Source organism: Vibrio sp. D54, from assembly GCF_021728075.1.
Taxonomy (GTDB): domain Bacteria; phylum Pseudomonadota; class Gammaproteobacteria; order Enterobacterales; family Vibrionaceae; genus Vibrio; species Vibrio alginolyticus.
The window spans coordinates 1-57,671 of sequence record NZ_JAKKCS010000008.1 but is presented as its reverse complement, the minus strand read 5'-3'; the positions used below and the strand labels follow the sequence as shown (position 1 = coordinate 57,671).

48 protein-coding genes, 4 tRNA genes and 1 other RNA gene (1 of these 53 running past the window's edge) are annotated in these 57,671 nt (G+C 44.3%); 32 read left to right on the top strand and 21 right to left on the bottom strand.

The genetic code is table 11. The features are described from left to right. The 3 genes from L3V37_RS12520 to L3V37_RS12510 form a co-directional block, all read right to left on the bottom strand. Positions 1 to 1,103: the 5' portion of an anti-phage deoxyguanosine triphosphatase gene (locus tag L3V37_RS12520; protein WP_005384292.1), read on the bottom strand. It extends 220 nt beyond the left edge of the window; the window shows 1,103 of its 1,323 coding nt (coding positions 1-1,103); its start codon is at positions 1,101 to 1,103; the stop codon falls past the left edge of the window. Positions 1,104 to 1,118: 15 nt separating this feature from the next. After that, a complete protein-coding gene (yfbR, locus tag L3V37_RS12515) occupies positions 1,119 to 1,703 on the bottom strand; it encodes a 5'-deoxynucleotidase (protein WP_017634778.1) in 585 nt (194 codons plus the stop codon). Between the two features lie 90 nt (positions 1,704 to 1,793). Beyond that, positions 1,794 to 3,008, bottom strand: coding sequence for a pyridoxal phosphate-dependent aminotransferase (locus tag L3V37_RS12510; protein WP_005384283.1), 1,215 nt, complete (start codon positions 3,006 to 3,008; stop codon positions 1,794 to 1,796). Between the two features lie 217 nt (positions 3,009 to 3,225). Between L3V37_RS12510 and L3V37_RS12505 the strand changes: the two genes are divergently transcribed. The 7 genes from L3V37_RS12505 to L3V37_RS12475 all read left to right on the top strand — a co-directional run bounded on the left by L3V37_RS12505 (position 3,226) and on the right by L3V37_RS12475 (position 10,737). Then, entirely contained in the window at positions 3,226 to 4,533 is a 1,308-nt protein-coding gene (locus tag L3V37_RS12505; protein WP_237306423.1) for an isochorismate synthase MenF, read from the top strand. After that, on the top strand, positions 4,530 to 6,248 hold the full coding sequence (gene menD / locus L3V37_RS12500) for a 2-succinyl-5-enolpyruvyl-6-hydroxy-3-cyclohexene-1-carboxylic-acid synthase (protein ID WP_237306422.1): 1,719 nt from the start codon (positions 4,530 to 4,532) through the stop codon (positions 6,246 to 6,248). Before L3V37_RS12505 ends, menD begins: the two co-directional genes overlap by 4 nt. Further along, on the top strand, positions 6,235 to 7,062 hold the full coding sequence (gene menH, locus L3V37_RS12495) for a 2-succinyl-6-hydroxy-2,4-cyclohexadiene-1-carboxylate synthase (protein WP_237306421.1): 828 nt from the start codon (positions 6,235 to 6,237) through the stop codon (positions 7,060 to 7,062). Before menD ends, menH begins: the two co-directional genes overlap by 14 nt. Further along, a complete protein-coding gene (gene menB, locus L3V37_RS12490; protein ID WP_005382318.1) occupies positions 7,055 to 7,921 on the top strand; it encodes a 1,4-dihydroxy-2-naphthoyl-CoA synthase in 867 nt (288 codons plus the stop codon). The genes menH and menB overlap by 8 nt, the downstream gene beginning before the upstream one ends. A gap of 125 nt (positions 7,922 to 8,046) precedes the next feature. Beyond that, a complete protein-coding gene (gene menC, locus L3V37_RS12485; RefSeq protein ID WP_237306420.1) occupies positions 8,047 to 9,036 on the top strand; it encodes an o-succinylbenzoate synthase in 990 nt (329 codons plus the stop codon). Then, the gene (menE, locus tag L3V37_RS12480; RefSeq protein WP_237306419.1) at positions 9,021 to 10,448 is read left to right on the top strand and encodes an o-succinylbenzoate--CoA ligase; all 1,428 of its coding nucleotides are present in this window, start codon (positions 9,021 to 9,023) and stop codon (positions 10,446 to 10,448) included. The genes menC and menE overlap by 16 nt, the downstream gene beginning before the upstream one ends. 100 nt (positions 10,449 to 10,548) lie before the next feature. Then, on the top strand, positions 10,549 to 10,737 hold the full coding sequence (locus tag L3V37_RS12475; RefSeq protein WP_017634658.1) for a hypothetical protein: 189 nt from the start codon (positions 10,549 to 10,551) through the stop codon (positions 10,735 to 10,737). Here the strand turns inward: L3V37_RS12475 and L3V37_RS12470 are convergent. From L3V37_RS12470 to L3V37_RS12460, 3 genes are all read right to left on the bottom strand, one after another. Next, positions 10,734 to 11,663 carry a YeiH family protein gene (locus L3V37_RS12470; protein ID WP_237306417.1) on the bottom strand — a complete coding sequence of 310 codons (930 nt, stop codon included), beginning with the start codon at positions 11,661 to 11,663 and terminating at the stop codon, positions 10,734 to 10,736. The genes L3V37_RS12475 and L3V37_RS12470 overlap by 4 nt on opposite strands. Before the next feature lie 115 nt (positions 11,664 to 11,778). Continuing rightward, positions 11,779 to 13,653: an MFS transporter gene (locus L3V37_RS12465; protein WP_005384269.1), complete on the bottom strand. Its 1,875-nt coding sequence runs from the start codon at positions 13,651 to 13,653 to the stop codon at positions 11,779 to 11,781. A gap of 13 nt (positions 13,654 to 13,666) precedes the next feature. Beyond that, positions 13,667 to 14,257, bottom strand: a complete 591-nt coding sequence (locus tag L3V37_RS12460; RefSeq protein ID WP_005382308.1) for a TetR/AcrR family transcriptional regulator — start codon at positions 14,255 to 14,257, stop codon at positions 13,667 to 13,669. Positions 14,258 to 14,649: 392 nt separating this feature from the next. Here L3V37_RS12460 and L3V37_RS12455 point away from each other — a divergent pair, with 392 nt between their 5' ends. After that, positions 14,650 to 15,522: a Tim44 domain-containing protein gene (locus L3V37_RS12455; protein ID WP_005384268.1), complete on the top strand. Its 873-nt coding sequence runs from the start codon at positions 14,650 to 14,652 to the stop codon at positions 15,520 to 15,522. Between the two features lie 589 nt (positions 15,523 to 16,111). Here L3V37_RS12455 and L3V37_RS12450 read toward each other — a convergent pair. The 4 genes from L3V37_RS12450 to L3V37_RS12435 form a co-directional block, all read right to left on the bottom strand. Then, positions 16,112 to 16,196 (bottom strand) — tRNA-Tyr (locus tag L3V37_RS12450). Between the two features lie 84 nt (positions 16,197 to 16,280). Further along, a tRNA-Tyr gene (locus L3V37_RS12445) sits at positions 16,281 to 16,365 on the bottom strand. An 85-nt stretch (positions 16,366 to 16,450) separates the two neighbouring features. Continuing rightward, positions 16,451 to 16,535, bottom strand: a tRNA-Tyr gene (locus L3V37_RS12440). An 84-nt stretch (positions 16,536 to 16,619) separates the two neighbouring features. Then, positions 16,620 to 16,704 (bottom strand) — tRNA-Tyr (locus L3V37_RS12435). A 284-nt stretch (positions 16,705 to 16,988) separates the two neighbouring features. On the opposite strand from L3V37_RS12435, the gene L3V37_RS12430 reads away from it, so the two are divergent. The 3 genes from L3V37_RS12430 (at position 16,989) to L3V37_RS12420 (ending at position 21,615) form a co-directional block, all read left to right on the top strand. Continuing rightward, positions 16,989 to 18,083, top strand: coding sequence for an efflux RND transporter periplasmic adaptor subunit (locus tag L3V37_RS12430; RefSeq protein WP_237306415.1), 1,095 nt, complete (start codon positions 16,989 to 16,991; stop codon positions 18,081 to 18,083). Next, positions 18,083 to 21,196 carry a multidrug efflux RND transporter permease subunit VmeF gene (gene vmeF, locus L3V37_RS12425; protein WP_237306413.1) on the top strand — a complete coding sequence of 1,038 codons (3,114 nt, stop codon included), beginning with the start codon at positions 18,083 to 18,085 and terminating at the stop codon, positions 21,194 to 21,196. The genes L3V37_RS12430 and vmeF overlap by 1 nt, the downstream gene beginning before the upstream one ends. Positions 21,197 to 21,417: 221 nt before the next feature. After that, positions 21,418 to 21,615: a type II secretion system protein gene (locus L3V37_RS12420; RefSeq protein ID WP_031781369.1), complete on the top strand. Its 198-nt coding sequence runs from the start codon at positions 21,418 to 21,420 to the stop codon at positions 21,613 to 21,615. A 90-nt stretch (positions 21,616 to 21,705) separates the two neighbouring features. On the opposite strand, the gene L3V37_RS12415 is transcribed toward L3V37_RS12420, so the two are convergent. Next, entirely contained in the window at positions 21,706 to 22,281 is a 576-nt protein-coding gene (locus L3V37_RS12415; RefSeq protein WP_213966479.1) for a porin family protein, read from the bottom strand. Between the two features lie 214 nt (positions 22,282 to 22,495). Between L3V37_RS12415 and L3V37_RS12410 the strand changes: the two genes are divergently transcribed. Next, positions 22,496 to 22,813 (top strand): DUF1244 domain-containing protein, encoded by a 318-nt coding sequence (locus tag L3V37_RS12410; protein WP_005378586.1) that lies wholly within the window; start codon positions 22,496 to 22,498, stop codon positions 22,811 to 22,813. Between the two features lie 61 nt (positions 22,814 to 22,874). Here the strand turns inward: L3V37_RS12410 and L3V37_RS12405 are convergent, their stop codons facing one another. Then, positions 22,875 to 23,969, bottom strand: a complete 1,095-nt coding sequence (locus tag L3V37_RS12405; RefSeq protein WP_005389952.1) for a PLP-dependent cysteine synthase family protein — start codon at positions 23,967 to 23,969, stop codon at positions 22,875 to 22,877. Positions 23,970 to 24,107: 138 nt separating this feature from the next. On the opposite strand from L3V37_RS12405, the gene L3V37_RS12400 reads away from it, so the two are divergent. Further along, a complete protein-coding gene (locus L3V37_RS12400) occupies positions 24,108 to 24,572 on the top strand; it encodes an Lrp/AsnC family transcriptional regulator (RefSeq protein WP_267135812.1) in 465 nt (154 codons plus the stop codon). A gap of 456 nt (positions 24,573 to 25,028) precedes the next feature. Continuing rightward, entirely contained in the window at positions 25,029 to 28,070 is a 3,042-nt protein-coding gene (locus L3V37_RS12395; RefSeq protein WP_237306411.1) for a cadherin repeat domain-containing protein, read from the top strand. 68 nt (positions 28,071 to 28,138) lie between these two features. Here L3V37_RS12395 and tesB read toward each other — a convergent pair whose 3' ends face one another. After that, complete coding sequence (gene tesB, locus L3V37_RS12390) at positions 28,139 to 28,999, bottom strand: acyl-CoA thioesterase II (RefSeq protein ID WP_005378575.1); 861 nt, start codon at positions 28,997 to 28,999, stop codon at positions 28,139 to 28,141. 240 nt (positions 29,000 to 29,239) lie between these two features. Here tesB and L3V37_RS12385 point away from each other — a divergent pair, with 240 nt between their 5' ends. Further along, on the top strand, positions 29,240 to 29,674 hold the full coding sequence (locus tag L3V37_RS12385; protein WP_130546601.1) for a YbaY family lipoprotein: 435 nt from the start codon (positions 29,240 to 29,242) through the stop codon (positions 29,672 to 29,674). A gap of 30 nt (positions 29,675 to 29,704) precedes the next feature. Here L3V37_RS12385 and L3V37_RS12380 read toward each other — a convergent pair whose 3' ends face one another. Then, entirely contained in the window at positions 29,705 to 30,007 is a 303-nt protein-coding gene (locus L3V37_RS12380) for a DNA base-flipping protein (RefSeq protein ID WP_005378570.1), read from the bottom strand. A 257-nt stretch (positions 30,008 to 30,264) separates the two neighbouring features. Between L3V37_RS12380 and L3V37_RS12375 the strand changes: the two genes are divergently transcribed. From L3V37_RS12375 to udp, 7 genes are all read left to right on the top strand, one after another. Beyond that, on the top strand, positions 30,265 to 31,008 hold the full coding sequence (locus L3V37_RS12375) for a hypothetical protein (protein WP_005389942.1): 744 nt from the start codon (positions 30,265 to 30,267) through the stop codon (positions 31,006 to 31,008). Positions 31,009 to 31,160: 152 nt separating this feature from the next. Continuing rightward, positions 31,161 to 33,164 (top strand): GGDEF domain-containing protein, encoded by a 2,004-nt coding sequence (locus tag L3V37_RS12370; protein ID WP_237306410.1) that lies wholly within the window; start codon positions 31,161 to 31,163, stop codon positions 33,162 to 33,164. Positions 33,165 to 33,301: 137 nt separating this feature from the next. Beyond that, an RNA gene (gene ffs, locus L3V37_RS12365) (signal recognition particle sRNA small type) lies at positions 33,302 to 33,398 on the top strand. A gap of 212 nt (positions 33,399 to 33,610) precedes the next feature. Then, on the top strand, positions 33,611 to 34,345 hold the full coding sequence (locus L3V37_RS12360; RefSeq protein ID WP_237306409.1) for an RNA methyltransferase: 735 nt from the start codon (positions 33,611 to 33,613) through the stop codon (positions 34,343 to 34,345). A gap of 247 nt (positions 34,346 to 34,592) precedes the next feature. Continuing rightward, complete coding sequence (locus L3V37_RS12355; RefSeq protein WP_005378483.1) at positions 34,593 to 35,012, top strand: CBS domain-containing protein; 420 nt, start codon at positions 34,593 to 34,595, stop codon at positions 35,010 to 35,012. A 172-nt stretch (positions 35,013 to 35,184) separates the two neighbouring features. Beyond that, positions 35,185 to 37,491: a zinc/cadmium/mercury/lead-transporting ATPase gene (locus L3V37_RS12350; RefSeq protein ID WP_237306408.1), complete on the top strand. Its 2,307-nt coding sequence runs from the start codon at positions 35,185 to 35,187 to the stop codon at positions 37,489 to 37,491. A gap of 314 nt (positions 37,492 to 37,805) precedes the next feature. Further along, positions 37,806 to 38,564 carry a uridine phosphorylase gene (gene udp, locus L3V37_RS12345; RefSeq protein WP_017820007.1) on the top strand — a complete coding sequence of 253 codons (759 nt, stop codon included), beginning with the start codon at positions 37,806 to 37,808 and terminating at the stop codon, positions 38,562 to 38,564. Positions 38,565 to 38,721: 157 nt separating this feature from the next. Here udp and L3V37_RS12340 read toward each other — a convergent pair whose 3' ends face one another. Both L3V37_RS12340 and L3V37_RS12335 read right to left on the bottom strand, forming a co-directional pair. After that, the gene (locus L3V37_RS12340) at positions 38,722 to 39,882 is read right to left on the bottom strand and encodes a DUF1887 family protein (protein ID WP_005378476.1); all 1,161 of its coding nucleotides are present in this window, start codon (positions 39,880 to 39,882) and stop codon (positions 38,722 to 38,724) included. A 163-nt stretch (positions 39,883 to 40,045) separates the two neighbouring features. Then, complete coding sequence (locus L3V37_RS12335) at positions 40,046 to 42,037, bottom strand: methyl-accepting chemotaxis protein (protein ID WP_005378474.1); 1,992 nt, start codon at positions 42,035 to 42,037, stop codon at positions 40,046 to 40,048. Between the two features lie 269 nt (positions 42,038 to 42,306). On the opposite strand from L3V37_RS12335, the gene hinT reads away from it, so the two are divergent. The 7 genes from hinT (at position 42,307) to L3V37_RS12300 (ending at position 48,521) form a co-directional block, all read left to right on the top strand. Next, positions 42,307 to 42,657 carry a purine nucleoside phosphoramidase gene (hinT, locus tag L3V37_RS12330; protein ID WP_005378473.1) on the top strand — a complete coding sequence of 117 codons (351 nt, stop codon included), beginning with the start codon at positions 42,307 to 42,309 and terminating at the stop codon, positions 42,655 to 42,657. Between the two features lie 69 nt (positions 42,658 to 42,726). Then, positions 42,727 to 44,124, top strand: a complete 1,398-nt coding sequence (locus tag L3V37_RS12325; protein ID WP_005378471.1) for a COG3014 family protein — start codon at positions 42,727 to 42,729, stop codon at positions 44,122 to 44,124. After that, positions 44,124 to 44,516: a YcfL family protein gene (locus tag L3V37_RS12320; protein ID WP_005378469.1), complete on the top strand. Its 393-nt coding sequence runs from the start codon at positions 44,124 to 44,126 to the stop codon at positions 44,514 to 44,516. Before L3V37_RS12325 ends, L3V37_RS12320 begins: the two co-directional genes overlap by 1 nt. 67 nt (positions 44,517 to 44,583) lie before the next feature. After that, positions 44,584 to 45,174: a penicillin-binding protein activator LpoB gene (gene lpoB, locus L3V37_RS12315; protein WP_005378467.1), complete on the top strand. Its 591-nt coding sequence runs from the start codon at positions 44,584 to 44,586 to the stop codon at positions 45,172 to 45,174. 24 nt (positions 45,175 to 45,198) lie between these two features. After that, on the top strand, positions 45,199 to 46,080 hold the full coding sequence (gene thiK, locus L3V37_RS12310; protein WP_017820011.1) for a thiamine kinase: 882 nt from the start codon (positions 45,199 to 45,201) through the stop codon (positions 46,078 to 46,080). 75 nt (positions 46,081 to 46,155) lie between these two features. Continuing rightward, a complete protein-coding gene (gene ycfP / locus L3V37_RS12305) occupies positions 46,156 to 46,698 on the top strand; it encodes an alpha/beta hydrolase YcfP (RefSeq protein WP_005378464.1) in 543 nt (180 codons plus the stop codon). Between the two features lie 533 nt (positions 46,699 to 47,231). Beyond that, positions 47,232 to 48,521: an NAD(P)/FAD-dependent oxidoreductase gene (locus L3V37_RS12300; RefSeq protein WP_005378463.1), complete on the top strand. Its 1,290-nt coding sequence runs from the start codon at positions 47,232 to 47,234 to the stop codon at positions 48,519 to 48,521. A 76-nt stretch (positions 48,522 to 48,597) separates the two neighbouring features. Here L3V37_RS12300 and L3V37_RS12295 read toward each other — a convergent pair whose 3' ends face one another. From L3V37_RS12295 to L3V37_RS12280, 4 genes are all read right to left on the bottom strand, one after another. Then, entirely contained in the window at positions 48,598 to 49,146 is a 549-nt protein-coding gene (locus tag L3V37_RS12295; RefSeq protein ID WP_005387823.1) for a GNAT family N-acetyltransferase, read from the bottom strand. A gap of 160 nt (positions 49,147 to 49,306) precedes the next feature. Continuing rightward, the gene (locus L3V37_RS12290) at positions 49,307 to 50,080 is read right to left on the bottom strand and encodes a peptidoglycan binding protein CsiV (protein ID WP_237306407.1); all 774 of its coding nucleotides are present in this window, start codon (positions 50,078 to 50,080) and stop codon (positions 49,307 to 49,309) included. Positions 50,081 to 50,087: 7 nt separating this feature from the next. Beyond that, a complete protein-coding gene (gene mfd / locus L3V37_RS12285) occupies positions 50,088 to 53,549 on the bottom strand; it encodes a transcription-repair coupling factor (RefSeq protein ID WP_237306406.1) in 3,462 nt (1,153 codons plus the stop codon). Positions 53,550 to 53,554: 5 nt separating this feature from the next. Further along, positions 53,555 to 54,124, bottom strand: a complete 570-nt coding sequence (locus L3V37_RS12280; protein WP_017634743.1) for a hypothetical protein — start codon at positions 54,122 to 54,124, stop codon at positions 53,555 to 53,557. A 249-nt stretch (positions 54,125 to 54,373) separates the two neighbouring features. On the opposite strand from L3V37_RS12280, the gene lolC reads away from it, so the two are divergent. From lolC to lolE, 3 genes are read left to right on the top strand one after another with little or no spacing between them, the layout of a single operon-like run. Further along, entirely contained in the window at positions 54,374 to 55,582 is a 1,209-nt protein-coding gene (gene lolC, locus L3V37_RS12275; protein WP_206969687.1) for a lipoprotein-releasing ABC transporter permease subunit LolC, read from the top strand. Next, positions 55,575 to 56,282, top strand: coding sequence for a lipoprotein-releasing ABC transporter ATP-binding protein LolD (gene lolD / locus L3V37_RS12270; protein ID WP_054700735.1), 708 nt, complete (start codon positions 55,575 to 55,577; stop codon positions 56,280 to 56,282). The genes lolC and lolD overlap by 8 nt, the downstream gene beginning before the upstream one ends. 2 nt (positions 56,283 to 56,284) lie before the next feature. After that, on the top strand, positions 56,285 to 57,529 hold the full coding sequence (gene lolE, locus L3V37_RS12265) for a lipoprotein-releasing ABC transporter permease subunit LolE (protein ID WP_033905042.1): 1,245 nt from the start codon (positions 56,285 to 56,287) through the stop codon (positions 57,527 to 57,529). 50 nt (positions 57,530 to 57,579) lie between these two features. Here the strand turns inward: lolE and L3V37_RS12260 are convergent. Then, on the bottom strand, positions 57,580 to 57,671 hold a 92-nt coding region (locus L3V37_RS12260; protein ID WP_138939205.1), incomplete at its 5' end, for an integrase core domain-containing protein.

Genomic DNA, 57,671 nt, shown 5'->3' with positions numbered 1-57,671 from the left:
ACCTGCGGGACTTGGATAACGAAGGTGCTGACAAAGTGCTTGAGTACGTCAAGTGCACGTGCCATCTGTGGTTCTAAACACGCATTCCAAGACAGTAACGGGTTATTAAACGGCTCATCCACCGCTTTGATTGAAATGCTGGTCAGTAGCGCGTTAACCATACCACCGATGGCATCTTTCCGCTCATGGTGCTTCCCGCTAAATAGCATCTGCCCGATGGAATCGATATGAGCTTCAAACCACGGGTCACCACAGTCCGCTAATTGACTTGCTGCGCCTTCTTGCCATTGCTGACGTGTCACCATACCAAGTACGATTGCATCTTCTAAATCATGAACACCGTAGGCGATATCATCTGCTAGCTCCATGATTGAGCAATCGAGTGATTTAAAACGCGTTTTACTGTGCTCAAACTCCGATTCTGGCGTTGAACGCATCAGACTAAGCAATGCCTTGTCGTTGTCAGAAAGCGGTGCAATTACCCAATCAAATAAGTCTTTATCACAATCATAAATGCCTTTAGCTGGGCTCCAATCTTTTGCTTTTAGTTTACGTTGATGCTCGGCTGGTTGAGGCAACTTGACGGAGCGTGTTTGACTAATGAGGGCAGGGTACTTAATCAAACCAAGCAGTGTGCGGCGTGATAAATTCATTCCGAAATGCTCAGTATAAGGCTCTAACTTAGTGACGATACGAAAGGTTTGGGCGTTCCCCTCGAAGCCGCCATGTTCGCGCATTACGTAGTTTAGAGCGACTTCTCCCCCATGACCGTATGGAGGATGCCCGATGTCGTGAGCCAAACATAATGAATCAATTAAGCTGTCTGATGGTAATAGATCACGGAACTCTGGCTGTTTTTTCTTTAACTGGGCGACGATACCGGTTCCGAGTTGCGACGCTTCTAAGGAGTGTGTTAACCGACTGCGGTGAAAGTCTTCCAAGCTATTGCCGTGTACTTGGGTTTTTGCTTGTAGGCGTCGAAATGCAGCCGAGTGAAGAATGCGCGCTCGGTCTCGTTGGTACGGGCTCCGATGGTCGTCTCGACGGATTTTATGCTCATCATCATGGCGCTCTTGCCATTGCGGGTGTAATTCAAACGACACGATTATCTCCGTAAGCTAACTGATTTCATCTAACGATAATTCGAAACTTGGGGCAAAGGTATTGAGAAAGTAATCCATTTCAGGCGTTCTGCGTTCTTGCAAAGTGACGTCTAAGCGTTTTTTTGCCAGAGCGAACTCATGGTTGCCGGCGCTTAGTTCTTCAAGACATTTTAAATAGGCACAGATGGAATCGGCTTGCTTAACGATTTTTGCGTCCTCTTCGTGTGCAGAGTGAGAAAGAAGATAGGGGGCAAAATCATCGTGGAACTCTTCCGGTAACATTGAGAGTAATTTTTGTTCCGCTGCCGATTCTATCTTCTTATATTCTTTGGCAATTTCAGGGTTGTAATACTTCACTGGAGTTGGAAGATCACCCGTTAATACTTCACTGGAATCATGGTACATGGCAAGAATAGCGATGCGTTCTGGATTAAGGTTGCCGCCGAACTTTTTGTTTTTAATTAGGGCAAGGGCATGAGCGACAAAAGCAACTTGTAAGCTATGCTCTGAAACGTTTTCTGGTGAGACGGACCGCATTAAAGGCCAGCGTTGGATCAGCTTCATTCGAGCCAGGTGGGCGAAAAAATGGCTTTCTTTCATGGCTTTCTCCGTTTCTGGTGTAAAAAAGGAACTCACTAGGAGTTCCTCTAAGCATATGAGAGATCAGCACTAATTACTACCAGTGATTCATTACTGGCTGTAGGTTGATAGGAATCTTTCAAAACGTCCAATGGCGATTTCTAGATCTTCAACGTGCGGTAGTGTCACGATGCGGAAGTGGTCTGGTTTTGGCCAGTTAAAACCGGAACCTTGCACCAGTAAGACCTTCTCTTGTTTTAAGAAATCTAAAACCATCTGCTGATCGTTCTTGATGTTGTACATTTTAGTGTCGATTTTCGGGAAGAGGTACATCGCACCCTTAGGTTTGACACAAGAAACGCCAGGAATCTGATTGATCAGTTCATACGCTCGGTTGCGCTGCTCTAATAAGCGTCCGCCAGGTAAAATCAGTTCATTGATACTCTGGTATCCACCTAACGCGGTTTGAATGGCATGTTGCATTGGTACGTTTGCACATAAACGCATCGATGAAAGCAGCTCCAAGCCATTCACGTACCCTTGAGCCAGATGTTTAGGCCCCGTTAGGAACATCCAGCCACCACGGAAACCACAAACACGGTAGGCTTTTGAAAGGCCATTGAATGTCATGACTAGCACGTCTTCAGTGAGTGTGGCGACTGAGGTATGTGTTGCACCGTCGTACAACACTTTGTCGTAGATCTCATCTGCGAAAATGATCAGTTTGTGCTGGCGTGCTATCTCAATCACTTCAAGTAGGAAGTCACGGCTGTATACCGCACCTGTCGGGTTGTTCGGGTTGATCAGAACAATGCCACGTGTCTTTGGTGTGATTTTCTTTTTGATGTCTTCAAGGTCTGGGTACCAGTCAGCCTCTTCATCACATAGGTAATGAACCGGCTTACCACCAGATAGTGCAACTGAAGCTGTCCATAACGGATAGTCTGGTGCTGGGATCAGCATTTCGTCGCCATTGTTTAATAGCGCTTGCATGGCCATTACGATCAACTCAGACACGCCGTTACCTACATACACATCTTCGACATCTAGCGAGCGTATACCTTTACGCTGATAGTGTTGGACCACAGCTTTACGAGCAGAGTAAATACCTTTGGAATCACAATAGCCTTGAGAAGTCGGCAGATTACGAATCACGTCGACTAAAATCTCATCAGGGGCGTCAAAACCAAATGGGGCAGGGTTACCAATGTTTAGCTTTAGGATTTTATGCCCTTCTTCCTCCATGCGCTTAGCATGTTTGAGTACAGGACCCCTAATGTCGTAGCAGACATTGTCGAGTTTTGACGACATCCCGATATTTTGCATTGTTTAATTCCTAAAAATTCGTTAATTTCTTTATTAAAATACAATAATTTGTTTTTTATTAGAATATATATCTGTAAATAATCTGTCTGCTGGTTAAGTTTTGCTCGCTTGCTATCACAGGATTTTGCAAAAGATCGCATACGACCTTGATTTGCTTTGGGTCTAAACTTAGAGTAGCCGTCAGTTACCATTTATCCTCACATACAACGAGGTTGATTTGTCACAGTTCCATCAAGCCGTAAAGAAAATTATCGAGCGAGTTCAGCAATCGGAAGGCAATCAAACACGTCTGGTCGAGCCCCTTAGCGAGAAACCTAATTTCTCATTTATTGATTGGCTTGATGCACAACCACTTTTCCCTAAGTTTTATTGGCAGTCCCGCGATACACGTGAAGAGGTCGTTGCACTAGGGCAATTGCACGCTTTTGTTGAGCCAGGTCCTGCTTATACCATTCTAGGTGAAGGGCAAAGAGTCTGGGGCGGGCGCTCTTTTGATGGACAGCATGAGAAGAATCGTCGCTGTATGCCTTCTTTTTTCTTTTTGCCTCAAATTGAGTTAATTCGTTTTGACCGACAGTGGTCTCTCGCAGTTAATATTTCAGAAGACAAAGCGCGAACTCTAGCTGGGTTGAATAAACTGGTTTGTGAGGTCGCGACCTTGGCTCCAATTTCGTCTCACATCCGCTCTATTGTTCATACGCCAAGTCAGCCTCAATGGAATGAGTTAGTTCATAAGGTTCTGACTGGTATAGAGAATGATGATTTTAAGAAAGTGGTTTTAGCGCGTCGCTCTACCGTGCAGCTTGATAACACATTAAGTGCTGCACAGCTACTTAAAGCAAGTTACTTAAATAACCATCATAGCTTCCATTTCATGCTGAGCTTAGACAGTAAGCACAGTTTTATGGGGTCTACGCCAGAACGTTTGTATTCTCGCGTAGGGCATGAGCTACATACCGAAGCGTTAGCAGGTACGATTGGTCGGGGAGACAATGCCACTCAAGATATGGAGTTGGCGAATTGGTTATCCCAAGACCAAAAGAACCTCAACGAAAACCAGTATGTGGTGGACGACATCATTGACCGTCTATCACCGCATTCTGAAATGGTTGAAGTGGAAGCTGAACCGAGTTTGGTCAGACTACGAAAAGTGCAGCACCTTAAGCGAAATATTCACGCTAGTCTAAGAGCGGGGATAAATGGTGTTCAGTTGTTATCGGCGCTTCAGCCAACAGCGGCGGTTGCTGGCTTACCCCGACAAGAGTCCATGCAGTTTATTCTTGATAATGAGCCCTTTGCACGCGGCTGGTACGCGGGGTCAATGGGTTATATAAGCCATGAACGAGCAGAGTTTTGTGTCGCAATCAGAAGCGCGCTTGTGCTCGGTGATCAAGTACAACTGTTTGCGGGCGCAGGGATTGTGCCTGGTTCTGTGGCAGAACATGAGTGGGCAGAACTTGATAAGAAAATGTCGACGTTACTTACGCTGATTTCTGATCATCCGCCATTGGGAGTCGCATCATGAGTCATGACCAAGCGGTGCTCAATCGAGTTTGGTCAGAAACCATATTGATTGAGCTTCAGCGATTTGGCGTTAAGCATGTTTGTATCGCTCCCGGATCTCGTTCTACGCCTTTAACTTTAGAAGCGGCAGAACAGTCCGACTTTTCCATTCATACTCATTTTGATGAGCGTGGACTGGGCTTTATGGCTCTTGGTTTAGCGAAAGCGACTCAGGAGCCAGTGGCAATTATCGTTACCTCTGGTACGGCAGTGGCGAACCTATTACCGTCGGTTGCCGAAGCCAAACTTACTGGTGAAAAACTGGTGCTGCTGACAGCAGATCGTCCAGTAGAACTTGTCGGCTGTGGTGCAAACCAAGCGATAAATCAATTGGGTATTTTTTCACATCATGTTTCGGCCAGTTTGAATTTACCAAGCCCAAATTTAGCAACGTCGCTTAACTGGTTGCTGACCTCTGTTGACGAAGTGATGTTTACTCAGAAATTGCAGGGTAGTGCTGTTCATATTAATTGTGCATTTCCAGAGCCTTTGTATTCCAACGGCGCAAAAGCGGATTATCAAACCTACTTAGATTCGGTCGCCGGATGGCGAAAAGGAAGCGGCACTTATACTCAGCGTTTTAGCCATTTGTCACAGGCGAACATCCCGTCTTGCTCAGACAAAAAAGGGTTGGTTGTGATTGGCAGCTTACCGCTTGAACAAGCGCAGTCGGCGCAGGCGTTTGCACAAAAAATGGGATGGCCGGTACTTGCAGACCCGCAAAGTGGTCTCAGTTCGGATTGGGCGCATTACGATGTATGGCTTCAACTTCCCGAGTTCGTAAACGAGCTTGAGTCTTGTGAACTTATTATCCAATTTGGTAGCCGAATCATCTCAAAACGTTTGAATCATTGGATTGATAAACAAGTTTCGCAGAGTCAACAAGATAAAGACGTTCAGTATTGGTATGTCTCACCTTGTATGGACCGGAATAACCAAAATCATCTGGCGCAAATGCACTGGGTTGAGCCTCCTCAAACGTGGGTTTCTCGCATTAGCTTTGAGAAGTCAATATTTGCTGGGTGGGCTGATAGGTTAGCGAATGACGTTAAGCGAGTTCATCAACGTATCGAAGAAGCCTTCCTATCTGATTCAGCGTCTGCCGTTGACGAAATTGCGTTGGCAGCAGACATCAACGAGCGCACAAAGAACGTAGATGTTTTCTTGGGTAATAGCTTGTTTGTTCGGCTTGTTGATATGTACGGAAAATTGGATGGTGTAGAGGTTTTCACTAATCGAGGCGCGTCAGGGATTGACGGTTTGTTTGCTACGGCATCAGGCGTGCAACGGGCAAGAGGTAATCCGTTATTGGTGTATATTGGTGACACAGCAGCACTTTATGATCTCAATTCTCTGGCGCTATTTTCTCACAATAAACTGCCGGCGGTACTTGTTGTTACTAATAATGACGGCGGTGCGATTTTTGATATGTTGCCAGTACCACCAGAGCGCAGGACGACATATTATCAAATGCCTCATGGTTATCAGTTTGAACACGCGGCAAAGCAGTTTGGTTTGGCGTATTTGCATGTTTCTACACTGGAGCAATTCCAATCATCTGTAAAAGAGAATTTATGTCACCGCCAAGGAACGTTGCTGGTCGAGGTTCAAACCCCATCTAACCAAGCTGCTGAGACACTCAAGGCATTTAATAAGAGTCTGAATGCTTTACTTTGAACGTTTCCCTGTATTAGAAAAACACCAAAGTAGAACGTTGCCCACTTTGGTGTTTTTGCATGGCTTACTCGGTAGCGGTGCCGATTGGCTCGCGTGTTTAAATGCATTACCCGAATATGAGCGTGTTACGGTTGACCTTCCTGGTCATGGGCATAGCCAATCTATTTCTTGCTGCGATCTGAATGATTGCTGCAAATTACTCAATTCCACACTATCTTTATTATTTCCCTCACAACAACCACTTATTTTGATTGGTTACTCTATGGGCGGCCGCATTACGATGCATGGTATTGCCCATCAATGCTTTCCAGATCTCAATATTGCGGGCGCGATTGTTGAAGGGGGAAACTTCGGGCTTCAAACTGAGTCAGAGAAACAGGTGAGATTAGAGAATGATGCTCGCTGGGCAATGCGTTTCAAAACTGAACCACTTGAACGTGTTTTGAACGATTGGTACCAACAAGCGGTGTTTTCTTCACTAAACCATGAGCAAAGACAAACATTCATTGCGAAGCGAAGTGATAATCTTGGCTCAGCGGTGGCGAATATGTTGATGGCGACATCGTTAGCCAAACAGGCATATTTGTTGCCCTCACTGCAAAAGCAGAACATACCAGTGTATTACTTGTGCGGTGAGAAAGACCAAAAATTTAGCCAACTGGCACAACGTAGCGGGTTGGCGTATCGACAAGTTGAAGGCGCTGGTCATAACGTCCATCAAGAGCAGCCCAAACAGTTTGCGATACATACCAAGCAAATAATTCAGTCTCACTTTGGTGAGAGTAACGAGAACAATGGGAATCACCATGGCTAAAACAGTAGGCATTTCTGAAGAAGAACTTTACGCTCCGGTTCAATGGAAAGATTGCGGCGAGAAATACGAGGACATTCATTACCATAAGTCTGAAGATGGTATCGCGAAAATCACCATTGCGCGTCCTCAAGTGCGTAACGCGTTTCGTCCTCAAACGGTAAAAGAGATGATTGATGCGTTGGCAGATGCGCGTTACGACTCTGGTGTTGGCGTGATCATTCTGACAGGTCTAGGTGAAGACGCATTCTGTTCTGGCGGCGACCAGAAGATCCGTGGCGACTACGGCGGCTATAAAGACGACCAAGGTACGCACCACCTAAACGTATTGGACTTCCAACGTGATATTCGTACTTGTCCAAAACCAGTGATCGCATCTGTAGCTGGTTGGGCTGTGGGCGGTGGTCATGTTCTGCACATGATGTGTGACCTAACGATTGCAGCTGACAACGCTCAATTTGGTCAAACAGGCCCTAAAGTGGGTTCATTTGATGGTGGTTGGGGGGCATCTTACATGGCTCGCATCGTAGGCCAAAAGAAAGCTCGCGAAATTTGGTTCCTATGTCGTTTCTACAATGCTCAAGAAGCGGTAGACATGGGCCTAGTAAACACAGTTGTACCACTAGCGGATCTAGAGAAAGAAACCGTTCGTTGGTGTCGTGAAGTACTACAACACAGCCCAATGGCATTGCGCTGCCTGAAAGCTGCATTAAACGCAGATTGTGATGGTCAAGCGGGTCTGCAAGAGTTAGCGGGTAACGCAACGATGATGTTCTACATGACAGATGAAGGCCAAGAAGGTCGTAATGCCTTTAACGAGAAGCGTCGCCCAGACTTCGATAAATTCCCTCGCAACCCATAATCCGTCTAAATGAGGAGCGTGTTAGCTCCTCTGTTCCTTTTTTCCTGAGCGCCTCGCCCTCTGGGAGGCTGGTGGGATTGCTCGTCAGAACGCTCAAATATACGGCATTACATAGGACTTGAATTATGCGTGAAGCGAAAATTTATCGTTATAGCTTGCCCATGGATAGTGGTGTCATCCTACGTGACAACAAGCTAACCGAACGTGTTGGTTATGTTGTTGCGCTTTCCGAAGATGGTAAAACAGGGCTTGGAGAAGTCGCTCCTCTTCCTGGTTTTAGCTTAGAGAGCGCCGAAGATGCGGGTGTTCAGCTACAAGAACAGGCGGAGCGTTGGGTTGCAGAGTTGGATGTGGATTATACCAATATGTACCCGTCGGTTGCGTTTGGTTTATCGATGGCACAGCTTGAATTAGCTGGTGGCTTACCACAACAAGGTAAATACCAAACAGCGCCACTATGCACTGGCGACCCAGATGAGCTCATTCCAAAGCTGAACGAAATGGAAGGTGAGAAAGTCGCTAAGGTGAAAGTTGGACTTTATGAGCCAATTCGCGATGGCATGCTTGTGAACCTTTTTCTTGAATCAATCCCTCAATTAACGCTTCGACTTGATGCAAACCGCGCTTGGACACCAGAAAAAGCGCAGCAGTTTGCTAAATACATTACTCCGTCTTTGCGTCAGCGCATTACCTTTTTGGAAGAGCCGTGCCGCTCTCCTGGCGATAGTCTCTCTTTTGCGATTAATACTGGTATTGCTATCGCTTGGGATGAAACATTGCAAGATGCGGTTCGTCGTGAAGATTTCCGTCTTGAAGATCTAACTGGTGTGAAAACGATCATCATCAAACCCACACTCATTGGTTCAGTGGATTTTTGTATTACACTGATAGAGAAAGCGAAGTCACTAGGGATGAAAGCAGTGATTAGCTCGAGCATTGAATCCAGTCTCGGTTTAACTCAATTAGCGCGCTTTGCCCAATGGCAGCTGCCTGATGAAGTTCCAGGTTTGGATACGATTGGCTTATTCAAAGCTCAGCTAGAGCAGGGCTGGCCTAAGTGTGAACTTCCCGTACTTCCTCTAAAAGACCAGGAGATTGTGTGGCATTCTGCGTAGACAATATTGCGAAGGCACCATGGAAATATTGGGCTCAAACGAGCCCTTTTTCTATTGCACTCAAGACATCAACAGAAGTATTAAACTGGCAACAACTCTCGAAGCGTATTGACCAATACACTCACTATTTGAATGACTTGGGTGTAACTCGGGGGGATGTGCTGACTTTGGTTGGCAAGAACCAAGTAGAAACACTGTTGTTTTATCTTGCCTCCAAACAGTTAGGTGCGCTCGCTGCGCTGACCATGGAACAACCACTAGATAAGTTGCAGGGTAAGCTTGCTACACTTTACAGGCCTGATCAAACTCGGTTTATCTGGTTTTCTCAGGAGTGCGCTTCGACCTTTTCTGAACATGATATACAAAAACTCAAGGCAACATTGCTTTCACCGCTTGTAGTATCACCGCAAGAGAGTGATTCGTTGACTGAAGATAGCTATCATCACGACCGGCTCGCTTCAGTAGTATTTACTTCTGGCTCTACAGGGGAGCCTAAAGCTGTGGTTCATACACATCGACAGCATCTTGCGTCTGCAGAGGGCTTGTTGCAGGAGTTCATTTTCACTCAGCAAGATACTTGGCTATTATCGCTTCCGCTGTATCACGTCTCTGGATTGGCGATTGTCTATCGTTGGCTATATGTCGGAGCAACACTAAAAGTCGGTTCAGGGAAACTTGTTGATGATGTTCAGGGTGTATCACACGCTTCTTTGGTTGCGACTCAGCTCAAACGGTTATTGGATGATGATGCACATTTGTCATTGACACATGTGCTACTTGGCGGCAGCCACGTTGATCACGAGTTGGCACTACGAGCAACAGGGAAAGGCATTGAGACATGGTTAGGTTATGGGATGACGGAGGCGGCCTCTACCGTTACCGCAAAGAGAATTGACAGCACCAGTAATGCTGGACATGTATTGAAGCACCGTAAGATAAAATTAGTTGACCAACGCATTTTTGTTGGCGGTAAGACATTAGCGGCAGGGTATTTCCATCAAGGACATGTTACCCCATTTCTGGATGAGAAAGGCTGGTTTGACAGCAAAGATCTTGGCGAGTGGCAAGGTGATGAATTAAAGATAATCGGCCGTGCCGACAATCAGTTTATCTCTGGTGGTGAGAATATCCATTGTGAAGAGATTGAAGCCGCTTTGAACCAAATTGATGGTGTAGTGCAGAGTATAGTGGTTCCAGTCGAAGACGCGGAGTTTGGTCATAGACCAGTAGCTGTGATTCAGACCAATGGATTGCGCAGCAAATCGGAGTATGACCAGCATTTGCAATCAAAATTAGAGAAGTTTAAATGGCCAGTGGAATACCACGTAATGCCACAAACTCTACTAGAAGGTGGGATCAAAATTTCGCGTAAGGCCGTGAAAGAGTGGCTGCTGTCATCACTTCAGCATTAGTCAATTTTGCTATGTATTAGTCATAAAGAGAATTTCGTATCCTTATAACTCTGAATCATAATTATGCTTCTTCGTGGAGAGAAAATGCATAAGGTTCAGGATGGCAAAGCTAGTTTTAATTGCGGCAGTAGCACTACAAATTGGTATCGCGATAAGTAGTGAAGGGCTAGCCCGCTCTCTTGCAGAGCTAACGGCATTTTTGATCGCTATTGCGTTGGTCGTTATATACAAAAATAGCAAACGGGAAATTCCGTCCCCTCAACGCGATAAGCAGACCACCAATATCTAAAACAGTAACCAACTTAGAGAAGTGGTCGAAATTAACACCCACAGAGTCACACCAAACAACAGTGGCTTAGCTCCAGCAGACTTTAGTTTTGAAATTGAAATGCTACAACCTATCAAGAACAGACATACAACCAACGCTTGCTTTGCTCCAATGAAAATGCCGTGATAGACCATTTCAAATTGAGGAAAGAAGTCGCTAAACGCGATAGCTGCACAGTACCAAAAAATGAAATAAGGGATAGCTAGTTTTTTCTTTCCATTCTCTTTTTGGCCTCTTGAAAAGATGACGGCACTGATCAAAGCAACAGGAATGATCCATAAAGCGCGCGCGAGTTTCAATGTTGTTGCCGTCGTTAGTGCTTCTTCCCCATAGGCCGAGGCAGCCCCGACAACAGAAGATGTGTCATGAATGGCAATCGCAGCCCATGTGCCAAACGTGTGTTGATCTAGCCCTAAAGCATGTCCAATCACAGGAAACACAAAGAGTGCAATGGAGTTGAGGACAAATACCGTTGCCAGTGCTAATCCAATTTGCTCGTCTTTCGCTTTAATCGCCGGTGCCACAGCAGCAATTGCGCTACCACCACAAATTGCAGTACCTGATGAGATTAAGTAAGCGGTTACTCGCTCCAATTTAATTACCCTGGCAATGAGAGTGCCCATGATCAGTGTGCCTGTAATAGTGGCGAAGATCAGGCCGATACCATCCGATGTGACTGCAAGTGCTTGCTCAAAGTTGATGCCAAAGCCTAAGCCAATAATCGAGTAAGACAGCAGCTTTTTAGTAAAAGAAGCGATGGGCAGCTCGGAAGGCACAAAACCAAAACTTGCGAGTAGAAAACCGATAACTAGAGCAATAGGAGAGGAGGCAAGGGGGGTTAAACAAAAAAGTAACGCCAACCCAAACAGGAGGTAGTTTCTATTCAAGGTTTTTATTCGCTGTTGTGAATGAAAGGGAGAGTATATCGCACTGGGTGTGGTCAGTTTGTCTTAATGATTTGAACACATGTTCAGTTATCCTAAACATGTGTTCAAGTGTATTTTATCGCCAGTCGCCTCTGAGTTGATGCACTTTATCGAACATTGTTTTTGCCGTTGCCTCATTTGGTGGCACCGGTTGTCCTGCTTCAATTTCTAGCTTTGACCAAAATCGAGTCGGTAAGCCACAGCATGCGCGACCTTTTGCGCGGCTGAAATAGCTTCCCCATAAGCCTTTAAGTGCAACAGGTATGACAGGTACTGGGCTACGACGTAGAATGATATCAATACCGCGCATGAATTCATTCATTTCACCATCTGAAGTTAATCTTCCTTCAGGGAAAATACAGACGATATGACCTTCGCTTAGCGCGGCTTCCACATCGTTAAATGCACGTCTGATAGAGCTTCTGTTACTCGCTGAAATTGGAATTACCCCAGTTCGACGTAAAAAGCGCCTTAATGGAGGTAGGTTGGCGTAATCTTCCTCCATCACAAAACGAATCAACCTTGGGCATACCGCACTAAGTAGCAATGCATCCATGTAGCTTACATGATTACATACAATCAATGCCCCACCATGCTCGGGTAGGTTGTGTAGATTCTTATGCTTAACTCGATAGATGGTGTGCGTAAGCATCCACATGACAAAGCGAACTACAAAAATAGGAATTTGCAAAAAGATGTAAGCGGCAACTAAGAAATTTAAAATGGCTAACAATGCAAACAGTTGAGGAATTGTCATCTTGATTACACTTAGGCACACAATACCTAAGACAGCGCTGCCGACCATAAACAGAGAGTTAAAGATGTTGAGCCCTGCGATGACTTGAGCACGTTCGGTTTCCTTTGCTCGATGCTGCATTAATGCGTAAAGAGGCACGATAAACAAACCGCCCGAAGCGCCAATCATCAATAGGTAGAAAAATAATGGCCAAAAAGGCTCATATCTAAAGAAGTCTACAAAGTTATGGAAAGTAGGTAGATCATTGGGAATGGAAGTGGCCATTAGGTACCCAAATACCGTAATGCCAAAGGCACCAATTGGCACAATACCGACTTCGATACGATGGTTTGAGATCCAATTGCAAAGTAGCGACCCTAGCGCGATACCAATGGAAAATAGAGCGAGCAAGAAAGACACCGCACTCTCGGTGCCATTTAGGTAAATCTTAGTGAAATTCGGGAATTGTGTTAGATATGCGGCGCCTAAAAACCAAAACCAGCTTATTGCCATTATGCATTGAAAAACAACTCGATCGGATTTGGCGATAGAGAGCGTGTGTTTGGTTTGCTTGTATGGTTGCCAACGAAAAGAGAGATTGGGCGCGCTGGCTGCAGCAAAGGGGATTGAGCGGCTCGACAAGTAGCCTAACAATGCGAAGATCACGACACAAAATGCGGCAAGGTATTTTGCGTTGTCTGCAGAGGCTATAATCCCAGCGCCTAAGGTGCCAATAAGGATGGCGATAAAGGTACCAGCTTCAACAAGAGCGTTGCCGGGCACTAACTCTTTAGCATTTAACTTTTGAGGCAAAAGGGCATATTTAACTGGGCCAAAAAATGCTGACTGTGTGCCCATTAAAAACAGTAGCAATAAAAGCACACCATAACTTTCGGTTATGAATCCGATGGCACCCAACAGCATGATGGCTATTTCAAATAGTTTGACCTTACGAATAAACCATGACTTTTCATATTTGTCGGCTAATACGCCAGCGGAAGCAGAGAACAGAAAGAACGGTAGAATGAACAAGCCTGCCGCAAGGTTGATGAACAAATTGCTCGAAATAGGCAGTGCACTGGAGCCAGCGAATGCGACAAACAACAGCAAAACGTTTTTAAAAATATTGTCGTTGAAAGCGCCAAAAAACTGAGTAATGAAATAGGGCAGGAATTTTCTCTGCGTAAGTAAGGACGGTTGTCTGTCGGATGACATGTATAATCCTTTGTTACCAGTTCGTGAGGTAGTTGGAAAGAAGATTACTGATCAACTCTTTGCCATCAATCGGTTCACTAGAGAAAAACTTATCATCGACACTGAGTAAAGTAATGCCATGTACGCCAGACCAAAGGACTCGACTCGCTTGAATCACTTCGGATTCAGTACGATGTGGTGCGATTTGAGCCAATAGTGACTCTAGCATTCCCGTCATACCATCGATACGTTTGGCATGCCATTCCGGAAGTTCTGCTCCATTCATGTTGTGTTCGAACACTAACTGCCAACGGTATGGGTGTTTTTGAGCAAAATCGTGGTAGCAATAAGCGAGTTCAAAAAGCGCTTGATGGGAGTCTTTGCTGTCATTAGTCGCTTTGCGTGCTTCTTGAGATAACTCATCTAAAGTTTGAGCGACAACATGAAGCAACAACAAATTATAATTACCAAAAACATTTACCAATGTGCTTGGCACGTAACCAATCATGTTAGCGATTTTACGAAGACTGAGTTCGTGGTAAGAATTCTCATCTAAAAAGTTTTTGACCGTTGTTAAGGTCAAATTCACTAACTCTTCTCGGGTGTGATCGTTTCTGCGCGCCATACTCTCAAACTACTTTATTGAACATCGTTCAATATGATAGTCAGCTACCTATTAACCGTCAACAAGGCAATGTGTCCAAGTGCCCTCAAGGTGTAGGATTCTGAGCTGTGTCACTGATTCTAATTCAAGTAAAACAATCTGGAGTATTAGTGAACTTATTCCATACTTTTTTTACATTGATCAAGCGCCTTCAGGTGAATTGTAAGCAGTGTGAGCAGTCTGCATTTTTGGCAATATTCTGATACATGTCAGCTTCTATAAGCTATTTTCATCAATCGGTATACAGAGTATGATGACTTAAAAATCATCTTTGGCGTGCTACTGTTTGAAACAACGATTGTTTCGTCTTGAAAATGGGGCACTATCTTAGATAGCTAACTTTAAGGATAACGATGAAACGTTTATTTTCTATTGTTGCTTTGTTGATGTTTACCGTTGCTGTAACGCCTATCGCGGAAGCGAAGAAGTTTGGTGGCAGTAAGTCTTTCGGTAAGAGCTACAAAACCGCACCAGCACCGAAACAACAGCAACAAAACACCAATACGGTCGGCAAAGATCAGACGACAAAGTCTTCAAGTAAGAAAGGCCTTATGGGTGGTCTGCTAGGCGGACTTCTTGCTGGTGGTCTACTTGCTGCATTCTTTGGCGGTGCTTTTGAAGGTATCCAGTTTATGGATATCCTAATTATTGGTTTGATTGCCTTTGTCATCTTTAAACTAATGCGCGGTATGCTAGGTGCGAAGCAGGGCAGTATGAACCAGCATCGTCAACAGCCTGCATTTGGTGGCAACGCATCTAAGTTTGAGCAACCAAACATGCAAAACTTTGAGCAACAACCAAACACAAATAATGGTGGCTTTGGTGGTTTTGGCGCTCAAACAGACGTACCACATAACTACCCACCGGGTTTTGACCAAGCAGCGTTCATTAATGGTTCTCGTGAACACTATCGAATCCTGCAAGGTGCGTGGAATCACAACCAGCTAGAAACTATTGAAGAATATGTTTCTCCAAGCTTGTTTGAAGACCTAAAAGCAGAGCGCGCGAAGCTCGACGGTGAGCAGCATACTGACGTAATGTACGTTGATGCGGAGATCGTCCGTGCTGATTACGATGCAAATAAAGCACAGCTTAGTCTGCAGTTTAGCGGTCGTTACCGTGACACAGTAGAAGGTGTTGAAGAAGAAATCGAAGATATCTGGCACCTAGAGCGTGACTTGACTGCGCCTAATGCGCCATGGTTAATCGTTGGTATTCAAGGCTAGTCACCTTTAAACCAATTTAGTCACTAGTAAAAATCCCGCATCCCCTGCGGGATTTTTTGTATCTATCATTTATATTTCTTGTACGTGTTTTTATACAAACATCACTAATTGAGTCCGTTTGGTAATTTTGCGAGCCCACTTTTTCTAGTAAGTCCTCAAGTGTTTTCCTATTTATATTGAACATTCATATTAAGGCCATACGAACTAACAAAATCAAAATAGCTAGTACATTGTTTGTAGGGTAAAGATCTGCTCCTCAGCCTTTTGTTTGTGGAGTTTCACATGGGGTTGGTTGCTTTAGTGAGATTGAGTATAGGTTATACCAATCGTAGTAAATAACTGGTCATTCTAGCTTGTTAAAATACTCGATAACTGCGTTGCAATTTTTGATTGTAGAATAACTACTTATCAAAAAATTACGCCTTGTTCTCAAGCATTTTCCCTACGTTATTTCTGATCACTTATTTACTGTGATAGGTATTCAATCGAGAAGAGTTTCGGTTAGGAGTGAAAGGTTCGTTGTAGTAGGACTATGCTATCAAGATCCTGAAACGAAAAAAGCCAGCTCAATGAGCTGGCTTCTTCAATATGGTGGAGGGGGACGGATTCGAACCATCGAAGGCAGTGCCGGCAGATTTACAGTCTGCTCCCTTTGGCCACTCGGGAACCCCTCCAGGGTGTTTTATACTTAAAAGTTAGTTTCCCAACCTAGCTTTCAAGTTGTTCTCACGTTTAAAGGAAAAACATAAGAAAGAATATGGTGGAGGGGGACGGATTCGAACCATCGAAGGCAGTGCCGGCAGATTTACAGTCTGCTCCCTTTGGCCACTCGGGAACCCCTCCAGGGTATTTTTATACTTAAAAGTTAGTTTCCCAACCTAGCTTCCAAGTTGTTCTCATGTTTAAAGGAAAAACATAAGAAAGAATATGGTGGAGGGGGACGGATTCGAACCATCGAAGGCAGTGCCGGCAGATTTACAGTCTGCTCCCTTTGGCCACTCGGGAACCCCTCCAGGGTGTTTTATACTTAAAAGTTAGTTTCCCAACCTAGCTTTCAAGTTGTTCTCACGTTTAAAGGAAAAACATAAGAAAGAATATGGTGGAGGGGGACGGATTCGAACCATCGAAGGCAGTGCCGGCAGATTTACAGTCTGCTCCCTTTGGCCACTCGGGAACCCCTCCAGAGGATTTTTATACTTAGTAAGATGTTTTCCCAACTCATCTCCCAAGTGCGGAGCGAATCATAGCAAACTCGCTCAGGCTGTAAAGCGTTTTTCTTACGTTTTTACGTTGAATGCTGTCTTTTTGGGCAAAGATGGTAGAAAGTCAGCGTTTTGTTTGTCCTTTGAACAGAAGAGAGGCGCGCTTTTTACTTGAATTTACACTACTTGACGTTAAACACCGTATCTACTGATAAACTGTAAGCAGTTTAATGACATAAGTTTATTCGTTTAGAAGTCAATATCATGAGCATGAAAGCCACGTTATCGTTATCTGTTTTAACGCTTTCTATATTACTGAGTTCTCCATCGGTTTCCGCTGCGATGCGAGGAGGATCAGCGGTTACCGTTGTGACTGAACAAGTAGAAACGCACGAGATCAATCAATCCTTAACTCTTATCGGCAAATTAAAGGCAGCGGAGTCTGTGGTTGTCGCATCGGAAGTCGCCGGCAAAGTGAATCAAATCGCTGTTAAAGCGAATCAAAATGTCCAGCAAGACCAGCTATTAATTAAGTTAGATGACGATAAGGCTCAAGCCGCTTTGATTGAGGCAAAGGCGTACCTTAAAGATGAACAGCGTAAGTTAAAAGAGTTCCAACGTTTGGTTAAGCGGAATGCGATTACTCAAACTGAAATCGATGCACAAAAAGCCAGTGTTGAAATAGCACAAGCGAGGCTTGATGCTGCTCAAGCCAATTTAGCTGACCTCCATATTACTGCCCCATTTTCTGGCACTGTTGGTTTTATCGATTTTAGCCGCGGCAAAATGGTCAGTGCGGGTACTGAACTTTTGACGTTGGATGATCTTTCCGTCATGGAACTGGATTTACAAGTACCGGAGCGCTATTTATCGATGCTTTCTATTGGTATGGAAGTCATTGCTAAAACCAGTGCATGGGGTAGTCAGACCTTTACTGGTCAAGTCACAGGTATTGATACGCGTATCAGCGCCGAAACACTGAATCTTCGCGTGCGTATTGAGTTTGATAACCCAGAAAATCAATTGAAGCCAGGCATGTTGATGAACGCTTCACTAGCATTTCCTGCTATTAAGGCGCCAATCATTCCTGTTCAAGCACTTGAATACTCCGGAACTAAACGTTTTGTATATGTAATTGATGAAAATAACAAAGCTACTCGTCAAGAAGTGTCGCTAGGTGCTCGTGTTGGTAACGAGGTGGTGATCGAATCTGGTGTTGAGATTGGTGACAAGATTGTGGTTCAAGGCATTGTTAACATGCGTGATGGTGTTGAAGTGAAAGAAATTGTCGCGCCACTAAAAGCGAACACCACGGATGTGACACGCAATGACAGTGAATCGGATGAGGAAGAAAACTAATGTTACTGTCCGACGTTTCAGTTAAACGCCCTGTCGCGGCGTTAGTTCTGAGCATGCTGTTGTGTGTGTTTGGCTTTGTGTCATTCACCAAATTAGCCGTTCGTGAAATGCCTGATATAGAAAGCCCAGTCGTTTCTATCAGTACGCGTTATGAGGGTGCATCTGCGACTATTATTGAAAGCCAAATTACCTCCGTTTTGGAAGACCAGCTTTCTGGGATCAGTGGAGTTGATGAAATTAGCTCCACTACTCGTAACAGCATGTCGCGTATCACGATCACGTTTGAATTAGGTTACGATCTCAACACAGGTGTGAGCGACGTGCGTGATGCTGTGGCTCGTGCTCAGCGCTCGCTACCTGATGAAGCGGATGACCCTATTGTTTATAAGAACAATGGCTCGGGAGAGGCGTCGCTCTACATCAATCTCAGTTCTGCAGAGATGGACCGTACTCAATTAACCGATTATGCCGAACGTGTATTGATGGACCGCTTTAGCCTGATCTCTGGGGTTAGCTCCATTGATCTCTCCGGTGGTTTGTACAAGGTCATGTACGTGAAGCTTAAGCCAGAACTAATGGCTGGACGTTCAGTTACAGCTTCGGACATTACATCAGCTTTGCGAAGTGAGAACCTAGAAAGCCCAGGTGGTGAAGTTCGCAACGACTCAACGGTAATGTCCGTGCGTACGGCTCGTACTTATAACACGCCTGAAGATTTTCAATATCTTGTCATTAAACGCGCAAGCGACAATACACCTATCTATTTAAAAGATGTAGCAGATGTCTTCATTGGTGCAGAAAACGAAAACTCAACCTTCAAAAGTGATGGTGTAGTAAACATCAGTCTTGGTGTGGTACCGCAGTCAGACGCAAACCCGTTAGAGGTTGCGAAGCTGGTTAGGTCTGAAGTCGATAACATCCAGAAGTTCTTACCAGAAGGTACACGCCTTGCGATAGATTACGACGCGACAGTATTTATCGAGCGTTCAATCGAAGAGGTGTACAGCACGCTATTTATCACGGGCGGCTTGGTGATTTTGGTGTTGTACATTTTCATCGGCCAAGCGCGTGCAACCTTAATTCCTGCGGTTACGGTGCCTGTTTCTCTGATTTCTTCGTTCATTGCCGCGTACTACTTTGGGTTTTCTATCAACTTGATCACCTTGATGGCGTTGATATTATCGATTGGTTTGGTGGTGGATGACGCAATTGTGGTTGTAGAGAATATCTTCCACCATATTGAACGCGGTGAATCGCCATTACTCGCCGCATATAAAGGCACCAGAGAGGTTGGTTTTGCTGTTATAGCAACAACATTAGTGCTGGTGATGGTGTTCTTACCGATCTCCTTTATGGATGGCATGGTAGGTCTACTATTTACAGAGTTTTCTGTATTGCTGGCTATGTCTGTCATATTCTCCTCTTTGATTGCCCTGACTCTGACTCCTGTATTAGGTAGTCAGATTTTGAAAGCGAATGTAAAACCAAATCGATTCAATGAAGCGGTTGATCGCTTGTTTAGCAAGCTTGAGAGTGGTTATCGCGCATTATTGAAAGGCACATTGAAAGTACGTTGGGCTGCTCCGCTGGTGATTCTAGCTTGTTTGGGCGGTAGCTATTTCTTGATGAATCAGGTACCGGCCCAACTGACCCCACAAGAAGATCGCGGTGTGATATTTGCGTTTGTGCGCGGTGCAGATGCTACGTCGTACAATCGTATGTCAGCCAATATGGATATTGTCGAAGACCGATTGATGCCATTACTAGGGCAAGGTTATCTGAAGTCATTCAGCATCCAAACGCCAGCGTTTGGTGGCCAGGCAGGAGACCAGACAGGCTTTGTGATCATGATTCTAGAAGATTGGAACGAACGTGATATCACGGCTCAGCAAGCCCTTAACAAAGTACGGAAAGAATTGGCAGGTATCCCAGATGTTCGAGTGTTCCCATTTATGCCAGGTTTCCAAGGTGGTTCGAGTGAGCCAGTTCAGTTCGTATTAGGCGGCTCTGATTACGATGAGCTCGTTGTTTGGGCTGAAATGCTAAAGAACAAAGCAGAAGAATCACCAATGATGGAAGGAGCAGAGATAGATTACTCGGAAAAAACGCCTGAGTTATTGGTTACAGTTGACCGACAGCGTGCCGCAGAGCTAGGAGTCAGTGTTAAAGACATTTCTGACACCCTAGAAATCATGCTCGGTGGTAAAAGCGAAACGACTTATGTTGAGCGTGGCGAAGAGTACGATGTGTATCTTCGCGGTGATGAAAATAGCTTTAATAATGCTGCAGATTTAAGTCAGATTTATCTGCGCACGAATAGCGGTCAGCTAGTGACGTTAGATGCGGTCACAAAAATTGAAGAAGTGGCGGCCTCTATTCGTCTTTCTCACTACAACAAACAGAAGTCCATCACTATTACTGCCAACCTGTCGGAAGGTTATACATTAGGAGATGCGCTGAATTACCTAGACCAGGAAGCCATCGACAACTTACCGGGTGACATTTCGGTGAGTTATTCGGGGGAGTCGAAAGACTTTAAAGAGAACCAAGCGAGTGTTGCTGTTGTGTTTGCATTGGCACTGCTAGTGGCGTATCTCGTGTTGGCGGCTCAGTTTGAAAGCTTCGTAAACCCGTTAGTGGTCATGTTTACGGTGCCGATGGGTGTATTTGGTGGCTTTCTTGGTTTGGTTATTATGGGCCAAGGTATGAACATTTATAGTCAGATCGGCATGATCATGTTGATTGGTATGGTGACGAAAAACGGTATTTTGATCGTAGAATTTGCCAATCAGCTACGTGATCGTGGCGTTGAGTTTGAAAAAGCGATCATTGATGCTGCCGCGCGTCGTCTACGTCCAATCTTGATGACTGCGTTTACCACACTTGCTGGCGCAATTCCGTTGATAGTATCGACAGGGGCGGGTTATGAGAGCCGTATTGCCGTGGGTACGGTAATCTTTTTCGGGATGGGGTTTGCGACATTGGTGACCTTGTTTGTTATCCCGGCAATGTACCGATTGATTTCGGCGAAAACACAAGCCCCAGGTCATGTAGAAGCAGAGTTAAACAAAGCAATTAGCCATGATACGAAGGGCCGTGTTGCCCACCCCTAGCAGTAGCACGTAAAGCTTTGATTGAAAACGCCGGGCAATTTTTGTTCGGTGTTTTTTTATATAGATAGTGATTAATTATAGATTTAATGATTATTTTTGTTTATTATTTCGCCACTTCTTCGAGGGGCACAGGACTCGCTCATCGTTTTGACTGAATGTTGGGTCTTGTTAGGTTTAATGCTAGGAAAGCAGCCTATGCCTATTATTATTGAGGTGTTTCCTTGAAAAAAGTACGTGGTAGTTACATGGTCGAAATGGTTTTAGTTGCAGGTGTTATGGCGTTGCTAGCAACTACCGCACTTCCAACGTTGACGAATGCATTAAAAGATCGTCAAGATGGTATTTTGCATTCTCTCGATGCTGGTCAACCAAGCAACCATGTGAACAAAGAGGCAACAGAAACGTTCTCTGTTCAGTAAGTGACGACATACTATAGAATCTAAAAGAAGCCGAGGCAAAACACTCGGCTTCTTTGTTTTTCAATTATGGAAACTTGGTGCTATCTAATGTTAGAAGCGTTTACCTAGGCTGATTTGTACACCTTCGTAGCTGTCGTAAAAATCTTCAAAACCCATATCCGCGACATTATAAATGTACTCTGCGCGTAACCAGATATCTGTACTCATATCCCAATGGACACCAGCACCGATGTTGAATAGTGCGCCTGAGTCATCTGTGACTTTTTGTTCGTTTGGTACGTACATTTCGGCTTGAGTGCCAAGCGCTGTTACGCGACCGAATAGTGATAGTGGCGTATCGCCTAAGTCATCACTCGTTACAACAGCAGACATACCTGCTTGGTAATAGTGAAGATCTAAGTCAGTTTTTAGAGCATCGTTCTTAAGTTCATTTTGTGAATAGCGCAGAACCCCTTCAAACGCGAGGTATTGGTTTACATGGTAACCCCAGCCAACTGTGATATGTGGTGTTGACCACTCATTGTCTCTATCCGAGCCGAAATACGGTGTATCAAAACCAACGTTACCACTACCCAGATAAAAATAAGATTGATGAGCTTGTTCTTGAGCAGCTAAAGTTGGCACGCTAATGGTCAAGGCAGACAATAATAGAATGGCGTTTTTCATAACTAGACGATAACCTTGGTAAAAGACCGTTGTAATGATTTGTTTAAATGTTAATTTAATCAATAGGATGGATGGTAATTATCATATCAGCTTTTATCAAAGGTAGTGATTTTTGAATGGGAATTGTTGCGCTAAAGCATACTTCTTACTCATGACTACCGACTAACTAGATATGGTGACGAAAGCTAGTCAAATAAGAGAAAAGGAAAGGAAAGTGGCTGAATTCAAATATAAAAACTTGACTCAAGAAGAACAAGATAAGTTAGACGCGGCGACATTTCGCCGTTTATTGGCGCATTTAGATGCCAACAAAGACGTACAAAACATCGATCTGATGATCCTTGCGGGCTTCTGTCGCAACTGCTTTAGCAAATGGTATAAATCTGAGGCTGAAAATCTCGGTTTGGATTTAGATATTGATGACGCTCGCGAACGTGTTTACGGCATGACTTACGATGAATGGAAACAAAATCATCAACCAGCGGCAACGCCAGAACAATTGGCTGCGTTTGAAGCGCGCCAGAAAAAGTAAAACCCAGCGATAAAAACAGCCCGCATGAAGTTGGGCTGTTTTTTAAAGTCCAGTTTGCACGTTAAGCGTTAGTTGAGCCGCAACAAGCTGGCTCAACGCAACCTTTTGCTTGAATGACTTCGAGTTGAGCTAAGTAAGGTTGAATATCGCCGATGTTCTCTTTTACCCATGTTAAGTCATAATACGTATCTAGGTAACGCTCTCCAGAATCACATAGAAGCGTCACGATAGAACCCTTCTCACCGCGTTGTTTCATCTCACAAGCCAATTGCAGCACACCGTAAAGATTGGTGCCTGTTGATGCGCCGACTTTACGCCCAATCAGCTGAGATACCCAATGGGCAGTTGCCACACTGGCTGCGTCTGGAATTTTGCGCATTTCATCAATGACACCAGCAATAAAGCTTGGTTCGACACGTGGTCGCCCGATACCTTCAATTTTGCTGCCAGTATCACCTTTTAATGAGTGATTTCCTGACTGGAAAGCGTCGTAAAACACTGAGTTTTCAGGGTCTACCACGCAAAGCTTGGTGTCGTATTTTTGGTAACGAATAAAACGGCCAATGGTTGCTGATGTGCCGCCTGTTCCAGGACTCATCACTACCCAGCTAGGAATCGGGTGATCTTCTAACTCCATTTGGCTAAAGATAGAGTTCGCGATGTTGTTGTTACCGCGCCAGTCAGTAGCACGTTCAGCATAAGTAAACTGGTCCATGTAGTGACCATTTAGCTCTTGAGCCAAGCGTCGAGACTCGTCATAAATCTGATCTGATCGTTCAACAAGGTGCGCTTTACCACCGTAAAACTCAATTTGTTCAATCTTTTTACGTGCAGTGGTTTTCGGCATGACGGCAATGAACGGTAAGCCAAGTAAACGCGCAAAATACGCTTCCGAAACGGCAGTGCTGCCTGAGGACGCCTCGATTACAGTGGTTTCAGGACCAATCCATCCATTACAAATAGCGTAAAGAAATAATGAGCGCGCCAATCGATGCTTAAGAGAGCCTGTTGGATGCGTGCTCTCATCTTTTAGGTAGATATCGATACCATCAAGAGAAGGCAGTTCAAGTTTAAATAAATGAGTATCAGCAGAACGTTGAAAGTCTGCTTCAATTTTACGCACTGCATTGTTGATCCAGTTGTGGTCAGTACACATGGCGTCTCTCCTTGGAAATCGATAGATAAGCATTAGATGGGAATAATTTACCTATAATGCGAGAGAAAAACTTTGCTATAGTTGCCGGTAATGACTATTTTGATAGAAAAGTTTTCTACACTTCGTGGGTTTTATAGGATGATTTTGGATCGGGTCGATAAACAGCTGCTTGCGTTGTTACAAACCGACAGCACCTTGTCATTAAATGAGTTAGCAGAGCAGGTAAATCTGACAACGACGCCATGTTGGAAGCGTTTGAAAAGGTTGGAAGAAGAGGGCTACATCGAAAAACGCGTGGCGTTGTTAAGTGCAGAAAAGCTCGAGCTATCTTTCATTGCATTTGTTCAGTTAAAAACGATTGATCATTCCGAAGGTTGGTATCACCATTTTGTTACAACTGTGAGTGACTTTCCTGAGGTAATGGAGTTTTATCGTATGGCTGGCGAGTATGACTACATGATGAAAGTACTAGTCAAAGATATGAAGTGTTTTGACGAATTCTATAAGCGGTTAGTTAATAGCGTAAAAGGGCTATCTAATGTGACTTCAACATTTGCTATGGAGTCCATTAAATACACAACAGAGTTACCAATCCTAAAATAACTCGCCCTATAAGAATTCTATCTAATGTTAATTCTACCTTTTAGTATTTTAAATGTTAAAAGGTAGTTTGATTATGCTTTTAAAACTATTTCCTACCAGATTTTTATAAATATAAACGATATTTATTCTCTCTTCTATTTTTCATTAACCATTTGTTTTTGCAGTCCATTAATCCTATACATCATAATGAAAGAAAAAATAACGCAATTTTTTCTCTTTATTTTTCATGTTTTATTTTATTGAATATTAATTTTTACTAAATTAATGGAAGAGTTTGATTTAAACGTTTGCTTTTTGTGTTTTTATGTAATTTGGTCGCTATTTTTGAGTATTTATTTTTAGGATTAATACAGTAGCAATTACTTAAGTAATAAAGTACTCAAAAATGGGGATAGTGATTAATAAAACATCGTATTATTATCGCCCCATCTTGTATGTAACAAAGTATTACTAAAAATGAACAGAAATTACTATTTGCTTTTTCTCGCAGCTTTACTCGCTGGCTGTGGCGGTGGGGGAGACTCTAAGCCGAACAATACGAAGACACCAACTACGGTAACAAAGCAGAACCGTCCGCAATTAAAAGTGGAAGACACGGTGTTGAAGTTTGAAGGAGTGGGAACGGTTACTGAAGCAAAACTGAGCAATGTACATGGGTCGGTATCTTACCAAGTCATTGATTCTAATCCGCCAAATGTCGTGAAAATTAATGACTCAGGAATACTACAAATTCTGCGCCCAGGAACGGCGACTATTCTTGCTACAGATAGTAGCTCTGCTTATGAATCTTCTGAAGCAAGATTTTCTGTGACTGTAGAGCGAGGCATCAATACTGAACTTTCAGTGAGTGATCTGAATTTCAATGCGATTGAGTCAGAAGGAAAAGCGTTGATCGTCCGTGGCCAAAAAGGCGAACTGAGTTATGAGGTAGAAAGTGGTCATAACTTGATTCGTGTTGATGAGAACGGGTCGGTATATTCATTAGGTTCAGTTGGTCAGGCATCGGTGCTGATTACTGATTCAGGTAACGACTTTTACTTGCCGAAACAAGTTCGCGCTACGGTTAAACTGCATGCAGTAGTTCCGGGGCCATTACAGTTCGCTTTGCTTGAAGACGAGTATCGAGAAGGGTTGACGTTAGAACCAGTGCGTCTAGATAAAGCTCAAACGCAACGTATTTCTTACAAAATCATAAATAGCGTACCAGACAGCAAGGTGGCCGAGTTGCTAGACCCTGAAACGGGTTTGCTTCTTGTTCATAATGTTGGTCGATTAACGGTTGAAGCGACTGCAACTTACAGCGACGCGTTTCTGGATAAACAGCAAACAGCGCAATTTTTTGTGGATATAAAACAAGGCAAGCGTCAAGAAATCAGCGCAGCGGATATCGTCACAACTTATGAGGAAGGTGGACGAATTTTCCCTAAGGTGACGAACGCCTACGGTGACTATGAGCTGAGAATCATTCGTGGTGAAGACGTTGTCGCTAAAACTGAAAATGGTGAAGCATTACTGATCAAAGGTGTTGGTGCTGCTGAAGTGGAAATTTACGAGCATGACATGCGTAATTATCCTGCAAGCAAAACTCGTTTTGATCTTGAAGTTAATCGCGCGCCTCATCCCGTTATAAAAGACATTGAAATGCCGCTTACCTATCAACCAAATCTTTCAATCCCTCTGGCGTTTAAAGGGCAAAAAGGTAACGTAAATCTAGTTAGCAGCTTACCTAATGGCTTACGAATGACTGACGGCAAGTTGAAGGTAGTGACTGCGGGTGAGTACGACCTTAAGTTTGAAGACGATGGTGGGGAGTTCTACCAACCTATTCAATTTAATGTCGTCATTAAAGTTGCAAAGGCTGAAGGCCAACCCATGGCAACGCACGATTATGACGTTGTATACAGCAACAAATACAGTTTTGATCTTCACCGTGATTTTGGTTTGAGTGCTGACGAGCAAATTGAGATTGTAGATAACACCGCACCAGATGTTGTCGGTGGTTTTAGTGAAGGACGTCTCCATGTGTATAAAGCGGGTAAAGCGACGTTAACTGTGCGCAGAAAAGAGAGCGCGAATTATACCGTTGGTCCTGATCAAAAAGTCTACGTGACAATTCTGAGTGCGCCGAGTCGAATTGAAGTTCAATCCGATGTGGAAGAGATTTGGAAGGTTGACCAAACATTTCTTGCGCCGGAAATCTCTGGTGTGGTCGGGGAGCTTACTTATCGATTTGAAGACAACGCAGCAACAGATGTGGTTTCCTTAAACAACCAAACGGGTGCCATGAAAATTCTCAACGCGGGTAGCACAAAAATTATTGTTTCGGATGCGGGGGACGATAAAGTTAATCCGGGTGAAAGCAGTTTCTTGGTCACGATTAAACAAGGCACAAACCCTGTATCGGTTACTTACCCAACGGTAGAATTCTCCGCTGGTAGTGTTATCTCACCAGTGATGAGTGGTGGGACTGCGAAGGCAAGTTACCGCCTTATTAACCAAAAAGATCCTGTGGTCGAGTTAGTTTCCCCTGATACGGGGCGCTTGAAGATTTTACACGCAGGCGAGTACCAAGTAGAGGTAACCCTCACTGGGCGCAACTACAAAGCTAAAACAATCGTCGTAAATGGCACTATTAACAAAGCGAATCACCCTGGTTTAAGTGCTTCTACAATGAAGGTGGAATTTGAACCATTTAAAAAGGTTAAGCTAGATTTTGGTACACCAATAGGAAAACGCAGCTATCAAATATCCAGCTCAACAATTAAAGGAGTCGCTTCATTAGATGTTGATAAGGAAGAGCTGACGTTACTTGACCTCCCACCAGTAAAAAGACGTTGGATTTCTCTCGACGTTTCGGAAGGAGAATCTCGAGATTACAAAGCGTTGGAAAGTAAGAAAGTCCAGCTGTATCTAAGCTTTGCAGATGAAGGTGTTGCGGATCAATATACATTGCTTGAAACTGAACAAACAGTATTGTTTAGCACGCTAAATGCACGTGAGTTTTCTAACTTAGAAGAAAGTGAGTTTGGTTTGATGAACGTTCGTTCAGTGCGTGAGCCAACGGACGAAGAATTGAAATTATACGGCAAAGGTAAGATTGCACTACTTGCATTCAAGCCGGTGGGTAACGATGACCAAACTCTAATAAAAGCTGCGTGGGTACATGTGGCTCGATTTGATGGATGTACATCAGAACTGTTCGAAGATGATCTCAAGCCTTTTGAAGCAATTGACTACGATGACCCAGGGTACTGCACCAACGGCAGCACGATTCGTATGACTCGGTTCTTAATAATTGATGACTCGAAGATGGAAAAGGTAGAGTATGAGTTAGTAGCACCTGTGATTACTTACCGTCGTGGGGTTCGTGAATTTTTAGCAACGAATAAAGGTGGATTCTATGCCGACCCAAATGTCATTTACGGGAAAGGCGAATATGGTTACCCGAAATCACTTTACGAATGGTCGGTTGTTAACATGAAGTATCAACCAAATTAATCATCGTTTGATACCCATTAAAAAAGGAGTGCGGAACAGCACTCCTTTTTTCGTCTGGCGAACACGAGCTATTTCGTGTAACGCATCACCCCTTCTTGCACGGCGGTCGCCACTAAGTGACCTTGCTGGTTGTATATTTCGCCACGGACCAACCCACGAGTATTGCTCGCCGTTGGGCTCTCTATCGCATATAGAAGCCATTCATCCATCTTAAACGGACGATGGAACCAGATAGAGTGGTCAATGGTGGCCACTTGAAAGTTAGGCGTCATTAATGAGACTTCATGTGGATGCATTGCTGTCACAAGGAATCCCCAATCGGATGCGTAGGCCAGAAGGTACTGATGAATTAGCTGATTCTCTGGCATTTCACCATTAGCACGAATCCAAAGGTACTGTTTGGGTTCTGCTTTTTTGGGCTTCAAAGGGTTGATAACCGTAACGGGGCGAGTTTCGATTGGCTTTTCCCCGCAAAATGTTTTGCGTAAGCGTTTGGGTAGAAATTCTGCAATATGGCTTGCGAGCTCACTCTCTGAGGCAAAGTTTTCTGGACCAGGGATATCTGGCATTTCTTTTTGATGATCAAACCCAGGTTGATCGCCATGGTAGGATGCGGTTAGGTAAAAAATAGGGCGTCCATTTTGAATTGCCTTTACGCGTCTAGTGCTAAAGCTACGGCCATCTCTCAGATTTTCTACGTCATAAATAATAGGTTTTTCTGGATCGCCAGGGTACAAAAAATAGCTATGGAAGGAGTGTACCGTGCGTGTTTCTTCAACGGTGTAGCGCGCAGCAGAAAGTGCTTGCCCAATTACTTGACCGCCATAAACTTGAGGCAAACCTAGGTTTTCACTTTGGCCACGAAACAAGCCTTCTTCTAATTTTTCGAGTTGTAGTAGGCTGAGCAATTCTCGTAGTGGTTTACTCATTGTGTCTCCTCACCGTTGTCTTTCATTCCAAGTTACCTCAACAGCCTCACTCTTGTGAAGTGGCATAGTTAAGAACTATTGAGTAACTTAGAAATAGTATTGTTCCAATTATGAAACAAAATCAATTGTTTGATAAATTCTAACTCAGTCAAACTATTGTCAAATAAAGTGACAGGAAGCAGACAGTTTTATATTCCACACCTATAATTGCTTCGGTTTAATGCTCTTTTCGAGGAATATATGAAAAAAACACTACTACTTGTTACTTCTCTACTCTTTGGGGCTGCGTTAGTGGGTTGCCAAACTTCTCAAAATACAGAAATGGAATCTACAGAGGCGTCAATGAAGACGATTACAGGTACAGTGGCTTATCGCGAGCGGATTGCCTTGCCACCAAACGCAGTGGTTACTATTGCGTTAGAAGATGTGTCCTTGGCGGATGCGCCAGCAAAAGTGTTGGCGAAACAGACATTCGAAACAGAAGGTAAGCAAGTTCCTCTTTCTTTTGAGTTGAGTTACGATAGCAATGAAATCAAACCAAACCATCGTTACAGCGTTCGTGCTCGCATTGAGGTAGATGGAAAGCTGCGTTTTATCAGCGACACACATAACGGTGTTATTACAGATGACGCACAAACTCACCAGTTAGATATTCGTCTAGTTGGCACACGTTAATACGACGTAGTGAGAACAAAAAATGGCAGCTTAAGGCTGCCATTTGTATTTTTTAAGTGAAGTTTTGCCAACTTCCGATACTTCAATCCCTTCTGCTTCTAATTTCTTTTTTTGTCGCTCTAAGTCTCTGCCTTTTAAAGATATTTTTCCTTGGCTATTTACCACTCTAAACCAGGGGAGTTTACTGCCTTCTGGTAAGTTGCCCAGTGCTTTACCAACATGTCTCGCATAGCCCGGATAACCGGCCATTTTTGCAATTTCCCCATAGGTGGAGACTTTTCCTTTTGGAATTTGGTGAATTACAGCAAAGATTTGCGCTAAAAATTGGTCCATACTCAAAAGTGTCTATTTTGGATTACTAAGGAATGGTAAACCATTGGACTTGTATATTGCTAACGGTTCTTAACCCTTGTGTTGCCAGCGACTCACTTTGAAGAATTACATTTTCTGTTCTTTAGTGTCGTTGGTTGATGAGCCTTAAACAGCATGAAGCAAACGCAAGCTAAGCTTGAATCTAGACCCTCTCAACGACTTTCAATCCCAGTTTTTGCCGTTGAGTTACCAAGTAGGTGGGGAAGCCAGGAGGCGCTATGATTTTATCGACACTTCAATTTTTCGTTACGACCTTACTCGCTGTTGTCTGCGTTCGGGCGATGAGTTTGAGCGAGGGTGACATTCCCGTTCTTGCACTTATGATCCCCGCGCTGTGGGTTCTGCCACAAGGTGGGTTCGCTGGCCTAGTATTACTGGGCGCGATGATGGCTTTTGGTGCGACACTCTCAATGCAGCCAATTGCTTTGTCGGTTGGTGTTCTGATCCTTTTCCCACTTTTAATGGTGGTATTTTCTCGTAGAAGCTCTTTAGGTGTGTTGCTCACCGCTGGTCTTATTGTACTTACACTGCAAGTTGGTCTTATGGTCACACAGCAAGGCGGTAAGCTGGATGGGTCTGCTTGGGTTACAGTGGTTCAAACCATTGCGGTTATGGCGATGTGGTGGTCGGCTGCGCATTGGACGCCATCCAATAAACACAGCTGGTGGCCGTTGTTTTTGTTGCTCCCATTGTGGATTGCAGGCCTACCATACGCCGTTCTTATGGCGTTAAGTTTGACGGGAATGTTAGCGTCAATGGAAGCACTTGCGAAGCTTCAACATACCATTCGTTGGAGCAAATTATTATGTTGGACATTGCCGACTGTGGGTTTTGCCGCTTTAGTCGTCAGCCCGACCACGGATGTGCCAAACCCTGTTTTCGTGGTTTGGATCTGTTTGTTAGGGACGGCTTGGATGACTGACTATATTTTACGTAGTAGCGATGAACAGGCTGAATTATGAATTTTTAGTCAGGTAAAAAGTGACATGTGCGGCAGAGTATCGAATTGGTTGTGGAACAAAATGGAGATTAGTATATGTTCTTCATTTCATATTTACTACACTTCCAATAATAATAACCACAATATAAGTGGTTGATTTAAGATAAGTTTGTCATGACAACTTTTGCTCGAACACTGTTGCTTTTTGCATGTTGCCTCTTGAGTTTGAATGTAAAAGCCGAAGCCCCTTTAATTGCTCATTATAAAGTCGCGACTGAAGCGGATGATGTCGTCACTCGTGTTCTTTTCAATGCTGCTTCAAAGGAGTTTGGCTTTACCGTTCAATACGTGAACTACTCCAGCTTTGATGCCATTCTAAATTCAGTAGCGAATGGGGAAGCGGACTTTGCTGCGAATATCACTTACACACAAGAACGTGCTCAACGTTTTAGTTATTCCCGCCCAACAAATATCGAATATACTTACCTCTTTGGTTTAAAAGATTCGACGTTGAGTGACATTTCGCGTGTTGGCGTCCCCAAAGATACAGTTTATGCCCAATTACTTAAACAATACTACCCTGAGCTAGAACAGATCTCTTATCAAGGTCACGAACAAGCAGTGACACTGCTACGTTCAGGTGCTGTGGATGGCGTTGTCGATGCCATTAACCAGCTCAAGCCGATGCTGATGGAGGGGTTTGACGCCAAGATGCTCAATGATCAGATTTCGATAAAGCCCGTATCCATCATCAGTAAAAAAGATCATCATCTTGAAGAGTTGGACACGTTCGCTACGTTTATTCACGGGGAAGCGGTGCAAAAGCAGCTTCGCGAAGAAATTTCCCAGTATCAATTTGAATTAAGGCGAGCAGCGTTGCGTGATTCTATTCGTTTATTACCCCTTGATTTTAATGAACCAATACGGATTAAGCTCGAATCTATCTTTCCATATGTTGTATACAACGCAGATGGTAGTGTCGAAGGGATGACGGCTGATGTAGTCCTGAGAAGCTGTGAGATCTTGGCTTTAAACTGCTTGATCATTAGTGAGCCTGGTGAAAGCTGGGGTTCTATGTACCATGAGTTTATCCAAGGTAATTTCGAAATTTTGGCGCCGTTAACGGTCAGCCGTGAGCGGCGCGCATTTAGCTACTTTCCAAAGCCCCATTACGCGCCAGCATCGGTGATGGTCAAGCGTTTAGGTTACAAGCCGAGCACATACTCTCATGTTTCACAGTTGATATCTGAGCGGATTGGCGTAGTTAAGGATGACTTTTTCGATCAAATGATGACGCAACTGTTACCGCTAAAAGAACTCAAACGTTATCGTACCCAACAAGAGCTCATTCAGGGGCTACTAAATGAAGAAGTCGATTACATTCCGATGGATACGGCGATGCTCAATCATTTTTTACGTCTCAGTGAATTGGTTCCGATAGAGCAGGATACCGCTATTGGTGAGTTTTATGAGTCACAACTCTCTGTTGGATTGGTCGCGAATGAAAAAGGAGCCATGCTTGCGCCTTTCTTCAGTCGAGCGATAGCGATGTTAGAAGTTGATAAGATCATTGCTCAGTACGATGTACGCCCAGATTGGCGTACCGCACTTGAATATGAGATTCGATTAGCGACGCAAACACAAGCTGTGTTTATCTTTGTATTATTGTTTGCTATTTGTGTTTCGCTTTATCTTTACCGTCAATCGAACACTGACAACTTAACAGGGTTAAGGAATCGTCGTGCGTTGCAAGTAAAGTATCGAAAAGGAGTAAACAAAGATCTATCCATACTTTACTTAGACATTAATCATTTCAAACGAATCAATGACACTTATGGTCATCGCGCTGGGGACGAAGTTTTACAACTACTGGCGCTAAAAATTCATTATGTCTGGTCGGGAAGATGTTATCGAATTGGAGGGGATGAGTTCATATTGCTGGGTTATCCAACGCAAGCCGAGTTAACTAGAGCAATGAGAGAGCTCAGTAGAATCGATGTGAAAGGCAAATTATGTAGTGATTTGGAGTCTATAAGTATCTCTATTGGTTTCTCTGCAAAAAGGGAACGGCACATGAGCTTAGAGCAAGCGATGCATTTGGCTGATGAAGACATGTACATGAGTAAGCAGTCCTCACGGCACGACTCCTCTTATCGTGACTGCACGGTTTCATCATAAAGGAATGAATTGATCGAGTTTTGTTCAAACGGTAATGAAATGATGAAATTCAAGGTTTTTGCTCTTGCATTATGAGAGCTGATACTGAATAATCGCCCCATCGATTGAGGCAAGACCTCTCGAAAAGAATTATGGGGCTCTGGTCCTCTCGCAACAATAGCTCGTGAACTCGGTCAGGTCCGGAAGGAAGCAGCCGCAGCGTGTGACTTGTGTGCCGGGATGTGGCTGGGGTCCCACCCTTTGAAAGCCCTGCGTTATCGCAGGGCTTTTTTCGTTTTTGAACTTTCTTTTATTTTGGCTACGCTTGGTGTTCAACGTCTTCTGATGATCAAGCTTCTTGAGGTTATTTAGGTATAATTTATAATCTCATCCGCTCGATACCGAACTGTCGTGAAGATTGTTTAGGGTACGCTCGCCGAATAACCATTTTCACCTGGGATACTTTAATGATTTCAAAAAACCAATTAAAACTGCTTCGTGCTTTAGGTCAAAAGAAACAGCGTAAAGCGCATGGCTTATTCCTAGTTCAGGGTGAAAAGAACGTACTAGAGTTAGCAAGTAGTTCATTGAAGGTGAAGCAGGTTTTTGCAACAGCGGCATTTCTCGAACAAAATGCTGGTACGCTAAATCGTTTTGATTGTGTTGAAGCATCGCTTGATGAATTGACCAAAGCGAGCACGCTTGTGAGCAATAATGCGGCCATTGCTGTGGTTGAAATTCCGAGTGTAAAAGAGCCTCAAGCGAAAGGCTTGATGATTGCGCTAGATGGTGTATCCGACCCTGGTAATCTAGGTACGATTATTCGTGTTGCAGACTGGTATGGCATCAAGCACATTATTGCGAGTACAGATTGTGCTGATCCTTATAATCCTAAAACGATCAGTGCGACTATGGGCAGCTTTGGCCGCGTACAAGTGAGTTTGGTGGATTTGCCAAGTTACTTGGAACACGCCAAATTGCCAGTATATGGCGCGTTTTTGGAAGGAGAGAGCGTTCATAAAACGGATTTCGCTGCTGAAGGTATTTTGTTGATGGGCAGCGAATCTCATGGTGTGCGCGAAGCCGCAGAAAAATTCGTGACAGATAAGATCACGATTCCGGCGTTTGGCGGTGCCGAATCACTGAATGTCGCGATGGCGACTGGCATTATTTTAGACAACATGCGCCGCCAACATAGCTAATGCAACAATTACTTAATAACAAAGCCAGTCAATTTGACTGGCTTTGTTATATTTATTGCCTAGAAAAATCAGCCTGGCTGAATCTTGCGTTTAACGAAATACAGTGAATGTTGCTCGGTGAGTTAATTTTGTTTTAGTTCAATAGGCTGTGCCTATAAATAAAATTACTCCTTTCCATTTAGTAAAATCAGGAAATTAGGCGACACTTATCTAAAGGCCGCAATAAAATGCCCTTAAGGAGATAAGAATGCATTCATTAAAAGTAAAAGATTACATGACGTTGCAAGCGGTGACTTTCACGAAAGATATGTCACTTTCGGCAGCTTTAAACAAAGTAATGCAAAGTGTCACACTAGGTGGCCCTGTCATTGATGAAAATGAAAAAGTGGTTGGGTTTTTATCGGAGCAAGACTTATTAGATAAGTTGGTGAAAGCAAGTTATCACTGCCAAGATACACATACGGTACAAGAGTGTATGCATGATGATGTCTTATCTGTTTCTCCAGAAATGTCAGTAATTGAACTGGCTGACATGATGAAAGTTGGAAAGCCGAAAATGTATCCAGTGGTGGATGGCAAAGGTAAGTTGGTTGGTGTTATCACAAGAAGAGACGTGCTGCGTGCCATCGGAATGACATTAAATGAGTGTTTTAAGCATCCCGTTTAACCTCTCTGTTTAAATTTTACGGAATATTGCTTTTAAACTGGTTTGGAAAGACGCTTCGGCGTCTTTTTTATTTTCTATCGCCGAACTGTACAAATTTATCTTGACCTTGGAGCTTACTCTAAGGTTTATCCTTAGCAATAGGTAAATCACCGATACCAATAAGGAAAAAATTATGTGTACAAAACATCAAGGTTGCCAATCTAGCAAAATCAAAACTGCGGTGCCGCTTGGTGCAAGCGAGTCATGCTGTGCGCCAGTAAAGTCTTCGCTCAATATCTCTCAGGCCAGTGTTGATGTTTCTGAAAGCTCTTGCTGTAGTGGAGGAGGCTGCAGCGTTGACACAGGCGAGGAAGACGATCCCACAAGGGAGAGTAATTCCTCCGTTCGGAACGCTTGGCTTGTGTCAGGTATGGATTGCCCATCTTGTGCGCAAAAGCTTGAGAAAGCCATTACGTCTTTACAAGGCGTCAGCCAAGCCAAGGTCTTGTTTGCAACAGAAAAACTGGTCGTCGATTTTGATGATCGAGAGCTGATAGCTACGATAGAGCAGACAGCCCAAAAAACGGGTTTTCCGCTCTCTTCACTGGATGCTCCAAAACCAAGCACTACAAAGAAAGGCTGGCTTGGCGTCATAAGAGACAACATCCAAATTCTCTCGATTGCTAGTGCAATGGCTACTGCGGCAGTAATTTCTAAGATCGACCCTCAAATAAGCGCTTGGTTATTCACTTTGACGTGTTTACTTGGTTTATACCCAATCGCGCTCAAAGCATTTAAGTTGGCGCGTAGCGGTACGCCTTTTGCGATTGAAACGTTAATGAGTGTAGCGGCGCTCGGCGCTTTATATTTAGGTGAAACCGCCGAAGCCGCAATGGTGTTATTGCTTTTCCTTATTGGTGAAAAGTTAGAAGCATATGCATCATCTCGCGCGCGAAGCGGTGTCCAGGCGTTAATGGACTTAGTCCCAGAAAATTCAATTTTAATTATTGATGGTGAACGCAAAGAAGTACCAGCTGCGCAGCTTAAACCAGGGGATATCATAGAAGTCGCACCCGGAGGTCGTTTGCCTGCCGACGGTGTTTTGCAAGATGCGCTTGCTAGTTTTGACGAAAGTGCGTTAACGGGAGAATCTGTTCCCGTTGAACATCAAACCGGTGGCAAAGTGATGGCCGGGGCTGTGGTTGTCGATAAAGTGGTTCGTTTACAGGTGACTTCCCGTCAGGGCGAGAATGCGATAGACCGAATTCTTCATTTGATTGAAGAAGCCGAATCTCGTAAGGCACCATTAGAACGCTTTCTTGATAAATTTAGCCGTTGGTATACGCCGCTAATGATGCTGGTGTCTCTGATGGTTATCGTTACGCCGCCATTACTATTTGCCCAACCGTGGGAAACGTGGATCTATCGAGGACTCGCCCTTCTGTTGATTGCTTGTCCATGTGCATTAGTAATTTCAACGCCGGCGGCGATCACTTCTGGCTTGGCGGCAGCTGCTAAGCGGGGCGCATTGATCAAAGGTGGTGCGGCGCTTGAGTTGCTTGGCAAGGTTGAGTCTGTCGCATTTGATAAAACTGGGACACTGACGCAAGGTAAACCAGAAGTGACTGACGTCTTTGCTTTTGATATGGATGAAGACAAGTTACTTAGCCTAACTGCGTCAATCGAGGTTGGTTCAAGTCATCCTCTAGCGGTTTCTTTGGTTACCAAAGTGCAAGAGCAGGGGCTTACTATTCCTGAAGCGTTGGATAAAACCGCGCAAGTAGGCTCTGGTGTCACTGGTTACGTCGATGGAAAAATGGTCCAAGTGGTCACGCCTTCAAAGGCAGACTTTCCACTTTCTCAGGAAGCCAAAGAGCAAGTGGTTACGTTGGAACAACAAGGTAAAACGGTTGTCATTGTTCGTTACGATGACGAGGTCATTGGCGTGATCGCATGGCAAGATACATTGCGCTCAGATGCCCAGCAAGCTATCGCAATGTTGAAGGAACTTGGGGTCACGTCGGTGATGCTAACGGGTGACAACCCGAGAAGTGCAGAAGCAATGGCAAATAGAATAGGCTTGGATTATAAAGCGAGTTTGTTACCTGCAGACAAGGTGCATTACGTCGAGAAGCTATCACAACAACATACCGTTGCGATGGTGGGAGACGGTATCAATGATGCTCCAGCCATGAAAGCTTCGAGTATCGGCATTGCGATGGGAGGAGGTACGGATGTTGCGCTCGAGACAGCTGATGCGGCGTTAACACACAACCGTTTGATTGAGCTACCTGCCATGATAGAACTGTCGCGTGCGACGCTAAGTAACATTCGTCAGAATGTCGCGTTAGCGCTAGGTTTGAAAGGTGTATTCTTAGTGACAAGTTTACTTGGTGTTACTGGGTTGTGGGTTGCTGTATTAGCCGACAGTGGTGCAACAGCACTGGTGACATTGAATGCGTTGAGATTACTTCGTTTTGAGTCCAAGCAGATTAAATAACTGACCTAACCATTGATCCCACTCATTAATAGCCCGAGGCATTCGTGTATCGGGCTTTTTTTAACCGTATTCACCTGATGCGATCAGACGTTTTTCTCGTCCTTGAAATCACGCATTGCTATGCAACAAAATGATCTAATGCCCCTTAAAGTGTGATCAATACCAGTTTTGTTTGAAATTTCATTTTCATTACATTTTGTCATTGTGATTGTGATCACTCTATGTTGGTGAAAGGTTCGCTACAGTGCATCTGTACCCAATAACTGATTAATGAGCTTATTGTTCATAAAATAAGCCACAATAAGGAGCGACTTATGTCTCAAGCTGTATTCCATTTAGGTATTACTGAAGCTGATCTTAATGGTGCGACTCTAGCGATCATTCCTGGTGACCCAGCGCGTGTTCAAAAAATCGCAGAACAAATGGAAAATCCAGTATTTCTAGCAAGCCATCGTGAATACACGCTATACCGTGCAGAGCTAGACGGTAAACCTGTTGTGGTTTGTTCTACAGGTATTGGTGGTCCTTCTACCTCTATCGCAGTTGAGGAATTGGCACAGCTTGGTGTTCGCACTTTCCTACGTGTTGGTACAACGGGTGCAATTCAACCGCATGTAAACGTGGGTGACATGATCGTAACGACGGGGTCAGTTCGTCTTGACGGTGCGAGCCTACACTTTGCTCCTATGGAATTCCCAGCAGTTGCTGACTTTGAAGTAGCAACCGCAATGAAAGCAGCGGTAGAAGAGTCTGGCGCTACGGTTCACATGGGTGTGACTGCATCAAGCGACACGTTCTACCCTGGTCAAGAACGTTACGATACGTTCTCTGGTCGTGTTGTTAAGCGTTTCCAAGGCTCTATGCAAGAATGGCAAGACATGGGCGTACTTAACTTCGAGATGGAGTCTGCAACACTGCTAACAATGTGTGCGAGCTCTGGTTTAAAAGCGGGTTGTGTGGCTGGTGTTATCATCAACCGTACACAAAAAGAGATTCCAGATCATTCAACTCTGAAAGAAACGGAAGCGCGTTCAATTAAAGTGGTTGTAGAAGCAGCGCGTAAAATGCTTTAAGCCGCTATAGTTGGCATTTAAACAAACAGAAAAAACCAGAGGCTAACCTCTGGTTTTTTTCTACTTATAGAAATGCGTACAGCTAAAATTTAGGTATAAAAAAAGCAGCATTAATGCTGCTTTTTATCGTTGTGAATTTTAGCTTTTCTTAATGGCACTATATCTCGTCTGAACCGCCCGCGTCTTTAAACCAAGCCGTTAAGTGCGTTCTTAAATCTTTAAGCTCATCAGGGCCAATCAGGGCTAGCCCTAAGTCTTCAGCACGAGTAATGTCATTGTGACGAAGAGGACGGAAGCTCACCAACATTGCGCGCGCTTGTAAGCCACCTAATAGATCGCGAAGCGATTCTAACTTATATAAAGTATCGTCGCCGTCATCTCTCATGCCTTTGGTTTTGCACTCGATGATGTGCAGCTTGTTGTTTACAACTGTTGCGACATCTAACTCATTGCGTACTTCACTTTCACCAAGTTTGCGATAAACCTGAACATTTAACGATCGATCTTGGATCGTCGGCATGGTGTCTTGGATTTGCTTCACGGTGCTGTGAACCAAAGTTTCTAACCACTCACCGTTTGAAAAGCGTCGAGCATCTTCATCTGCAAACGTTAAAACGCCATTCTCGTAGGTGGCGATTTCTGCTTCTACTAAATCTGAAAGCAACATGTTGAGCTCACGGTAGCCCTGCTGTTTTTCGGAGAGCTCGACATCAAGCTTTTGTTCTTTGCGGCATGTGGTTGCAAGGTAGTTAAGTGTTGCTAGACCTGGCCCAAGCTCAAGCGCATTTGAGGCCCATCGTTCACCAAGTTCATACAATTTTTTATCAAGAAGAGGTGGTAAATCAACGTGGTGAAACTCGCCGCGTGCACCAAAGATAGTGAGGTAATCTGCAATCGTAATGTGATCTTCGACTTGGGTATCTTCTTTGCCATCAGGGTATAACCAACAAAGCTTATCGCTACTAGGCTCTACCACAAAAATTGGCCAGCGATAGGTACGGAAAACTTCGTACACCGACAACAAGCGATGACGAAGACCACAGCTCGCGTTCAATTTTACATCTTCGCCGCGTTCATGGAGGTCTTTTGCCAGTTTTTGAATTGCTTGTTTGATCAGAGATGTATTAACAGCGGATGGAATTTCAAAAAATTCAGAAGTAATTTCTCGTTGATCTAAAACGGCACTCAGTCGGTCAAATATATCTAACTGGCTCTTGTCTCCGATGAAGACGATATGTGTGCTTAGCGTACGATTATCTAATAGAGGAGTGACCAATCTCACTGGGTCTTGGTCGATAATACCAACATGAACAGCCATAGATTTTCCTTTTTATGAGGCCGCTCGAAAAGAGTTGTGCAAGGGGATGAGCTGGCCTTATTAATCATATGTAGACATGGCCGACAAAAAACAAGGGCGACTTAACAAAAAGTCGCCCTTATACAGTTGATTGCACTAATTAATGCTCTTAATTATAAAGTATTTATAACTTAAAGCGGTGGACCAATTCATTTTGCTGATGAGCCAAGTGGGTCAGTGACTCACTGGTTTGTGCGATACTCGACATGGCTTGGAAACTTTCATCGGCGATGCTGTTGATATCTTCAATACTGCGAGCAATGTCTGTTGATGTTTCACTTTGCTCTGCTGCTGCTTGTGAAATGTGCGTACTCATTTGGCTGATCTCAATGATTAGCGCCTGGATCTCTTCCATTGAGCTGTTCGCTTTTGACGCTTGCTCAACCGACATCTCCATATCGCTCATACAGCTTTGTATGACTTGGTTTGCTGATTGTGAGCTAGATTGCAGATTACTGATCATGGATTCAATTTCAGTGGTTGATTGAGTCGTTCTTGATGCGAGTACTCGTACTTCATCTGCCACTACCGCGAAGCCGCGACCTTGTTCACCAGCGCGAGCCGCTTCAATTGCCGCGTTCAATGCCAGTAGGTTGGTTTGCTCCGCAATGTTGCGGATCACATCAAGGATAGACCCAATTTGGCCACTCATCTTTTGTAGCTCAGAAACAGCGGAGACCGATTCGTTCAAACGTGTTTCTAGTTGGTTAATGGTTGAGATATTACTGCTCATAACATTTCTACCTTCTTCAGAGGCAGATTCGACGCGTTGCACCATTTCTAACGAGCCTTGCGCACTTTGCGCGACTTCCTGCACTGAATGAGACATTTCTGTCATCGCGGTAGCGACGTTTGCTGTTTGTTCGCGTTGAGAGCTCAATTTAATTTGTGCTTGCGAAGAGGTGCGTTCGTTGGTTGTCGCGGTTGACGATAGGTTTTCTGACGCTTCGTTGAGTTTCACCAAGATCTCGTGAAGGTTGTCGGCGAGTGAGTTAATGTGTCCACTCACACGGCTGAATTCGTTGTTATAGCGAATGTCGATACGCTGTGTCATATCTCCTTCAGTCAGGCTTTCTAACACTTTTAGAATACGAGTCAACGGTTCGCGAACGCTTTGTGCGATGTGGTAGCCAATCGCTGTCGCGAGTAAAACGACAATAACGCCAATGATGATGGCTTTCGTTACACCTGCCGAATATATGTCACCAGCATCTGCCAATGATTCATTGAGCTTATCTGTTGCGGTTGTCGTGAATTGCTCAAGAATCGCCATGGTTGAATCCACTTTATTTGCTAGGTTGGCGATATTGTTATACAAAGCGGCGCGAGCATTGAGGTAATTATTATGTTGGTCTAGCACACCGCCACGCATACCAACGTCACGAGTAAATTGCTCTACAGATTCGCCAAAAGCTTTTTCTAGCTCAGGAAGCTGAGTCACCAACCCGCGGAATGCGTAATTCAAGTGCGTTACTGCTTTGCGGTTTTTAGCTACGGCTTGCGTAACAAACTCAGGGTTGGAACTGGCGAGGGCATCAGAGGTAATTACTTCGGCATCTTTTAACTTGATAAAGTAGCTCTTTGCCATGACTTTGACAGAAATGCTGGTTTGATCTGCCACATATTCTTTAAGACCAACCGAAAGTTCGGTATTCAGTTTTTGGAAGCGGCGTGAGGATTTTTGCACTTCTTCTTGAGCCGCAAACATTGCTTCGTAGTTGTCCATGGCCTCTAGAGCTTCTGTAAAATAGCTCTGCTCTAACGTTTTTAACTGTGAAAACGGTTCGGCAAGAGAAGGGTAGATTTGGCTTGCGGTTTTCAGTTGAGCCAATGTGGATTCGAAGCGCTGTTGAGATCTAGCAAATTCCTGACGCATTTCATCCATGCGTTGTTTATTCTCTGTCGTCAGGAAGTCTTTAAATGATTTGTCGGCAGAAAGCAGCTCAACACTGGTTTGATTAGATAACGATACCAACGGTAGGGATGATTTAGAAACCGTGCCAAATTTTCCGTGAATATCACTCATTCCTCCCATCATAATGGCAATTGTGACGGCAAATAGGATGATGATCAGTGCAAAGCCGGCATACATCCTTTTAATAACTGAACCTCGCATAAGTGAGCTTCCTCTCCCAAAAATAGACAAGCTACCCAAGTATTTTTGAATTTACTTGGGTATAAAAATAATAATTGTCTTAAAAAAGTAACAAAATTCATTGGATTGTATTCAGTTTGTGATGCGCATTTTATGACGCACACGACAAAAAAAGCTTCGTTAATTAGCATTTGATTAATAATGTTAAGTGAACACTGTTTTTATTGAGCTCCGCTTTTGGTTGGCGCATACTAATTGGGGTCTAATTACGTTTATAAAATGGAGTCCTCATGGCGGAAGAAACGATCTTTAGTAAAATTATTCGCAAGGAAATCCCTGCCGATATCCTTTATCAAGATGATTTGGTGACTGCGTTTCGCGACATTAACCCTCGCACACCAAGCCATATTCTCATTATTCCGAATAAACTGATCCCAACAACGAATGATGTAGAAGCTGAAGATGAAGCAATGATGGGGCGTTTGTTCACTGTTGCTAGAAAGTTGGCGAAAGAAGAAGGTATTGCTGAAGACGGCTATCGCCTGATCGTTAATTGTAATCCACATGGTGGCCAAGAGGTTTACCATATTCACATGCACCTACTAGGCGGCCGCCCTCTAGGTCCAATGGTATTGAGCTAAGCTTTTAAAAGTGGGTGGCGATTCACCCACTTCTTTTTCCTGTCGAATGACACATTTGTGGAGATAAATGTGAAACTAGGTGTAAAGCTGTTAGGGCTGATGAGCTGGGCTTTAATGGCCTCTGGCTGCGCGAATTTATCTGCGGGCAATCTGTTTAGTCATTACAGCAACCAGAATCAAGAAGTTTATCAAGCCGTTGTTGCAGGGGAATATGCCAAAGCAAAACAACTTCAATCAAGTGAAGTGGGTGGCGAGATACTTGGCAATTTTGAAAAAGGTCGCATCTCTTTTCTTGCTGAAGATTACCCAACAAGTTTGAATGCGCTAGAAAGCAGCGATCGTGCCGTACGTGTTCAACAAGATCGAGCGACGATATCTGTGTCAGACACGGCAACGAGCGTCGGCTCTCTCGCAGTGAACGACAATCTCCAAGATTATCATCCCGCCGATTACGAACTTGGCTTTTTGCACCTGTATCTAGGACTAAATTACTTACAGAAAAACGATTTAGAAGGAGCACTAGTTGAAGTGCGTCGAGCTAATCAAGTTCAGGAAGCGGCAAGAAATGCGCGTGAAAAAGAGCTAAAAGCAGCAGAGAAAGACCTTAACAAGCAAGGCATGTCTGCCAATTTAGGCAGTGTATTAGCGAACTACCCTGATGCTGGTAAAAAACTAAGCGCGGTACAAAATGGTTATCTGTTCTATCTTTCTGGCTTGTTATATGAAGCGTCGCGAGACTTAAACAGTGCTTATGTTGATTACCGACGAGCACTCGCTGTAATGCCAGACAACAAGCAAGTTGTGGAAAGCACCTTATACGCTGCTAAGAAGCTGGGCATGCGTGAAGACTTGCGCATGCTAGAGAAGCGGTATGGCAAAGCACCTTCTGGATTAACTCAGTCACAAGGGCGAGTCATCGTTATTGATGAGCAGGGTGTTGTTGAGGCGATGAAAGGGTGGCGTATTGATTTACCGATTTACGACAGTCGCGATAATGGCGCGATTTATTCGTTGGCGCTTCCTTATTATCAGAACCGAGGTGCTCAACGTTTTAGCGATGTTGTTTTAAATGGTCAGGTATTGCCTTCCAGTACGCTGACTGATGTTAATGCGATGGCGCAAAACGATCTTAATGAACGTCTTACTACAATAGTGATCCGTCAAGCTCTTCGTGTTTGGGCAAAAGATCGAATCCGAAAAGAGGCGGCGAAAAAAGGCGATGATGTGGGCAACATACTTTTCAATGTATGGAACACATTGACCGAACAGCCAGATACGAGAAGTTGGCAAACATTGCCAGCGCAAGTGAAAACGGCTTCAAAAATCGTGAAACCGGGAACACAAAGTTTAAACTTGGGTGATCAAACCTATCAGTTTGAAGTGCCTGCACAGCAGACTACATTGGTATGGGTATCTCGTCAGGGAGCACACTCAACCGTGTGGCATAAACAGCTAGGGAGACTGTAATGAAAGCATGGCTTGTTTGTTTAGCAATGGCTATTGGTTTAGTTGGATGCGCCGAAAACACGGCTGGTATTCGAATTGATGGCCAAACGCAAAAAGTATTCTTTAATGATAACGTTTTAGGTAGTCGCTTATTAGTTGACAACATCACCACCACTTACGTTGATGATCGCCCACGAGGAGTCGTGCAGCTGAGTAGCAATTACAAAGGTGATCAGCACATTCTTTACCGATTTTATTGGTATGACAACAATGGTTTAGAAGTGAATACCAAACCTGGTCCGTGGCGAAAAATGATTGTGCGAGGATTTGAGCAAGTCACGTTATCTGAAGTTACTGTGAATCCAAATGGCACAAAATTCCGTGTGCAAATTAGAGAAGCACAAGACGATTAATCTTAACGGCTCTGCCGAAGCTGCCACGCTAACGATGCGCTGGTATTGAAAAAACTAAGGAACTCTCATGAAAAAAAGTATTATTGCTCTTTTAGGTCTTGCCGTCATTTTAGGTGGCTGTTCTAACAAAGTCTCTTACGGCGATGCGCAAGCAACAGAAACCACGACTATCGATTTTGGCTCAACAGATTTACAAAAAATCGCGGCTGAAATGGTGGATAGCATGATGATGTCGGGCTCTGTAGCAGCAATTACTCGTGACCAACGTCCTATCGTTTTTGTTGAGCGAATTAAGAACAAAACCAGTGAACATATTGACACTGAATCCATTACTGACACGATCTCTACTAAGATGTTGAACTCAGGTAAGTTCCGTTTTGTTGATATGGATCGTGTTGAGTCTGTGCGTGAACAACTTAACTTCCAAAATACGGATGAGCTTGTTAACCAAAGCACAGCGATCCAATTTGGTAAAATGGTTGGTGCTCAATACATGCTTTACGGCAACCTATCTAGCATTGTGAAAAATGCAGGTAGCGATAAAGATGTATACTACAAGATGACCATGCGCCTAATGGACCTAGAAACAGGTTTGATTGAGTGGGCGGATGAAACTGAAATTCGTAAAGCGCAATCTAAGAGCCTATTCGGTCTTTAATCGAACAGGGTGGAGAAGTCATCAATGGCATGGTTTTCTTGGCAACAAGCAAAACAGTTAGATCCGAGTCTTAATGCTCTCGATGGCTTCTTTACGGAGCCTCCGGTAAAAGTACAAACTGTTACCGGGGGGCTAACCAACCGCTGTTGGCGGTTGGAATCTTCTCAAGGCCTTGCATACATCTGGCGACCGACCAGTCATGTCTGCAAGGCTTTTTCAATTTCTCGTCACAGTGAATATCAAGTGCTGAATGCAGTCTCTTCATTGGAAATTGGCCCCAAGCCAGTTTTTATTCATGAGCAAGGGTTGCTGGTGGAATGGATAGAAGGAGAGGCACTGACGGAATCAGGCTTAGCACTAAGCGATTTGTTATCCATTGCGGCGAAGATTCATCAATATCCGATAAGCGCAATTCCTTTGGTTCCATTTTCATATATTTCTCGCATCGATCATTATTGGCTTGAGCTTGATGGTCAGTATGTGGGTACGGAGTTTGATGCTTTGTACATGAAGTGGCGCACGGAACCGAACGTTGAACCTGTTCCACTTGCCCTATGTCACTTCGATCTGGGGTGTTATAACCTAGTGCGAGGAGAGAATGGGGTGAAAGTCATTGATTGGGAGTATGCCGGGATTGCTGACCCTAGGCTTGATTTGACCTTAACTATTCAGGTCGCGAATTCGCCTGTGGAAGAAGCGGTAAAGCAGTATTGCCAAATTCGAGGTATCGAAGATGTGTCTCTTTGGCTGAGAGGTGTACATGCTTGGCAACCAAGAACCTTGGTGATGGCGATGCTCTGGTATCTACTTGCCTATAAATTGTGGGGAAATGAACAATACTTAAACAGTGCGTATGAGTTGAAAGGCTCATTGTGTATGGAAGATCACTGTTTTGAGAACTCGTGATATTTTCCCCTTTAACAGTAAGGAAATAGTGGTAGTTTTAATAAAAGTACCAGATACACACAGGGAGAGGTACAGATGATTATTTACTTACACGGCTTTGACAGCACAAGCCCGGGTAACCACGAAAAAGTTCTTCAACTGCAATTTATCGACGACGACGTTCGTTTTATCAATTACAGCACCCTTCACCCAAAGCACGACATGCAACACTTGTTAAAAGAAGTGTCTAAAGTTATCGATCAATCTGATGACCCAAACCCGTTAATCTGTGGGGTAGGTTTAGGTGGTTACTGGTCTGAGCGAATTGGTTTTCTATGCGGTATCAAGCAAGTGATGTTCAACCCGAACTTGCACCCAGAAAAAACGATGGCTGGTCGAATCGATCGCCCAGAAGAGTATGAAGATATCGCAACAAAATGTGTTGATCAGTTCCGAGCGAAAAATCAAGCTCACTGCTTAGTGATTCTCTCTAAAGATGATGAAGTGCATGACAATTCGAAAACGGCAGCTGAGCTAGAAAAACACTATCAAATCATTTGGGATGAAACTCAGTCTCATAAGTTCAAAAAAATCTCTCATCATTTACAAGCGATAAAGGCATTTAAAAATACTTATTAATGTTGAGTGTAGACAGTAAAGCGGCGTTTTTATCGGCTGCTTTGCTGCGATTCCTTCTCTTGAGTATGCCGAGCCACTGTCTCTTTGAAAGGCACATTTTCTTGGTTTAACGCTTTGAATATTGTGTTCTCCTTACCGTTTTCTTACTTCCCTCCTATGTAGCACGAACACCTTGTTGTAGAGTAGTCGAAAAGTAGTCAATCCGTACTCGTTACACGGATTTTGGTTGCCTTCAAAGTTGGTCTCTATATAATGAACCGGACTAAAATAATTTGATAAATATCAAAAAAAATTGAGAGCGAGTAATAAACTTGCCCAAAAAATTCTGGCGTCGTATGCGTACCAGATAAACATGCCAAACCCTGACAAGTCATTGATAGATAAAGAATCAAGGTGAGTGGCAGTTTTTTAATCCAAGTAATTGAGACACCTCTAAGAACCAAGAATTCATCGGTTGGATGGATGCCACAAATATTTGTGAGTCATGCATCGAGCTGAACCCCATATATTCATTTTTGTAGAGGAAAATCATTGTGACACGCATTATCGTTGTAGGCGGCGGTGCAGGTGGTCTTGAGTTGGCAACTAAGCTTGGTCGAACTCTAGGTCGCAAAAACCGTGCGCAAATTACGCTAGTCGATCGAAAAGCGAGCCACTTGTGGAAGCCATTATTGCATGAGGTTGCTACAGGTTCTTTGGACGAAGGAGTAGATGCACTGAGCTATCGAGCTCATGCAAAAAACCACAGCTTCGACTTCCAAATGGGTAGCCTTCAAGACATCGACCGTGAACGTAAAGTGATCATCTTAAGTGAGCTTAAAGACGAACACGGTGAACTTCTTATGCCAAGCCGTGAGCTAGAATACGACATTCTAGTGATGGCGATTGGCTCGACATCAAACGACTTCAACACGCCTGGCGTTCGTGAAAACTGTATTTTCCTAGACAGCCCTGAGCAAGCACACCGTTTCCGTACAGAAATGAACAACGAGTTCCTAAAGCTGCACGCGAAAAACGGTAACGGTACGGTCGATATTGCGATTGTTGGCGCTGGTGCAACTGGCGTTGAACTATCAGCTGAGTTACATAATGCTGTTAAAGAGCTGCGCACTTATGGCTTCGGTGATCTTGATTCTAGCAAGTTGAACGTCAATCTGATTGAAGCAGGTGAGCGTATTTTACCAGCGTTACCTCCACGTATTTCTTCTGCTGCTCATCAAGAGTTGGTGAAGTTGGGCGTAAACGTGCGCACCGCCACTATGGTGACTAAAGCTGAAAAAGATGGCCTTACTACAAAAGATGGTGAGAAGATCCCAGCTCAAATCATGGTTTGGGCTGCGGGTATCAAAGCTCCAGACTTTATTAAAGATATCGCTGGCTTAGAAACGAACCGTATCAATCAGCTTGTAGTGAAAAACACACTACAGACAACACGAGATGATGACATCTTTGTTATTGGTGACTTAGCACAATGCACCCAGTCTGACGGTTCGTTCGTGCCGCCACGCGCTCAAGCTGCACACCAAATGGCAAGCCAGGCATTTAGTAACATCGTCGCGAAAATCAACGGGCGCGAGTTGAAAGACTACGTATATAAAGATCACGGTTCATTAGTGTCTCTAAGTCGCTTCTCAACCGTTGGTAGTCTGATGGGGAACCTAACTAAAGGGTCGATGATGGTAGAAGGCCGTATTGCTCGTGTCGTTTACATCTCATTGTATCGCATGCACCTAATGGCGTTGCACGGTGTATTCAAAACCGGTCTGATGATGCTCGTTGGCCGCATTAATCGCGTGCTGCGTCCAAACCTTAAGCTGCACTAAGGTTTTAAATCCACTCTGTGTGGATGTGTTGTATCTTAAAAAATGCAGAAGCCACCGCAAGTCGGTGGCTTTTTGTTTATGTTAGATCTGTCGGTAAAAGTGAGAACACAACGCCATCTTTAGGCTTACCCTGAAAAATAAACCGGTTTCTGGCGATGGCTTCTTTTTGTGCACCGACGGACTCAATTAAGGCTTGGCTAGCTTCGTTGTCGGGGTCACAAACAATCTCTAGTCGAGTTAAACTTAGCTTTGCGAAGCAGAATTCTGCTAAGGCTTTAACGGCTTCTTGGGCATAGCCTTGCCGTTGATAGCGGTCGGCAACCCAGTAACCAATACTCGCCATATTAAACGTATGATATAACTCATTAACCGCTGCCATTCCAACCAAAGTGTTACTTTGCCGCTCATAGATACCGAAACCAAAAGCCTCAGTTTTGACCCAGTTAAGACGGGTTGCCAACAGAAAGTCCTGCGCGGTTTTCAATGTGACGTTTTTATCACACCAGTCAAGCCATTGGTGCAGCGAAGGGGATTCTGCAAGTAATCGTTGTAGTGAATGTGCTTCTTCAGCAGGGATGAGCTTGAGCGCTAAGCGGGGCGCAATGATTTCAAAGTCTGGACTCATGAACTAATACGACTTCCATGTTGAGTGTAAGTAAATTGAAAGCTGTCTATTTATACTTGAACGCAGCTATTTTCCTTGCTCTGCGTTGGTTAGGAATAACTGAGGTATAGCAGATAAAAACAAAGCGCAGCTTTGCTGCGCTTTGTCGAACCGCTCGTGCTTATCGAACCCGACGAACTTGAATGATCATACCCATCAACGGGTTATCTAGGTAATGAGTCTCGCTGCTACGCATACGACGTTTTTGATCCATTCGATAACTCTTCAGGAATTTCTCTTCGGTTACTGTCGGCGATATTTCTGCCAAGTTACCGACTTGGACGTTACCATCTACTTCACCTAAGTCATCCGCCAATTGCTCAGTTGAGGTTGGTTCAAAACGCACCTCTCTAACACTTGGTTCGCGCAGATCTAGTGTTGTTTCAGCGAAGAGGTAATGCTGTACGTATATTTGGAATCGACCATCTAGTTCATATAAAGGACCATTGACCGTCTCTTCACTGTAACCGTCGCTGGAAAATGTTTGATTACTATTGCCATTGATTGGGCGGCCATCTGCTTGATAAGAATCAGAGAAATCTCGCCCGCCAACGATGCGGAAAATTGGGGCGCTAGATTTACCTCGGTCACCTTGACGCCAGGCTACGTGTTTAAGCACTTTAAAGCCGGCATGATTATTTAGTGCCGCTTCTTGCGCGTTGAGACGGAAAGAAGAACTTGGCAAAAGTGTCACGCCTTTAGAGTGGCGGTAGGATTCACTCTCTAGGCTACCGACATTTTCCATATCGATTTTTGGCAGTTGATTCGGCCAAGATTCTGTTGTGCTTTCAGCGTCGACTGCTCGCTTGAAAATGATCACTTCAATATCAAATTGGCGCTGTGCCCAAGAGGGCATTGAGACACATAGAAGCAATAACGGGATCAGTATTCTCATTCGACTATTAGCTCGTTGGTAATAAATTCTGTTTAAAATCATTCAGTAAGTCTTGAACAAACTGAATGCGTTTACGTCGGTCCACCAATGGTACGCTAAACTTGAACTTAGTTGGACCTTCCATTGCAAATTTTTGCGGCTGTGATTGCAGCAGTTTAACTAAATACGCTGGATTTATGTCAGCATCAGGGTAAAACTCGATAAATCCACCTTTATCATGGGCTTCTATCTTTTTCGCTTTTAAACTACCAGCCGAAATTTTCAATTCTGAGACGGCAAGTAAGTTCTTTGTTGCGTCTGGAAGCAAACCAAAGCGATCAATCAGTTCCACTTTTAGCTCTGATAGTTCATCACTGCTTGTGACACTCGCAATGCGTTTGTACATCGACAGTCGTGTGTTTACATCCGGAATGTAATCATCTGGTAAGAGCGCTGGGATTCGCATTTCCACTTCAGTTTGCTCACGAAGCAGCTCATCCAAAGATGGCTCCTTGCCTTCTTTTAATGCTTGCACTGCTTGTTCCAGCATTTCCATATAAAGTGTAAAACCAACGGATTGAATTTGCCCACTTTGCTCATCACCAAGCAGCTCACCAGCACCACGGATTTCTAAATCGTGGGTTGCTAACGTAAAGCCAGCACCTAAGTCTTCCAGTGAAGCAATCGCATCAAGACGCTTGATGGCATCTTTGGTCATGGCTTTTGGATGTGGTGTTAATAAGTAAGCATAGGCCTGATGGTGCGAACGTCCAACACGGCCACGTAATTGATGCAACTGCGCCAAGCCAAGATTGTCCGCACGATCCATGATTATGGTATTCGCCGTTGGTACGTCGATACCGGTTTCGATGATGGTTGTACACACCAACACATTAAAGCGCTGATGGTAGAAGTCATTCATGATTCGCTCAAGTTCGCGCTCGCGCATTTGACCATGAGCCACGGTAATACGTGCCTCTGGGATGAGTTTCTGTAAGTCTTCTGCCGTTTTTTCAATGGTTTCAACCTGATTGTGCAGGAAGTAAACCTGACCACCACGCATAATTTCACGCAGTACCGCTTCACGGACCACTGGCTCTTCTTTTTGTCGAACAAAGGTTTTAATGGCTAAACGGCGTGCAGGAGGTGTCGCGATGATCGACAGGTCTCGCATGCCACTCATTGCCATATTCAGTGTACGTGGAATTGGTGTTGCGGTGAGGGTAAGAATGTCCACATCCGCACGCATTGCTTTGACTTTTTCTTTTTGACGAACCCCGAAGCGGTGTTCCTCATCAACGATCAACAAACCTAAATCTTTGAATTTAATGTCGCTCGAAAGCAGCTTATGCGTACCAACGACAATATCGACTTTACCATCGGCAACGTCTTGCAGAATGACTTTTTGTTCTTTGGCAGATTTAAAACGAGACAGTACTTCAACTCGGATTGGTAAGTTGGCAAAACGGTCACGGAAGTTTTCGAAATGCTGCTGAGCAAGCAAGGTTGTTGGTACGAGTACGGCGACCTGTTTACTGTTATCCGTTGCGACAAATGCTGCGCGCATAGCGACTTCCGTTTTACCAAAGCCCACGTCACCACACACTAAGCGATCCATCGCTTTTGCCTGGCACATGTCTGACAAGACGGCATTGATGGCCATCGCTTGGTCATCTGTTTCTTCAAACGGGAATGTTGCTTTAAATGTTGCGTATTGCCCACGATCTAGCTCAAATTTGAAGCCAGGTTTTAATTCTCGTTTTGCATACACATCCAGCAATTCTGCCGCGACATCACGCACTTTTTCTGCCGCTTTACGACGTGCTTTTGCCCACGCTTCACCACCTAATTTATGCAGTGGCGCATTCTCTTCAGCGCCGCCAGAATAACGGCTGATAAGATTCAGTGATGAAACTGGCACGTAGAGCTTGGCATCGTTTTGATACTCAAGGGTGACGTATTCCGTTTTCATGCCACCGGCTTCAAGTGTTTGTAAACCGATGTAGCGACCAATACCGTGATCAATATGAACCACAGGTTGACCGGGTTTTAACTCCGCAAGGTGGCGAATAACGGTGTCACTGTTGACGGCTTTTTTATCTTTGCGGCGTCGCTGGATAACACGGTCACCGAGTAGATCACTTTCACAGATCAGAGCGAAGTTCAGCTCTTCGTGAATGAAACCATGCTCTGCTGCGCCTAAGATCAAGCTGAATCGATCACCTGAGTCTAGAGCTTGGTAAAGTGAGCCATGTACGACTGGCCGAACTTTGATGCCTTGCAACAGCTCCGTTAGTGCTTCACGACGACCTTCTGACTCTACCGAGAAAACGATTTTTCCGCTGAATTGCTCACTAAACTGACGAAGGCGCGAGAGCGGCTCTTTATTTTGTTGCTGAACGCCAAGCTCGGCTAACGATTGTACGGGTAGGTTTTGACGACCGGCACGCTTAACCACTTTATCTAGGCTCAATTGAGCGATAGGGAGCTGTTTTAGTTGACTGAAAAGTTCGTCTTTTTTCAACCAAAGCTGTTCAGGAGTCAAAAGAGGACGCAGCGGATCAACTTTTTTCTGGTCGTATCGATATTCGACATCGGTTAAGAAAGTATCGACCGCAGATTCGATATCACCATATGTGATGACTTGAGAGTCTTCTGGCAAATATTCAAATAAAGTCTCGGTATGGTCAAAAAACAGCGGCTGCCAATACTCAATACCAGCGGGCCACGTGCCTTTGGTCACTTGCATGTAGATTGATTCAGGCTCGCGGCGTGCGTCGAACTGGGTGCGCCAACGTGTACGGAAATCTTCAATCGCTTCTTTAGTGGTTGGGAACTCATGTGCAGGCAGCAATTGGATTTGCTGAATATCGTCGATAGAGCGTTGGTTCTCTGGATCAAACGTGCGAATGGTATCTATTTCATCATCAAAGAAGTCGATGCGGTACGGGTCATTGCTGCCCATAGGAAAGAGATCCAGAATAGACCCACGACTTGCATATTCACCTGGTCCAAATACTTGATCTACATGGCGGTAGCCTGAATTTTCAAGTTGTACACGTAACTTCTCTAGCGAGAGCCGATCACCAGTTTTCACCATTAAAGTGTGTTGCAACAAAAAATCACGTGGCGATTGGCGTTGCAATACTGTACTGACCGGGACGATGGTTATGCCATCACGTTGACTTGGCAGTTGGTATAGGCGTGCGATACGTTCAGAGATGATTTCTTGATGCGGAGAAAAGTTATCGTAAGGCAGCGTTTCCCAGTCGGGGAATAGGCTTACCGTTTGGTCGGTGAATTGCTCAATCTCTGCCTGAAGCTTTAAAGCGATTTGCGGGTCAGGCACAACGAGTAGCGAGTGACTCGAATGCTGCTTGGCTAGCTCTGCAATGGCTAGAGGTAGAGCTGCGCCCGGCAAATTACCTAGCTGTTTTTTGTCGCCACGCTCTGAAGGGTTGGTGACGGAAAGAATCGTTGCTTTTGTCATAGGAATTATTTTTTATCTCGCTCCATCGAGCGCTGACGTAAAAGTTTTTGTTGTTGATACAGTGCCGCCTTTATCAGTAAATCTTGATCAGATTCTCGGAGCATCTTGTATCTAAGCGTGATAATGAAATCTTGCTCTGAAGCATCACATTCTTCTACTTGAGCGTAACAGTAAATCGCCGCAGCAGGGTGATCGAGGAACAGTTTAACACGAACGAGTTGTTGAGTAGTTAACGCTGTATCTGAGCGGAAACTGAGTTGACTAGCACCAAACTGCGTCGTTTGATAGCGAATGGAGGCGTCATCTTGTTGTGAAAGCATAAAGCTCAACAAGAGGTTAAGTTTCGCGTTTTGCGTATCAAGCAAGTTGATCACATGCTTTAACTCTTTGTTTTTCAGCTCTAGACGCGCGTTGTCTGCCAACATATCTAAGTGACTAAATTCACTGGCGACAATAAATGGTGCTGGAATTTCGGAGGCAAATGTTTCTTCATCTGGCAAAGCAAAGTCCGCACTCAACGTTTCGACGTTGATGGTGAGGTTATGATGGACGGTAAAGTATTCTTGCTCTGTCATATAGTCGATCCTTTTGCCAGTGAGCGCTCCTTGCTCACTCAACAAACAAAGAGAAATAGGGCACTGATTATCGCTAACTGAATGAAGTTATCAAGTTTAGCCGATTTGTCCTTGAACTTTTTGCCCTAAATACAGACTTATTGCATGTCGTTGACAAATTTAGCGATTCTCTTGTCTTCTTAATGAGAAGAGTAAGGTAAGATAATCCGCTAAAGCTTTATATCAAAACAACCAGTTGGTTTGTCTTATATGTATCATCCTATCTCATTGTTTATTGGCTTAAGGTATCTTCGGGGACGCTCTGGAGATAGGTTCAGCCGATTTGTTTCTTATATGTCGACGGCGGGTATTACGATCGGTGTAATGGCGTTGGTGACGGCTCTTTCTGTGATGAACGGGTTTGAATCGCAGTTAAAAGAACGCATTTTAGGTGTGCTACCTCATGCCGTTGTTTCGCAACACGATGGAAAAACGCCTATGACCGAGTCTGCCCCTCCATTTGTTCAAGCGATGTCGAGTGAATCCGAGCCGGAACCTATCGTTAGAGGAGAGGCTGTTATTCAGAGTTCTGCACAGCTGACGGCTGGTTACCTCATCGGTATTGAACCTAAGAAAGGCGATCCGATTAGCAACCATTTGATTGCCGGACGATTATCGTCACTTCAAGCAGGTGACTACAATGTATTTTTGGGTCACAGTTTGGCACGTTCACTAAAGGTCTCAATCGGGGATAAAGTACGCTTGATGGTGACCAACGCGACGCAGTTTACCCCACTTGGTCGTATTCCTAGCCAGCGAAACTTCACTGTCTCAGGCATTTTCAATACGGGATCGGACGTTGATGGTCAATTAATGATTGTGAACATGACGGATGCATCTAAGCTGATGCGTTTCCCTAAAGACACGGTTTCTGGTTGGCGTGTCTTTTTCTCTGACCCATTTATGGTGACGGATTTTGCTGACCAACCCATGCCTGATGGATGGGAATGGAGTGATTGGCGCGAACAGCGTGGTGAGCTTTTCCAAGCGGTGAAAATGGAAAAGAACATGATGGGACTTATGCTAGGTCTAATTGTGGGTGTCGCTGCATTCAATATTATCTCCGCTTTGATCATGGTGGTAATGGAGAAACAATCAGAAGTCGCAATATTGAAAACTCAAGGCATGACTCAATCTCAAGTGATGACCATTTTCATGGTGCAAGGTGCAAGCAGTGGTGTAATTGGCGCGATTGTTGGTGGCGCTGCGGGCGTGATCTTGTCACTTAATCTAAATGCGATTCTTGAATCTGCTGGTGTGGCGCTATTCAGCTTTGGTGGTCATCTACCCATCTTGATTGATTCAATGCAAATTCTTTTAGTGGTGGTGTTGGCGATTGCTCTTAGCCTTGCTGCTACGCTTTATCCTTCTTATCGAGCATCTTCTGTTAAACCTGCTGAGGCACTTCGCTATGAATAAGCTATTAGAATGTCGTGATATTCGTAAAGTCTACCGAGAGGGTTCGTTAGATACGGAAGTGTTGAAAGGCGTAAGTTTCGATATCGACAAAGGGGAGTTGGTTTCTATTGTTGGCTCTTCTGGTTCGGGAAAAAGTACCTTATTGCATATTTTAGGTGCGTTAGATGACGCAACTCATGGTGAAGTTGATTTTCTAGGGCAAAACTTATCAGCTTTGAGCTCGAACAAACAGGCGGCATTACGCAACAAGCACCTTGGTTTTGTATACCAGTTTCATCACTTATTGGCTGACTTTACTGCGCTTGAAAATGTGGCGATGCCACTGATGATTGGCGGTGCTAAAGTAGCGGATGCAAAACAGGCGGCTAAAGCGCTGTTAGATAAAGTTGGTTTGAATCATCGGATGCAACATAGACCCTCCGAGTTATCGGGCGGTGAGCGTCAGCGTGTTGCGATTGCGCGTGCATTGGTGAATAAACCTGATCTGGTCTTGGCTGATGAACCTACGGGGAACTTAGATCACAATACGGCACTGTCTATCTATGATTTGATGCGCGAGCTCAATAAAGAGTCAAACATTGCATTTTTGGTTGTCACGCATGACAAAGAGCTGGCAGCAAAAATGGATCGTCAAATGCACATGCAAGATGGTTTGCTCGTAGATCGTTTTGTGACTGATACAGCATCTGCGGAGGGCTAGTTTTGTTTACCTCTTTAGCTTTGATGATTGGTGGTCGCTTCAGTCGAGCGAAAAAGCGCAACAAGATGGTGTCTTTCATATCGCTTTCTTCGACCATTGGTATTGCGGTTGGCGTTGCTGTGATCATTATCGGTTTGTCTGCAATGAATGGCTTTGAGCGCGAGCTGCAATCGCGTGTGTTGTCTGTGATTCCACACGGCGAGTTAGAAGGTGTTAATGGACCACTTCAGGACTACACCAAAACGATGAATCAAGCTCTAAAACATGAACATGTTGTTGCGGCAGCACCGTACGTTCGTTTTACGGGCTTGGCAGAAAAAGGCAGTAAGCTAAAAGCGATAGAAGTTCGTGGTGTAGAGCCTACTTTCGAGCAAGCGGTGTCGAGCTTATCGAATTTTATTGACCAAGCAGCTTGGCAAAACTTTTATGCCGGTCAGCAGCAAGTGATCTTAGGCCGAGGTGTAGCAAACGAGCTAAATGTCGCCGTGGGGGATTATGTTACGTTAATGATTCCGCAAACAGGCGGCGCAAATAAAGTGCAGGCTCCTAAGCGTGTGCGCGTGAAGGTGTCAGGGTTCTTAACGTTGAATGGCCAAATCGACCACTCTCTAGCGTTAGTACCATTAGCTGATGCGCAGCAATACGCGAGGTTAGGGGAAGGGGTCACAGGCATTTCACTAAAAACTGACGATGTTCTCAATGCGCCTTCTATTGTTCGCGAGGTTGGTAGCATGGTTGATGTTTACGTGTATTTGAAAAGCTGGCAGCAAAAGTTTGGTTTTTTGTATCGCGATATTCAGCTCGTGCGCACCATTATGTACTTGGTGATGGTACTGGTGATTGGCGTGGCATGTTTTAATATTGTGTCTACGTTGATGATGGCAGTGAAAGACCGAGCGGCGGAAATTGCAATTTTGCGAACAATGGGAGCAAAAGATAGCCTAATCAAACGGATCTTTGTTTGGCAAGGTGTATTCTCTGGTGTATTTGGCAGTCTCGTCGGCAGTGTTATCGGTGTCTTAGTGGCGTTAAACCTGACTCCGTTAATTAAAGGGTTAGAGAGCTTAATTGGTCATCAGTTTTTATCGGGTGATATTTACTTCGTCGACTTCTTACCATCACAACTACACTGGCCAGATGTGGCATTGGTGTCAGTGACGGCTATAGTGCTTAGTTTACTTGCGACGTGGTATCCTGCTTCGCGTGCCGCAAGGTTGAATCCGGCGGCTGTACTGAGTTCTAAATAGCTGATTGTTTTACAGTATGACCCGTCCTGATATGGGTTGACACTTTTTAACTAAAACGCTCGATGTACTTCATCGGGCGTTTTGTATTTTAAAGCCGTATGAGGCCTCATTTGATTATAGATATCTACGGACTCTGCTACCA

Coding starts and splice junctions, on each gene's coding strand:
- yfbR (WP_017634778.1), bottom strand. CDS start 1,703: ATGAAAGAAAGCCATTTTTTCGCCCACCTGGCTCGAATGAAGCTGATC.
- L3V37_RS12510 (WP_005384283.1), bottom strand. CDS start 3,008: ATGCAAAATATCGGGATGTCGTCAAAACTCGACAATGTCTGCTACGAC.
- menD (WP_237306422.1), top strand. CDS start 4,530: ATGAGTCATGACCAAGCGGTGCTCAATCGAGTTTGGTCAGAAACCATA.
- menH (WP_237306421.1), top strand. CDS start 6,235: ATGCTTTACTTTGAACGTTTCCCTGTATTAGAAAAACACCAAAGTAGA.
- menB (WP_005382318.1), top strand. CDS start 7,055: ATGGCTAAAACAGTAGGCATTTCTGAAGAAGAACTTTACGCTCCGGTT.
- menC (WP_237306420.1), top strand. CDS start 8,047: ATGCGTGAAGCGAAAATTTATCGTTATAGCTTGCCCATGGATAGTGGT.
- L3V37_RS12475 (WP_017634658.1), top strand. CDS start 10,549: ATGGCAAAGCTAGTTTTAATTGCGGCAGTAGCACTACAAATTGGTATC.
- L3V37_RS12465 (WP_005384269.1), bottom strand. CDS start 13,653: ATGTCATCCGACAGACAACCGTCCTTACTTACGCAGAGAAAATTCCTG.
- L3V37_RS12460 (WP_005382308.1), bottom strand. CDS start 14,257: ATGGCGCGCAGAAACGATCACACCCGAGAAGAGTTAGTGAATTTGACC.
- L3V37_RS12455 (WP_005384268.1), top strand. CDS start 14,650: ATGAAACGTTTATTTTCTATTGTTGCTTTGTTGATGTTTACCGTTGCT.
- L3V37_RS12430 (WP_237306415.1), top strand. CDS start 16,989: ATGAGCATGAAAGCCACGTTATCGTTATCTGTTTTAACGCTTTCTATA.
- vmeF (WP_237306413.1), top strand. CDS start 18,083: ATGTTACTGTCCGACGTTTCAGTTAAACGCCCTGTCGCGGCGTTAGTT.
- L3V37_RS12415 (WP_213966479.1), bottom strand. CDS start 22,281: ATGAAAAACGCCATTCTATTATTGTCTGCCTTGACCATTAGCGTGCCA.
- L3V37_RS12405 (WP_005389952.1), bottom strand. CDS start 23,969: ATGTGTACTGACCACAACTGGATCAACAATGCAGTGCGTAAAATTGAA.
- L3V37_RS12400 (WP_267135812.1), top strand. CDS start 24,108: ATGATTTTGGATCGGGTCGATAAACAGCTGCTTGCGTTGTTACAAACC.
- L3V37_RS12395 (WP_237306411.1), top strand. CDS start 25,029: ATGAACAGAAATTACTATTTGCTTTTTCTCGCAGCTTTACTCGCTGGC.
- tesB (WP_005378575.1), bottom strand. CDS start 28,999: ATGAGTAAACCACTACGAGAATTGCTCAGCCTACTACAACTCGAAAAA.
- L3V37_RS12385 (WP_130546601.1), top strand. CDS start 29,240: ATGAAAAAAACACTACTACTTGTTACTTCTCTACTCTTTGGGGCTGCG.
- L3V37_RS12380 (WP_005378570.1), bottom strand. CDS start 30,007: ATGGACCAATTTTTAGCGCAAATCTTTGCTGTAATTCACCAAATTCCA.
- L3V37_RS12375 (WP_005389942.1), top strand. CDS start 30,265: ATGATTTTATCGACACTTCAATTTTTCGTTACGACCTTACTCGCTGTT.
- L3V37_RS12370 (WP_237306410.1), top strand. CDS start 31,161: ATGACAACTTTTGCTCGAACACTGTTGCTTTTTGCATGTTGCCTCTTG.
- L3V37_RS12360 (WP_237306409.1), top strand. CDS start 33,611: ATGATTTCAAAAAACCAATTAAAACTGCTTCGTGCTTTAGGTCAAAAG.
- L3V37_RS12355 (WP_005378483.1), top strand. CDS start 34,593: ATGCATTCATTAAAAGTAAAAGATTACATGACGTTGCAAGCGGTGACT.
- L3V37_RS12350 (WP_237306408.1), top strand. CDS start 35,185: ATGTGTACAAAACATCAAGGTTGCCAATCTAGCAAAATCAAAACTGCG.
- udp (WP_017820007.1), top strand. CDS start 37,806: ATGTCTCAAGCTGTATTCCATTTAGGTATTACTGAAGCTGATCTTAAT.
- L3V37_RS12340 (WP_005378476.1), bottom strand. CDS start 39,882: ATGGCTGTTCATGTTGGTATTATCGACCAAGACCCAGTGAGATTGGTC.
- L3V37_RS12335 (WP_005378474.1), bottom strand. CDS start 42,037: ATGCGAGGTTCAGTTATTAAAAGGATGTATGCCGGCTTTGCACTGATC.
- hinT (WP_005378473.1), top strand. CDS start 42,307: ATGGCGGAAGAAACGATCTTTAGTAAAATTATTCGCAAGGAAATCCCT.
- L3V37_RS12320 (WP_005378469.1), top strand. CDS start 44,124: ATGAAAGCATGGCTTGTTTGTTTAGCAATGGCTATTGGTTTAGTTGGA.
- lpoB (WP_005378467.1), top strand. CDS start 44,584: ATGAAAAAAAGTATTATTGCTCTTTTAGGTCTTGCCGTCATTTTAGGT.
- thiK (WP_017820011.1), top strand. CDS start 45,199: ATGGCATGGTTTTCTTGGCAACAAGCAAAACAGTTAGATCCGAGTCTT.
- ycfP (WP_005378464.1), top strand. CDS start 46,156: ATGATTATTTACTTACACGGCTTTGACAGCACAAGCCCGGGTAACCAC.
- L3V37_RS12295 (WP_005387823.1), bottom strand. CDS start 49,146: ATGAGTCCAGACTTTGAAATCATTGCGCCCCGCTTAGCGCTCAAGCTC.
- L3V37_RS12290 (WP_237306407.1), bottom strand. CDS start 50,080: ATGAGAATACTGATCCCGTTATTGCTTCTATGTGTCTCAATGCCCTCT.
- mfd (WP_237306406.1), bottom strand. CDS start 53,549: ATGACAAAAGCAACGATTCTTTCCGTCACCAACCCTTCAGAGCGTGGC.
- L3V37_RS12280 (WP_017634743.1), bottom strand. CDS start 54,124: ATGACAGAGCAAGAATACTTTACCGTCCATCATAACCTCACCATCAAC.
- lolC (WP_206969687.1), top strand. CDS start 54,374: ATGTATCATCCTATCTCATTGTTTATTGGCTTAAGGTATCTTCGGGGA.
- lolD (WP_054700735.1), top strand. CDS start 55,575: ATGAATAAGCTATTAGAATGTCGTGATATTCGTAAAGTCTACCGAGAG.